Annotated in this window: 51 protein-coding genes and 1 pseudogene (2 of these 52 only partly in view); 32 read left to right on the top strand and 20 right to left on the bottom strand. The window is 66.3% G+C overall.

All coding sequences use genetic code 11. From position 1 onward, the window contains the following. A protein-coding gene (locus CH339_RS01060; protein ID WP_170138343.1) for a DeoR/GlpR family DNA-binding transcription regulator crosses the window boundary here: on the bottom strand, nt 1-689 show its 5' portion. The gene continues 85 nt to the left of window position 1, outside the view; the window shows 689 of its 774 coding nt (coding positions 1-689); its start codon is at nt 687-689; its stop codon lies off the left edge, out of view. Between the two features lie 183 nt (nt 690-872). Between CH339_RS01060 and CH339_RS01065 the strand changes: the two genes are divergently transcribed. The 5 genes from CH339_RS01065 (at nt 873) to CH339_RS01085 (ending at nt 5904) form a co-directional block, all read left to right on the top strand. Further along, on the top strand, nt 873-1634 hold the full coding sequence (locus CH339_RS01065) for an SDR family NAD(P)-dependent oxidoreductase (RefSeq protein WP_111432405.1): 762 nt from the start codon (nt 873-875) through the stop codon (nt 1632-1634). A 177-nt stretch (nt 1635-1811) separates the two neighbouring features. Then, nucleotides 1812-3053 (top strand): ABC transporter substrate-binding protein, encoded by a 1242-nt coding sequence (locus CH339_RS01070; RefSeq protein WP_201240923.1) that lies wholly within the window; start codon nt 1812-1814, stop codon nt 3051-3053. Nucleotides 3054-3132: 79 nt separating this feature from the next. Continuing rightward, nucleotides 3133-3975 (top strand): carbohydrate ABC transporter permease, encoded by an 843-nt coding sequence (locus CH339_RS01075; RefSeq protein WP_201240922.1) that lies wholly within the window; start codon nt 3133-3135, stop codon nt 3973-3975. Between the two features lie 4 nt (nt 3976-3979). Beyond that, the gene (locus CH339_RS01080) at nt 3980-4807 is read left to right on the top strand and encodes a carbohydrate ABC transporter permease (RefSeq protein ID WP_111432406.1); all 828 of its coding nucleotides are present in this window, start codon (nt 3980-3982) and stop codon (nt 4805-4807) included. 8 nt (nt 4808-4815) lie between these two features. Continuing rightward, entirely contained in the window at nt 4816-5904 is a 1089-nt protein-coding gene (locus CH339_RS01085; RefSeq protein WP_111432407.1) for an ABC transporter ATP-binding protein, read from the top strand. 60 nt (nt 5905-5964) lie between these two features. On the opposite strand, the gene CH339_RS01090 is transcribed toward CH339_RS01085, so the two are convergent. The 6 genes from CH339_RS01090 to CH339_RS01115 form a co-directional block, all read right to left on the bottom strand. Further along, the gene (locus CH339_RS01090) at nt 5965-6897 is read right to left on the bottom strand and encodes an AEC family transporter (protein WP_111432408.1); all 933 of its coding nucleotides are present in this window, start codon (nt 6895-6897) and stop codon (nt 5965-5967) included. Nucleotides 6898-6913: 16 nt separating this feature from the next. After that, nucleotides 6914-7912 (bottom strand): ketopantoate reductase family protein, encoded by a 999-nt coding sequence (locus CH339_RS01095; RefSeq protein ID WP_170138344.1) that lies wholly within the window; start codon nt 7910-7912, stop codon nt 6914-6916. Between the two features lie 86 nt (nt 7913-7998). Further along, complete coding sequence (locus tag CH339_RS01100; protein WP_111432410.1) at nt 7999-9201, bottom strand: pyridoxal phosphate-dependent aminotransferase; 1203 nt, start codon at nt 9199-9201, stop codon at nt 7999-8001. Nucleotides 9202-9223: 22 nt separating this feature from the next. Continuing rightward, nucleotides 9224-10315 (bottom strand): amino acid ABC transporter permease, encoded by a 1092-nt coding sequence (locus tag CH339_RS01105; RefSeq protein WP_111432411.1) that lies wholly within the window; start codon nt 10313-10315, stop codon nt 9224-9226. After that, complete coding sequence (locus CH339_RS01110) at nt 10312-11553, bottom strand: ABC transporter permease subunit (RefSeq protein ID WP_146610088.1); 1242 nt, start codon at nt 11551-11553, stop codon at nt 10312-10314. Before CH339_RS01110 ends, CH339_RS01105 begins: the two co-directional genes overlap by 4 nt. A gap of 96 nt (nt 11554-11649) precedes the next feature. Continuing rightward, nucleotides 11650-12699 (bottom strand): amino acid ABC transporter substrate-binding protein, encoded by a 1050-nt coding sequence (locus CH339_RS01115; RefSeq protein WP_111432413.1) that lies wholly within the window; start codon nt 12697-12699, stop codon nt 11650-11652. Between the two features lie 253 nt (nt 12700-12952). Here CH339_RS01115 and CH339_RS01120 point away from each other — a divergent pair, with 253 nt between their 5' ends. From CH339_RS01120 to CH339_RS01130, 3 genes are all read left to right on the top strand, one after another. Beyond that, a complete protein-coding gene (locus CH339_RS01120) occupies nt 12953-13888 on the top strand; it encodes a LysR family transcriptional regulator (protein WP_170138345.1) in 936 nt (311 codons plus the stop codon). 283 nt (nt 13889-14171) lie between these two features. Beyond that, nucleotides 14172-14516, top strand: a complete 345-nt coding sequence (locus CH339_RS01125) for a RidA family protein (RefSeq protein WP_111432499.1) — start codon at nt 14172-14174, stop codon at nt 14514-14516. 49 nt (nt 14517-14565) lie between these two features. After that, nucleotides 14566-15807 (top strand): NAD(P)/FAD-dependent oxidoreductase, encoded by a 1242-nt coding sequence (locus CH339_RS01130; protein ID WP_170138346.1) that lies wholly within the window; start codon nt 14566-14568, stop codon nt 15805-15807. On the opposite strand, the gene CH339_RS01135 is transcribed toward CH339_RS01130, so the two are convergent. The 4 genes from CH339_RS01135 to CH339_RS01150 all read right to left on the bottom strand — a co-directional run bounded on the left by CH339_RS01135 (nt 15785) and on the right by CH339_RS01150 (nt 20935). Next, nucleotides 15785-16831 carry a glycoside hydrolase family 3 N-terminal domain-containing protein gene (locus CH339_RS01135; RefSeq protein WP_111432416.1) on the bottom strand — a complete coding sequence of 349 codons (1047 nt, stop codon included), beginning with the start codon at nt 16829-16831 and terminating at the stop codon, nt 15785-15787. The two genes, CH339_RS01130 and CH339_RS01135, sit on opposite strands and share 23 nt — an antisense overlap. A gap of 99 nt (nt 16832-16930) precedes the next feature. Further along, nucleotides 16931-18676, bottom strand: coding sequence for an Aq_1262 family (lipo)protein (locus CH339_RS01140; RefSeq protein WP_111432417.1), 1746 nt, complete (start codon nt 18674-18676; stop codon nt 16931-16933). A 37-nt stretch (nt 18677-18713) separates the two neighbouring features. Continuing rightward, nucleotides 18714-19064 (bottom strand): rubredoxin, encoded by a 351-nt coding sequence (locus CH339_RS25060; protein WP_244669012.1) that lies wholly within the window; start codon nt 19062-19064, stop codon nt 18714-18716. A gap of 113 nt (nt 19065-19177) precedes the next feature. Beyond that, nucleotides 19178-20935, bottom strand: coding sequence for a PhoX family protein (locus CH339_RS01150; protein WP_111432418.1), 1758 nt, complete (start codon nt 20933-20935; stop codon nt 19178-19180). Nucleotides 20936-21255: 320 nt separating this feature from the next. Here CH339_RS01150 and CH339_RS01155 point away from each other — a divergent pair, with 320 nt between their 5' ends. Beyond that, the gene (locus CH339_RS01155; protein WP_111432419.1) at nt 21256-21933 is read left to right on the top strand and encodes a histidine phosphatase family protein; all 678 of its coding nucleotides are present in this window, start codon (nt 21256-21258) and stop codon (nt 21931-21933) included. Between the two features lie 54 nt (nt 21934-21987). Here CH339_RS01155 and CH339_RS01160 read toward each other — a convergent pair whose 3' ends face one another. The 6 genes from CH339_RS01160 to CH339_RS01185 all read right to left on the bottom strand — a co-directional run bounded on the left by CH339_RS01160 (nt 21988) and on the right by CH339_RS01185 (nt 29502). Beyond that, the gene (locus tag CH339_RS01160) at nt 21988-23349 is read right to left on the bottom strand and encodes a DUF2778 domain-containing protein (protein ID WP_244669011.1); all 1362 of its coding nucleotides are present in this window, start codon (nt 23347-23349) and stop codon (nt 21988-21990) included. A 403-nt stretch (nt 23350-23752) separates the two neighbouring features. Further along, nucleotides 23753-24790, bottom strand: coding sequence for a LacI family DNA-binding transcriptional regulator (locus tag CH339_RS01165; RefSeq protein ID WP_111432420.1), 1038 nt, complete (start codon nt 24788-24790; stop codon nt 23753-23755). A gap of 43 nt (nt 24791-24833) precedes the next feature. After that, a complete protein-coding gene (gene garD / locus CH339_RS01170; protein WP_111432421.1) occupies nt 24834-26366 on the bottom strand; it encodes a galactarate dehydratase in 1533 nt (510 codons plus the stop codon). Next, nucleotides 26363-27871, bottom strand: coding sequence for a tripartite tricarboxylate transporter permease (locus CH339_RS01175; protein ID WP_111432422.1), 1509 nt, complete (start codon nt 27869-27871; stop codon nt 26363-26365). Before CH339_RS01175 ends, garD begins: the two co-directional genes overlap by 4 nt. 25 nt (nt 27872-27896) lie before the next feature. Beyond that, entirely contained in the window at nt 27897-28334 is a 438-nt protein-coding gene (locus tag CH339_RS01180; protein WP_111432423.1) for a tripartite tricarboxylate transporter TctB family protein, read from the bottom strand. Nucleotides 28335-28458: 124 nt separating this feature from the next. Continuing rightward, on the bottom strand, nt 28459-29502 hold the full coding sequence (locus tag CH339_RS01185) for a type 2 periplasmic-binding domain-containing protein (RefSeq protein ID WP_111432424.1): 1044 nt from the start codon (nt 29500-29502) through the stop codon (nt 28459-28461). 438 nt (nt 29503-29940) lie between these two features. Between CH339_RS01185 and CH339_RS01190 the strand changes: the two genes are divergently transcribed. From CH339_RS01190 to amt, 4 genes and pseudogenes are all read left to right on the top strand, one after another. Beyond that, nucleotides 29941-31290, top strand: coding sequence for an enolase C-terminal domain-like protein (locus CH339_RS01190; RefSeq protein WP_111432425.1), 1350 nt, complete (start codon nt 29941-29943; stop codon nt 31288-31290). Nucleotides 31291-31303: 13 nt separating this feature from the next. After that, a complete protein-coding gene (locus tag CH339_RS01195) occupies nt 31304-32062 on the top strand; it encodes an HpcH/HpaI aldolase family protein (protein ID WP_111432426.1) in 759 nt (252 codons plus the stop codon). A gap of 10 nt (nt 32063-32072) precedes the next feature. Then, nucleotides 32073-32975, top strand: a pseudogene (gene glxR / locus CH339_RS01200) (2-hydroxy-3-oxopropionate reductase); the annotation flags it as partial. Nucleotides 32976-33180: 205 nt separating this feature from the next. Beyond that, nucleotides 33181-36438 carry an ammonium transporter gene (gene amt / locus CH339_RS01205; protein WP_201240921.1) on the top strand — a complete coding sequence of 1086 codons (3258 nt, stop codon included), beginning with the start codon at nt 33181-33183 and terminating at the stop codon, nt 36436-36438. 16 nt (nt 36439-36454) lie between these two features. Here amt and CH339_RS01210 read toward each other — a convergent pair whose 3' ends face one another. Further along, nucleotides 36455-37348 (bottom strand): complex I NDUFA9 subunit family protein, encoded by an 894-nt coding sequence (locus CH339_RS01210; protein WP_111432428.1) that lies wholly within the window; start codon nt 37346-37348, stop codon nt 36455-36457. Between the two features lie 66 nt (nt 37349-37414). Next, the gene (locus CH339_RS01215) at nt 37415-38344 is read right to left on the bottom strand and encodes a LysR family transcriptional regulator (protein WP_170138347.1); all 930 of its coding nucleotides are present in this window, start codon (nt 38342-38344) and stop codon (nt 37415-37417) included. A gap of 120 nt (nt 38345-38464) precedes the next feature. Between CH339_RS01215 and CH339_RS01220 the strand changes: the two genes are divergently transcribed. From CH339_RS01220 to CH339_RS01240, 5 genes are read left to right on the top strand one after another with little or no spacing between them, the layout of a single operon-like run. Then, nucleotides 38465-39457 carry a TRAP transporter substrate-binding protein gene (locus tag CH339_RS01220; RefSeq protein ID WP_111432430.1) on the top strand — a complete coding sequence of 331 codons (993 nt, stop codon included), beginning with the start codon at nt 38465-38467 and terminating at the stop codon, nt 39455-39457. Between the two features lie 55 nt (nt 39458-39512). After that, nucleotides 39513-40061, top strand: a complete 549-nt coding sequence (locus CH339_RS01225; protein ID WP_111432431.1) for a TRAP transporter small permease — start codon at nt 39513-39515, stop codon at nt 40059-40061. After that, a complete protein-coding gene (locus CH339_RS01230) occupies nt 40058-41350 on the top strand; it encodes a TRAP transporter large permease (RefSeq protein ID WP_111432432.1) in 1293 nt (430 codons plus the stop codon). The genes CH339_RS01225 and CH339_RS01230 overlap by 4 nt, the downstream gene beginning before the upstream one ends. A 30-nt stretch (nt 41351-41380) precedes the next feature. Then, nucleotides 41381-42973 (top strand): N-acyl-D-amino-acid deacylase family protein, encoded by a 1593-nt coding sequence (locus CH339_RS01235; RefSeq protein ID WP_111432433.1) that lies wholly within the window; start codon nt 41381-41383, stop codon nt 42971-42973. A gap of 22 nt (nt 42974-42995) precedes the next feature. Beyond that, a complete protein-coding gene (locus CH339_RS01240) occupies nt 42996-44207 on the top strand; it encodes a DegT/DnrJ/EryC1/StrS family aminotransferase (protein WP_111432434.1) in 1212 nt (403 codons plus the stop codon). Here CH339_RS01240 and CH339_RS01245 read toward each other — a convergent pair. Next, on the bottom strand, nt 44204-45100 hold the full coding sequence (locus CH339_RS01245; protein ID WP_111432435.1) for a DMT family transporter: 897 nt from the start codon (nt 45098-45100) through the stop codon (nt 44204-44206). The genes CH339_RS01240 and CH339_RS01245 overlap by 4 nt on opposite strands. Before the next feature lie 446 nt (nt 45101-45546). On the opposite strand from CH339_RS01245, the gene CH339_RS01255 reads away from it, so the two are divergent. The 14 genes from CH339_RS01255 to CH339_RS01320 all read left to right on the top strand — a co-directional run. Beyond that, nucleotides 45547-45930, top strand: coding sequence for a phasin family protein (locus CH339_RS01255; protein ID WP_146610089.1), 384 nt, complete (start codon nt 45547-45549; stop codon nt 45928-45930). Between the two features lie 3 nt (nt 45931-45933). Continuing rightward, nucleotides 45934-47820: an alpha/beta fold hydrolase gene (locus CH339_RS01260; RefSeq protein WP_111432438.1), complete on the top strand. Its 1887-nt coding sequence runs from the start codon at nt 45934-45936 to the stop codon at nt 47818-47820. A gap of 55 nt (nt 47821-47875) precedes the next feature. Continuing rightward, complete coding sequence (atpD, locus tag CH339_RS01265; protein ID WP_111432439.1) at nt 47876-49312, top strand: F0F1 ATP synthase subunit beta; 1437 nt, start codon at nt 47876-47878, stop codon at nt 49310-49312. Continuing rightward, entirely contained in the window at nt 49309-49755 is a 447-nt protein-coding gene (locus CH339_RS01270) for a F0F1 ATP synthase subunit epsilon (protein WP_111432440.1), read from the top strand. The genes atpD and CH339_RS01270 overlap by 4 nt, the downstream gene beginning before the upstream one ends. Next, a complete protein-coding gene (locus tag CH339_RS01275) occupies nt 49752-50024 on the top strand; it encodes an AtpZ/AtpI family protein (RefSeq protein ID WP_245408087.1) in 273 nt (90 codons plus the stop codon). The genes CH339_RS01270 and CH339_RS01275 overlap by 4 nt, the downstream gene beginning before the upstream one ends. After that, nucleotides 50021-50305 (top strand): ATP synthase subunit I, encoded by a 285-nt coding sequence (locus CH339_RS01280; protein ID WP_170138348.1) that lies wholly within the window; start codon nt 50021-50023, stop codon nt 50303-50305. The genes CH339_RS01275 and CH339_RS01280 overlap by 4 nt, the downstream gene beginning before the upstream one ends. Then, complete coding sequence (locus tag CH339_RS01285; RefSeq protein WP_111432442.1) at nt 50302-50967, top strand: F0F1 ATP synthase subunit A; 666 nt, start codon at nt 50302-50304, stop codon at nt 50965-50967. Before CH339_RS01280 ends, CH339_RS01285 begins: the two co-directional genes overlap by 4 nt. 17 nt (nt 50968-50984) lie before the next feature. Further along, complete coding sequence (locus CH339_RS01290; RefSeq protein WP_111432443.1) at nt 50985-51230, top strand: F0F1 ATP synthase subunit C; 246 nt, start codon at nt 50985-50987, stop codon at nt 51228-51230. 16 nt (nt 51231-51246) lie between these two features. Further along, nucleotides 51247-51990 carry a F0F1 ATP synthase subunit delta gene (locus CH339_RS01295; protein WP_111432444.1) on the top strand — a complete coding sequence of 248 codons (744 nt, stop codon included), beginning with the start codon at nt 51247-51249 and terminating at the stop codon, nt 51988-51990. Further along, nucleotides 51977-53509, top strand: coding sequence for a F0F1 ATP synthase subunit alpha (locus tag CH339_RS01300; RefSeq protein ID WP_111432445.1), 1533 nt, complete (start codon nt 51977-51979; stop codon nt 53507-53509). The genes CH339_RS01295 and CH339_RS01300 overlap by 14 nt, the downstream gene beginning before the upstream one ends. Next, nucleotides 53506-54372: a F0F1 ATP synthase subunit gamma gene (locus CH339_RS01305; protein ID WP_111432446.1), complete on the top strand. Its 867-nt coding sequence runs from the start codon at nt 53506-53508 to the stop codon at nt 54370-54372. The genes CH339_RS01300 and CH339_RS01305 overlap by 4 nt, the downstream gene beginning before the upstream one ends. A gap of 210 nt (nt 54373-54582) precedes the next feature. Further along, complete coding sequence (locus CH339_RS01310) at nt 54583-55227, top strand: pyroglutamyl-peptidase I (RefSeq protein WP_111432447.1); 645 nt, start codon at nt 54583-54585, stop codon at nt 55225-55227. 70 nt (nt 55228-55297) lie between these two features. Further along, nucleotides 55298-56359 carry an ABC transporter ATP-binding protein gene (locus tag CH339_RS01315; protein ID WP_111432448.1) on the top strand — a complete coding sequence of 354 codons (1062 nt, stop codon included), beginning with the start codon at nt 55298-55300 and terminating at the stop codon, nt 56357-56359. A gap of 71 nt (nt 56360-56430) precedes the next feature. Continuing rightward, a protein-coding gene (locus CH339_RS01320; protein WP_111432504.1) for an ABC transporter substrate-binding protein crosses the window boundary here: on the top strand, nt 56431-57160 show its 5' portion. Its footprint extends 458 nt past the window's final position; 730 of the gene's 1188 nt are visible here — the first part of the coding sequence; its start codon is at nt 56431-56433; its stop codon lies beyond the right edge, outside the window.

Consider the following 57160-nt stretch of genomic DNA (forward strand, 5'->3'; position numbering starts at 1 on the left):
TCGATCTCGTCCATGCTGGCAACGAGGGCGACGGACATGCGCTCGAACTTGGAGCTGTCGAGGAGGACGACGGATTGCTCGGACCGGGCGATCAGGGTTCGCTTGATCTCCGCATCGGCGAGCGAATAGTCGAAAAACCCCTCGGTGGAGAGGCTGGAGACGCCGATGAAGGCGATGTCGAAATAGTAGCCGTTGAGGTGCTGGGCCGCGCGGGCGCCGATCAGGGAGGGCTCGGTGCCGGAAACCTGTCCGCCGGGCATGTAGACGTCCGGCGTTGCGGCGCTCAGGTGACCGGCGATCTTCAGGCTGTTGGTGAAGATGTTGACGGCGACGTCATGCAGCAGGTCGGCGAGCTCGAAGGTCGAGGTGCCGATGTCGAGGGCGATGCTGGTGCCCGGATCGATCATCTGAAGCGCGCGCCGGGCGATTGCCTGCTTGGCGGCCTTGTTGCGGGTGGCGCGGGCATCGAGGCTCGGCTCCACCAGGTCGACATTGAGGCCGCCCGAGCGCTCCAGGGAGACGGCGCCGCCATGGGTGCGCACCAGGATGTTCTGCTCGGCGAGCTGGTCGAGGTCGCGGCGCAGCGTCATTTCCGAGACGCGGCAGATGTCGGCCATGCCGGGTACGGTGACGAAACCCTGTTCCTGGACGGTCTCCAGGATGAGCTTGCGCCTTTGCACCGCTGGCATTTTGACGTCCGGCATGAAGGAGCACCAATCCCGGTTTGTGTTCGGCCCGATTTGTATACGGTTTGTGCAATTTTGTTTGTTTGGTCAATCTAAAACAGAAAAAGCACATTTTCAAACGAAATGTGATTGAAATGTGTTCGTTTATGTGAGAATGTGACGCTATAACGACCGTATGGGAACGAAATGAACAAAACCGTCCTCATCACCGGGGCCGCCAACGGGATCGGCCTCGCAGCGGCCAGGGCATTCGCCAGGCAAGGCTGCCGGCTCGCCCTCACGGACATCGATACCGAGCGGCTCAAAGGTGTCGCGGCCGAGTTCGACGACGGAACGGTCACCGCAAAAGTCGACGTGCGCGACAAAGCCTCGATCGAGGCGGCGTTCGCCAAGGCCGGCGAGGCCTTCGGACAGATCGACATCGTCGTTGCCAATGCCGGCGTTTCCAGCATGAAGCGGGCGATCGACCTCACGGAAGAAGACTGGGACTTCAATGTCGACGTCAACGCCAAGGGCATCTTCCTGACCAACCAGGCGGCGGTCCGGCATTTCCTCGACAAGAAACAGCCCGGCGTCATCGTCAACACCGCCTCGCTGGCGGCCAAGGTCGGCGCGCCGTTCCTCGCCCATTATTCGGCGAGCAAGTTCGCCGTCGTCGGCTGGACACAGGCGCTCGCCCGCGAACACGCCAGGGACGGCATTCGCGTCAACGCGGTCTGTCCCGGCTTCGTGCGCACACCGATGCAGGACCGCGAGGTGATCTGGGAAGCAGAGCTCGCCGGCTCGACGCCGGAGGCGGTGCGCCAGTCCTATATCGACCAGACGCCGCTCGGCCGGCTTGAGGAACCCGAGGACGTCGCCGACGTCATCGTTTTCCTCGCGTCCGATGCGGCGCGGTTCATGACCGGTCAGGCGGTCAACGTGACCGGCGGCGTCTACACGACTTGAGGAGGCCTCAAGACACCTCAAGACAATAAGAGTGCCGCATGCGACGGACGGCACCGGGGAGAAGGCGGAGAGAAAGGCACCATCGAGAGCCCGACGGGCGCATCCGAAGCGTCTTTTGGAGGAGCGCGGCCCGCAAGACGGCCGCCGGAACAGACGCTGTCAGCGAAAGGAAAAGCGATGAACAGACTTTGCAAATGGTCCCTGACCACACTCATGACCGGGACTGCGGCCGTGATGATCTCCGGGGCGAGCCTTGCGGCGGAACTGAACATCATCATCGAGGAAGTGCCGGACTACGACATCGTCAAGAAGCTGACGGAGAAGTTCGAGGCGGCAAACCCCGACATCAAGGTCAATTTCGATGCCATGCCGTTCGATGCCATGCGCGACAAGATCCTGACCTCGAGCCTGGCGCCGAGCGCCACCTATGACGTCATCATCGTCGACAATCCGTGGATGGAGGAATTCTCGCGCGCCGGCTACCTGACCCCGCTCGACGATTTCATCAAGGCCGACGAGGGCTACAAATACGACGACTTCATCAAGGCCGTCGCGGACGTCGGCGTCGTCGACGGCAAGACCTATGGCGTTCCCTACTACAACTACGCCCTCGGCCTGATCGTCCGCCAGGACATCTTCGACGACAAGGGCATCGAGGTCCCGACGACGCTGGAAGACTACGTCTCCGTCGTCAAGGAGCTGACCACCGACGACTTCTACGGCGCCGCCATGCAGCCCCAGAAGGGCTACAAGATCATGGAGGAGTGGAAGAACTGGCTCTATGCCGAGGGTGGCGAGCTGTTCGACGAGAACGGCGAGGTGATCATCAACAACGACGCCGCCGTCAAGGCGCTCGACATGTATATCGACACCTACAACACCGCCGCCCCGAAGAACTCGCTCAACTGGGGCTTCGACGAGGCGCTGCGGGCCGTCTCTTCCGGCAAGGCCGCGACCATGCTGAGCTACAACTGGATGCTGCCGACGCTGAACGCCAAGGGCGGCATGTCCGGCGACCTCGCCGGCAAGTTCAAGCTCTACGAAGTGCCCGGCGGCAAGGCGGCGCTCGGCGCCTGGTTCTGGGGCATCCCGGCCAATGCCGAGGACAAGGACGCGGCCTGGAAGTTCGTCTCCTGGATCACCAGCCCGGAGGTTGCCAAGGAACGCGTGATCGCCGGCGGCGCCCCGGTGCGCACCAGCGTCATAAACGACAAGGACGTCTGGGAAAAGGGCTTCGGCAAGGACTACTACACGACGCTGCAGGGCATTCTTGAGGATGCCGCGCCGCTCGCCACCGGACCCCATGCCGAAGAGCTTATCGAGATCGTCGGAACGGAGCTGAGCGCGGCCGTTTCGGGACAGAAGACCGTAAAAGAAGCGCTCGACGCCGCAGCAAACGGCGTGAAACGGACCCAATAGGTCCTCCGGCAAGCAACCGCGACCGGCGCCTATTCTGCCGGTCGCGGCCCTTTTCGCCTCTGACGGGAAGTTCGGCATCGTGTCGCTGCGCTATCGACTGATCCTGCCCCTGACGCTGCTCCTGGCAGCGGTGATGGCCTACCCGCTTGTCTTTTCGGCCTGGATCTCGCTGCACGATTACCGGCTGACCCGGCTCTACGACGTCCGCTTCCGCGGCCTCGACAACTATCTCTACATCTTCGGCGACGCGCCGTTCCTCAAGGCGATGACGAACACGCTGATGTTCGTTGCCGGCGCCGTCAGCCTGGAGTTGGTGCTCGGCCTCGGCCTTGCGCTGCTGCTGCAGCGGCTGGTGCGGTTCCAGAACTTTGCCCGCGCCGTGCTATTGGCGCCGATGTTCATCACGCCGATCGCCGTCGGCCTGATGTTCCGCTTCATGCTCAGTTCCGAACTCGGCGTCATCCCCCACTATCTGCGCCTGATGGGGCTCGGGGTCGACTGGTTCAGCGCCGATCTCGCCCTCTTCAGCCTGATGCTGATCGATGCCTGGCAGTGGACGCCGTTCATGCTGTTGATGTTCCTTGCCGGGCTGGAAGCGCTGCCGCGCTCGCCCTTCGAGGCGGCCAAGGTCGACGGCGCCTCGCCCTGGATGACGTTCTGGCACGTCACCCTGCCGATGCTCAGGCCCGTCATCCTCGTTGCGCTGATCATCCGCGCGCTCGATGCCTTCAAGGTGTTCGAATATGTCTACGCCATCACCCGCGGCGGACCGGGCGATGCGACGGAAGTCATCCTCTTTCACATCTACAAGACCGGGTTCCGGTTCTTCCGCATGGGCGAGGCCGCGGCCATGGCCTTTATCCTGATCGCCATCACCCTGGTGCTGGTCGTCATCCTCTATTCCGCGATGCAGAGGAAGTAGGGCCATGACCAACACCGTCGGACAAAGCCGCCTTGCCAGCCTTGTGGTCGCGCTCGTCGTCGCGCTGGCCATCGTCGTCGTCCTCTTCCCGTTCCTGTGGATCTTCCTTGCCTCGATCAAGCCGGCGAGCGTCGTCGCCCTGCCGGATGTGTGGACGTTCTCGCCGACGGCGAGGAACTGGAACGACGTGCTGCTCGGCTCGGACGTGCCGAAGAACATCCTCAACAGCCTGATCGTCTCGGTCGTCACCGTCAGCGTCGCGCTCTTCACAGGCGCGCCGGCGGCCTATTCCTTCTCGCGCTACAAGACCGGGGCCGGGTTCCGCTTCACGATCCTTGCCGCGGAGATGATGCCGCCGGCGATCCTGATCCTGCCGCTGTTCCTGATCCTCTACCAACTCGGCCTCATCGACTCGCTGATGGGCGTCATCCTTGCGCACCTGACCTTCGTCGTGCCGGTCATCACCTGGTTCCTGATCGGCTTTTTCGACGACGTGCCGCGCGAGCTTGAGGACCAGGCGATGATCGACGGCTACACGCGCTTCCAGGCCTTCTACAAGGTGATCCTGCCGGCGATCCGTCCGGGCATCGCGGCGGCGGCCGTGTTCGGCTTCGTCCTGTCGTGGAACGACATGTTCTACGCCCTCATCCTCACCGGCGGCGAGAGCAAGACCCTGCCGGTGGCGATCGCCGGCTTCTGGACCTTCCGCGGCATCGACATGGGCAAGATGGCGGTCGCCATCCTGATTGCCGTGGTGCCGATCCTGATCGTTTCCTTCTTCATCCAGAAACACCTGGTGCGCGGCCTCGGCGGCGGCGCCGTCAAGTTCTAGGACCGTCTATGGCTGGCGTTCGACTGAAAGACCTATCGAAGAGTTTCGGCGCCGTGGAGGTGCTGAAGGGCATCGACCTGACCGTCGAGCCGCACGAGTTCGCCGTCCTTCTCGGCCCCTCCGGCTGCGGCAAGTCGACGACGCTGAGGATGCTCGCGGGCCTCGAACCGGCCACTGCGGGCGAGATCTGGATCGGCGAGCGCAACGTCACCAACCTGGAACCGCGCGAGCGCGACATCGCCATGGTGTTCCAGAACTATGCGCTCTACCCGCATATGACGATCGCCCAGAACATGGGCTTCGGGCTGAAGGCGCGCAAACTGCCGGCAGCCGAGATCGCCGAGCGGGTGAAAACGGCCGCCGAGATGCTCGGCATCACCGACCTCCTCGGCCGCCGGCCGCGCGAGCTTTCCGGCGGCCAGCAGCAGCGGGTCGCCATCGGCCGGGCGATCGTGCGCGAGCCGAGCCTGTTCCTGTTCGACGAGCCGCTCTCCAATCTCGACGCCAAGCTGCGCGTTGAAATGCGCACCGAGCTGTTGCAGCTCCACCGCAGCCTCGATGCGACGACCGTCTACGTCACCCACGACCAGGAAGAGGCCATGACCATGGCCGACCGGATCGTCGTCATGAACAAGGGGCGGATCGAGCAGATCGGCTCGCCCTCGGAAATCTATTTCCGTCCGGCCTCGCTGATGGTCGCCGGCTTCATCGGCAGCCCGGCGATGAATTTCGTCGACGGCACGGTTTCGGACGGCAAGGTCGGGACGCCGATCGGAGCCATTTCGGCGCCGTCGCTCCCCGGGGACGGCACAAAGGTCACCATCGGCTTCCGGCCGGACGATTTCTATTTTCCAGACGATCTGCCGGAAGAGGAGACCGCTGCGACGCTCTCGTTTTCGGTACGGTTCGTGGAACTCCTCGGCGCCCGCGGCATCGTCACGATGCGGGCCGGCGACACCGACTTCAAGGCGATCTTCGAGGAGCGCTTCCTCCATCGCTTCGAGGAGGGCGCCACCGTGCCGTTGTCTCTTGCCCGCGACCGGCTGCACCTGTTCCTGAAAGAGACCGGCGAGCGGGTCGCCCCTGACGCAGCCTGAGGCCGGTCGTCCTTTCGGCGTTTTCCGCCGGACCCGGAGCGGGGCGGCGACGCCCGTTTCCTATTGCGCGTTGAGGAATGACAGCCAGAGGAACAGGCTGACGACGGACAGCAGCGTTGCCAGGATGATCGTCGCCGAGACTTCCATCTCCGCCGCGCCGTAACGCTTGGCGACCAGGTAGCTGTTGATGCCCGACGGCAGGGCGGCATAGATGACGGCGACGCCGCCGACCACGGGCGGCAGGCCGAACAGCTTGAAGGCCAGCACCCAGACCGCGAGCGGATGGACGACGAGCTTGACGAGGCTCAGCATCAGCCCGCTGGTCAATCCCCGCACCAGATTGTAGCGCGCGAGCGACATGCCCATGGCAAGGAGCGCGCAGGTCGCGGTGGTCTTGCCGATGCCCTCCAGCAGGGTCGCCAGGATGCCGCCGGGCGTCAGGCCGGTCAGCTTCAGGAAAAGCCCGATGATCATGGCGACGACGATCGGATTGCGGATCAGCGAGGTGCCGATCTTGGCGAATTGGGTCTTGAGGCCGGTGCCGGAGGTTGGCCCTTCGACCATCAGCGTAACCGCCGTCATCATGATCGGCAGGTGGACGGCGAGCAGCAGAAACATCGGCATCGCCGCGGCATCGCCGTAGACCCGGATGATCAGCGGAATGCCGAGGAGGACCGTGTTGGACTGGGCCGAGACGAAGCCGAAGAGGACGCTTTCCTTCCAGGTGCCGTTGCCGCGCCGGGTGGCAATCAGCATCCCGGCGAGCCAGGCGACCGCCACGCCGGAGAAATAGGCGATCAGGTAGGCCCAGGAGAAATCCTTGCCGTCGAAGTCCTTGGTCAGGGTGAGGACGATCAGGGCCGGCACGGCGATCGAAAAGACGTACTCGGTCAGGCCTTCTTCGGCCGCGCGCGACACGAGACGCGTCTTCTGCGCCAGCCAGCCGACGGCGATCAGACCGATCACCGGGATGATGATGGCAAGAATGGACATGGGAAATCCGCCGGGGTCAGGACTGGGCCGGGTTCGGGAACGGCGCGATGCCGAGCGTTTCCGCCCGGGCGCGGGTCAGGGCCAGCAGCGTGTCGATGGTCGGCACGGGGACCCCTTTCAGCCGGCCGAGATCGCTGACGCCGCCGAGCAGGGTTTCGATCTCCGGCTTCCGGCGCAGTTCGAAGTCCTGCAGCATGGACGACTTGTGGTTGCCGACCCTGGCGACCGTCTCTTTCAGCGGGGCGAGGATGTCGGTCATCCCGAAGGCGGCGGCGACGGCACCGACTTCCAGCCAGGCGTCGCGGGTCAGGTCAGCGAGCGGCGGGAAGATGAGGAGGTTGCGCGAGGTCATGCCGGTGAGCGCGCCGATCCCGCCGGTGACGCAGTTGAGGCTCAGCTTCTTCCAGATCTCGCGCTCGAAGGTCTCGCTGTGGACCGCATCGAGGGTGTCGCTGGAAAGCGCCTCGACAAGGGCCGCGCAGAGCGGTCGCACGCGCTCGTCCGCTTCGCCGAACACGAACCTGTTGGCCGTCGGGCTGGAATTCATGATAAGGCCCGGCGCCTCGACGTGGTTGGCCGAAAAGGCGATGCCGCCGATGGTGCGCGAGATGCCGACCTTCTCGGTCAGGGCTCCGATCATGGCGGCGATCGCCGGCGACCAGGCGTCCTGGGGCACGTCAAGGCTTGCCAGGTACCACCAGGGCAGGCCGTTGACGCAGAAGGCGACGGCCGTCTCGGGTCCGCATAGGGCCGCGATACCGTCGGCGATGCCCATCAGGGCCGGCGTCTTCACCGTGACGAGGACGATATCCTGCGTCGGCAGGCTGGAAGGGTCGTCGGTCGCCTGCGGGTGGACGGTGACCGTCTTGCCGTCGCTCTGCAGCGACAGGCCGGCCTCGCGGATCGCCGCCAGGTGCGGGCCGCGGGCGACGACGGAAACGTCATGGCCGGCCTCGGCTAGGCGCACGGCGAGATGGCCGCCGATGGCACCGGCGCCGTAGACACAGATCTTCATTGTCATCTCCTGAACGATGGAGGCAGGGGGTCGTGTCCCGGAAAGGGCGTTTCCGGGTCTCGGCTCATGCCGGATGTGGATGGGGCTCAGCTAAGCCGGTTACAGAACTTGCGCAGCCGTTCCAGCGCGCCGCGCAGGTCCTCAAGGTCGACGGAGTAGGACATCCGCAGGAAGGGCGATAGGCCGAACCCGCTGCCCGGCACCACCAGAACGCCGGCCTCGTCGATGGCCAGCCGCGAGAAATCCTCGTCGCTGTTAATCGTCTCGCCGGCCGGCGTCTTGCGGCCGAGGGTTCCCGCACAATTGGCGAAGACGAAGAACGAGCCGGAGGTGCGCACCGCCTCAAGGCCTGGCATCTGGTTGACCATGGACAGGGCCAGGTCGCGCCGGTCGACATAGGAGTCCCGGTTCGATGCCTGGTAGCTGTTGTCGCCGCGAAGGGCCTCGACGGCCGCCGCCTGGGAGATCGAGTTCGGCGAGCCGGCGAGATGGCTGAGGACGCTCGACATGCCCTTGATGAGGTTCGCGGGGCCGGCGGCGAAGCCGAGCCGCCAGCCCATCATGACGTAGCCCTTGGAAAAGCCGTTGATGACGATGGTGCGTGCCTTGGCATCCTCGCCGACGGAGGCCGGCGACGGCGCGGTCAGGCCGTCATAGGTCAGGTGCTCGTAGATCTCGTCGGTGACGACCGTCACGGCCGGGTGCCGCTGCAGCACGTCATGGAGTTTGCGCAGCAGCTCGGCGTCGTAGACCGCGCCGGTCGGATTGTTCGGCGTGTTGATGAGGACCGCGCGGGTGCGCTCGGTGATCGCCGCTTCCAGGTCCTCCGGCTGCAACAGGAAACCGTTCTCCTGGGTGCAGACGACCGGCACGGGGACGGCGCCGCACAGGCGCACGATGTCCGGATAGGAGACCCAGTAGGGTGCCGGGACGATGACCTCGTCGCCCGGATCGGCAAGCGCGAGGAAGGCGGCCTGCAAGAGCGGCTTGGTGCCGTTGGCGGCGACGACTTCCGACGACGCGTATTCCAGGCCGTTTTCCCTGCGCAGCTTGTCGACGAGGGCGGCGCGCAGCTCGTTGGTGCCGTCGCCGGCGGTGTAGCGGGTATCGCCCCGCTTGATGGCTTCGATGCCGGCGGCGCGGATGTGTTCCGGCGTGTTGAAGTCCGGCTCGCCGGCGATCAGGGACGTCACTTGCTTGCCCTCGGCACGCAGTTCCGCGGCGCGCCGTATCAGGGCCATGGTGACGGAGGGGCGGGTGTTGCTTACGCGACTGGCCAGTTCAGGCATGGTGGAGTTTCCCTCTAGAAGGTCAATGGTTTTGGCGCCGGCGCTCCAGCCGCAGGGCATAAAGGCTCAGCACGTAGCAGAAGGTGAAGTAGAAGGCGGCGGCGAAGACGTAGCCTTCGACGGTGAAGCCGATCCAGGCGGGGTCCCGGGAGGCGAGCTGGATCGCGGCCAGGAAATCGGACATGCCGATGACGATGATCAGCGAGGTGTCCTTGAAGAACAGGACGACGATGGTGACGAGGCCGGGAATGGAGTGGCGGATGACCTGCGGCAGCGTGATCAGGAACAGGATCTGCCAGCGTTTCATGCCGATGGAGAACGCCGCCTCGGCCTGGCCTTCGGGCACGACCTGGAAGCCGCCGCGCAGGGCCTCGGCGATATAGGCCGCGGCGACGATCAGGAACGCCGCCAGCGCGCGCATCAGCTTCGGCAGGGTCATGCCCTCGGGCAGGAAGAAGGGCAGCATGACCGAGGCGATGAACAGGGTGGCGACGAGCGGCGAGCCGCGGAACGCCTCGATGATGGCGATCGAAATCCAGCGGAACAGGCGGAACTCGGAGCGCCGGCCGAGGGCCAGCAGAAGGCCGACGGGAAAGCCGAGCGGCAGCACCGTCAGGCTGAGCAACAGGGTGAGCGGCAGGCCGCCGATCATTTCGGTGCGCACCGGAGGAAGCCCGAAGCCGCCGAGCAGCAGCCAGAACACACCGACGATGGCGGCGAGCCACGTCAAGACCAGCCCCTTGCCCCAGAAGCGCGGGACCATGGCGATGCCGGTGATGCCGAACAGGATGACGATGGCAAGGGTCGCCCGCCAGCGTTCGTCCAGCGGATACATGCCGTAGATGAAGAAGCGGAATTTTTCCTGGATGAACGGCCAGCAGGCGCCGGCCGCCTGGCGGCATTCCTCGGGCGTGCCCGCCCATACCGCCTCGCTGAAGAGCCAGCGGAACAGGGGCGGCACGACCAGCCACAGAATGACGACGCAGCCGACGGTGATGAAGACGTTGGTGGGCGTGCCGAGAAGCATCTTGCCGTAGCGGCGCGGCAGCGAGAGCTCTTCCTTTTTCGGGTTCGGCTGCGCCGGGATGGGCTGCGTTTGTATGAAGGTGGTCATCGCTGCCCCCGTTCCACCAGCTTCTTGTTGAAGCGGTTCATGAGCGTGGCCGCCAAGAGCGTCGGCAGGAGGTAGCCGCCGACCATGATGGCGACGCCCTCGATGCTGTGGCCGGAAAAGTTGATGGTGGTCGACAGTGCCCAGAAGAAGTCCGGAAAGCCGATGGCGATGGCGAGACTGCTGTTCTTGATGACGCTGATATATTGCGTCGTCACCGAGGGCACGATCGCCAGCAGCGCCTGCGGCACGACGACGAGGCGCAGCATCTGGAGATTGGACAGGCCAAGGCTGCCGGCGGCCTCGCGCTGGCCCTGGTGGACGCCCTCGATGCCGCCGCGCACCAGTTCGGCGATGAAGGCGCCGGCATAGAGCGACTGGGCGACGGTCAGCGCCACGAATTCCGGCGTCAGCGTCATGCCGCCGGTAAAGTTGAAGGTGCCGCGCACGGGCGGCGACAGGGAGAAGGCGCCGGCCGCGATGGCAACGGCGATGAAGGCGATGAGCGCCAGGACGAGCCGCGTCACCAGATGCGGCGAGCGGCCAAAGACGGTCCGCCATAGCGGCGCAAGAATGAGGAACAGCGCGGTCGCGGCGGCGCCTGCAGCGGCAAGGCCGGTGCCGTCGCCGGAGAATTCCAGGGCCGGCACCTGCAATCCGCGCTGGCTGAGGAAGATGGTGTCGCCCAGCGACAGGGCGTTGCGGACGACGGGAAGCTGCAGGAGCAGCGTGTACCAGAACAGGATCTGCAGGAGCTGCGGCGTGTTGCGGGCAAGGTTCACATAGGCGCCCGTCACCAGCTTCAGGAGCGGGTTTTCGGAAACGCGCATGACGCCGACGACGACGCCGATGACGGTCGACAGGATGCAGGCGATGATGGCGACGCGCAGCGTGTTGGCCGCGCCGACGAGGATCATCCAGCCGAGGCTGTCTTCCGGCGCGTAGGGAATGATGCTCTCGGCGATGTCGATGCCGGCTTCGCGGTTGAGGAAGTCGAGGCCGAGATTGAGGTTCTGGCGGACCAGGTTGCCGTACATGATGCGGGTGAAGACCAGCAGCACCACGAACAGGACGACGGCCCCGAACACCTGCCAGAGAACCGCGCGGCCGCGCCTTGTGCGCCAGAGCGCGGGGCCGAGAAGGCTCGGCGGCGGCGGCGGCAGGAGGCCGGCCGCGGTCGTCGCAGGGGGCGTCGAAGGCGCCTCATCGAGGTCGCCCTTGCGCCAGGAAACGTCCAACATGGTATCCACTCTCCGTCTGAGCCCGGTCCGGTTTCCCGCCGCAAGGGGCGGGAAACCGTTTCGATAGGTCCGGATGCCGCCGGGGGGCGGCAGGGCTCAAAGGAACGGGGGCGGGTAGAGCAGGCCACCGTTGAGGTAGAGGTTGTTGGCGCCGCGATCGAGCTTGATCGCCGACTTCATGCCGAGGTTCTGGTCATAGAGCTCGGCGTAGTTGCCCACCATCTTGACGATGTTGTAGGCCCAGTCGTCGGACAGCCCGAGGCCCTTGGCCAGGCCCTCCTGCTTGCCGAGCAGGCGCTGCACCCGCGGCGACGAACTGGATGCCAGCATTTCGTCGACGTTTTCGCTGGTGACGCCGACTTCCTCGGCGATCATCGGCGCGTAAACCACCCAGCGGATGATGTTGTACCACTCGTCGTCGCCCTGGCGCACGACCGGGGCCAGCGGAGACTTGGCGATGACGTCGTTGAGGACGACGAAATCGTCGGGGTTCTTGGACAGGACGCGGATCGAGCCGAGATAGGTACGGTCCGAGGTGAAGACGTCGCACCGGCCGGAGAAGAAGGCGCGGCGCATGTCGTCGAAGCTGTCCATGGCGATGGAGGTGAATTCCATGTTGTGGGCACGGAAGAAGTCGCCAATGTTGAGCTCGGAGTTGGAGCCCGGCGTGACGCAGACGGTGGCGCCGTTCAGCTCGGTCGCCTTGGTGACGCCGAGGGACTTCGGCACCATCATGCCCTGGCCGTCGATGACGGTGTAGGGACCCGACAGGAAGCCGAGCGAGGTGTCGCGGGTGAAGGTGGTCGTCACCTGGCGGAACAGGACGTCGACCTCGCCCGACTGCAGGGCCGGGAAGCGGGTCTGGGTCGTCAGCGGGATGAAGTCGACCTTGGTGGCGTCGCCGAGGACGGCCGCGGCGACCGCCTTGCAGTAGTCGACGTCCATGCCGTGCAGGACGCCGTCGGAATCGGGATAGCCGAAGCCGGGAACGTCGATCGAGGTGCCGCATTTGAGAACGCCGCGTTCCTTGACCGCGTCGAGCGTCGTGCCGGCGTTGGCGATGCTGGAGGCTGCGAGGCAGCTACCGACGGCGACCGTCAGAAGCAGAGCCGCACGCCTGGAAGCGCTTTGGAGTGTAGACAACATTCAAAGTTCCCCAGTTTGGTGGCGATCCCCTCGTGATCGCGGGGCTTTGGCGTGTCCTCCACAGTATTCAGCGTTCTTGCGCGCTGGCCGGTAGCGGATGTTCTCTTACCGGATTTCTCCGCTCCGGATTTCTCCCGGCCGGCAGACATTGGATTTGCGACCGTTCGATAAGGTCAGGCTATGGCTCGGTTCTTGCTACGGCAATTCCAGTAATTGCCATAACAGATATGGCGGAATCGCAATCCCGGGTCCCATGAACGAAAAACACCTGCACTTTTTCTCGGCAATTGCCGAATTCGGCAGCTTCTCGGCCGCTGCGGCGGTGCTCGGTCTCGATCAACCCTCGCTCAGCCGCTACATCCGCCAGCTTGAGGACGATATCGGCGCCAAGCTGTTTCACAGGACCGGCCGCGGTGTCCGGCTGACGGAAACCGGAGAGGAGTTTCTCGGTATTGCGCAGCGCTACCTCAAGGATACGGACACGCTCCGGCACAAGGTGGACGACGGGCGAAACGACCTTCGCGGCTCGATCTCGCTCGGCGTCATCCAGTTTCTCGGTGAGGCGTTCGTGCCCGACTGCCTGCTGAAATACGCCGAGATGCGTCCGAACATGACCGTCCAGGTGACCGGCGGCGGCAGCGGCATCATCCAGGAGATGCTGCTCTCCGGGCGCATCGACGTCGGCCTGCTCTACGATGCGGGGTTGTCCGGCGATCTCGTCGCCGAACAGGTCTTCATGGATCGGCTCGTGCTCTACGGCTCTGTCGAACTCGCCCGCCGCCGCGGCTTCGACGGGCAGAGCGAGCTGAGCCTTCCCCAGCTCAGCGGTGTGCCGATCATCGCCCAGACCCGCCAGCACGGTCTCAGGCGCGCCATCGAGCATGCGGCGCGGCGCGCCGGCGTCGGCCTCAACGTGGTCTTCGAGGTCGACAGCCTGGTGACGGCGCGGGCGCTGGCCCGCCGGCAGGGCGGTTTCGCGGTGGTGCCGTTCGGGTCGGTGTGTGGCGACATCGACCGGCCCGACGTCTTCATGCCGTGGATCGGCGAGCCGCGGATCGAGGTCACCTTCAGCATCGCCACGGCGCGCAACCGCAAGATCGAGCGCGGTGCGCTGGAGCTGGTGTCGCTGATCCGCAACGATATCCGCGACTTCGCCAAGTCCATCGACGCGCTGTCCGAGCGCCGGTGAGCCCCGCGCGAACGGCTCCTGCCATGGCGGATATGCGATAACTGATATGACCGATCGGCCGTATTCCCTTCTTCGCGCCTGCCGCCCAAAGTTCTGATCCTCAAAAGCGTGTCTTCCCAAGCGGCTCTCAGCATCGAGACCGAGACACGTGCAAAATCATAAAGCTAACGCATGGCGCGTGGGCCGGGGTGACCTGGGCATGCGCTGCGCACGGTCCGCCAGCATGATGCCGCCTGCCGACCCGGCAGGCGGCGACGGATCGGGAAAGGACAGGCCTTTTTCCATGATCACCCATTACACGCCCGCCGGCCACAAGTCGGACATGGTCGCCTATAACGGCATGCTGTTCGTCTCCGGCATCGTCGCGTCCGACCTCAGCCTGCCGGTCGAGGGCCAGACCGCGGAGATCCTCGCCAAGTTCGACACAATGCTGGCCGAGGCCGGCACCAGCAAGGAGCGGGTGCTGTCCGCCACCATCTGGCTCGCCGACATTGATGACCGGGCAAAGATTTCCGATGCCTGGAACGCCTGGGTCGTGCCCGGAAAGCAGCCTGCTAGGGTCTGCATCGGCGCCGCACTCGCCGCCCCCGACATCCGCATCGAGATCGCGCTCGTCGCAGCCGTCTGACGCCCCCCCCCCTGACGCCTCGTCGCGAAAAGCCATTGGAAGGCGAGCCATGAAGAGACATTTCACCGTTCTGGGCGCGGGCACCGTCGGCACCTGCTGCGCCCTGCAACTCCTCAGGGACGGCCATGACGTCACCCTGATCGACCGGGACGCCCCCGGCATGGGCTGCTCCTTCGGCAATGCCGGCATCATCCAGGTCGGCGGCCTGGTGCCGCTGTCGACACCCGGTATCCTCAGCCAAGTTCCCGGCATGATGCTGGACCCGAACGGGCCGCTCGTGGTGCGCTGGCAGTATCTGCCGCGGCTGGCGCCATACCTGATCCGCTTCATCGCCGCGGCGGCGCCGCACCGGGTCGAGGCGGCGGCAACGGCGCTTTCCAGCATCCTGGCGCTGGCCGTCGACAGCTTCAAGCCGCTGTTCGATGCGGCCAATGCCTGGTCGCTGATCCGCGAGACCGGCGAACTCTATCTCTACAAGACCGATGCGGCCTTCGAGGCCGCGCGCTCGGCCCACGACATGCGCCGTCGCCACGGCATTCGCATCGAGACGATTCCGGTCGAGGCGCTGGCGCAGCTTGAGCCGGCGGTCGCGCGCATCTACAAGCACGCGCTGCTCTTCAACGATTGCATCAGCACGCTCGATCCGGCCGTGCTGACGCAGACCCTTGCCGGGAAATTCCGCGCCGATGGCGGCGAGCTGTTGCAGGAGACGGTGAACGATCTTGAGATCGATGCCGACGGCAAGCGCACGCTGATCACCTCCACCGGACGACGCAAGGTCGACGAGATCGTCATTGCCGCCGGCGCCTATTCCAAGCCGTGGGCCAAGAAGCTCGGCTCCTATGTGCCGCTCGATACCGAGCGCGGCTATCACCTGATGCTGCGCAATGCGGGCGTGGAACTCGGCCGGCCGGTTGTCTTCGGCGACCAGAAATTCGGCGCGGTGTCGATGTTGGACGGCGTGCGCATTGCCGGCACGGCGGAACTCGCCAAGCTCGATGCGGAGCCCAACTACCAGCGCGCCTTCCGGCTGCTCAACCTCGCCAAAGAGGCGCTGCCGGACCTTCGCACCGACGACGTCACCCCGTGGATGGGGCACCGGCCGTCGACGCCCGACAGCCTGCCCGTGATCTGCAAGGCGCCGAACGCGGACAAGACCTATTTCGCCTTCGGCCACGGCCATCTCGGCCTGACCATGGGGGGCGTGACCGGACGCCTGATCGCGGACCTTGCCGCCGGCCGGACCCCGCCGATCGATATGAAGCCCTTCAGCATCTCCCGTTTCGGCTGACGGCCCCGGGGCCGGCGGCGAACGCACGCACGCGGCGGGCGGCGTCGCGCAGCCGCTCCTGCGGCAGCGTGCCTGCCGCGACCGCGTCGAGAATGCCGTCGGCGACCTCGTGCAGGTGGGGGCCGCCGACGACCAGCAGCAGGTCGGCTCCGGCGGCGAGCGCCGTGACCGCCACCTCGGCGACGGGCCGGCCGCGCAGGGTCGCCGGGGCGTCGAGATCGTCGGTCACCACCAGCCCCTCAAATCCGAACTCCCCCTTCAGAAGATCGATGACGGCCCGGGACGTGCAGGCGGCATTGTCCGGATCGAGGGCGGCGACGGGGGCCGGGCCGGCCATGATGCCGGAGACACCGGCCGCGATCGCGGCACGGAAGGGCAGGGCGTCGGCGATCAGCGTCTCGCGCGGGGTTTCCAGGGAGACGTCATACATCGCCGGATCGCGTGCGAGCTCGTTGAAGCCCGGAAAATGCTTGGCGACGGCGGCGATGCCGGCGGCCCGGGCGCCCCGAATATAAGCCGCGCCGATGCGGCCGACGTCTTCCGGCGATGCGCCGAGTGTGCGGCCCGACAGCCAGGCATTGCGGCCGGTCACCACATCGAGGATCGGCGCCAGGAACGCGGTTACCGCGAGCCGGCGCGCCGCACGCGCCATTTCGGCGGCGCGGTGTTCGATGGTGGCGCTGTCCAGCTCTCGGATATCCTCGCCCTCGGCAAGGAACGGCATGAGGCCCTGCAGGCGCCGGATGCCGATTGGCTCCTGGTCGACGGCGACGATGAGGTCCGGGCAGGCCTCGCGCAGGCGCGCGATAGCGCCGGAAAAAACCGCTTCGGTTTCCGCGGCGAGGCGCTCGACCGACATGCGCCTTGCAAGGTATTCCGCGCGGGTCTCACCGATGAGGATCGACGTGCAGCCGCACTCCAGGAGCGGCAGGGCGACGGCGTGGCAGTCCAGGCTCGCGAACGCCGGCAGCAGAACCGCAAAGGCATCGCGTGCAAGGTCGTCGGAGGCGGCGTCCGGGCTCATGGCCGAAGGCCCTCCCTGCAATGAACGCGTCCCGTCCGGCGACCCTGTCTGAGGCATCGCCGACGAACGATCATAGCGGTCTCGCCCGTCGCGTGTCGCCTATTCGCCGGTTGCGGACGATGCCGCCGCCCTGCGCCGCGCATAGGGCGCGCCGAGGGGCTGGCTGCCGGCGACATAGGGCGCGTTTTCCTCGTCGGCATCGGAGGCGTCGCGATAGACGTTCTTGGGCGGGGCGACGACGGCGTCGCGGCCCTTGGAAAAGCTCTGCTCGCGGACGATCAGCCGGTAGGCCTTGTTGAGGGTCATTGCCCGCTCGGCCGAGGGATAGAGCAGCACGGCGACGTCGTCCTTCAGGGCGTCCAACATCTCCGGGCGCAGCGTGCCGTTGTCGTCGAAGAACTTTTCGATGATCTCGCTATTGTTGCGGAATTCGTCGCCGGCGCCGTTGTTCTTGAGGTAGTAGGCATATTCCGGCTCGCCGTCGGTGCGGATCGGGTCGGGCACGCCGCGAAGGCCCTTTTGCGTCCAGTGGTACCAGCCGCCGTTATGGGCGTTGGCGCCGAGCTTGCGGGAGAACGCAAAGACGTCGTCGTCGGTGACCCCGACGCCGCCATGGCAGCCCATGCAGAAGACGGTCTCCTCGAAGCTCTGCGGCCTGAGGCTGCCGTCAGCGGCCTCGATGAAGGCCTGCAGGCGCCAGCCGGTGCCGTTGGAAATGCCGTGTTCGGTATCGCCGAAGAACATGGCGATGCGGTCGGGAAAGTCGGTCCGCTCCTTGGCCTCAGCGAGATGGCCTTCCTCGCGGTCGGCATAGGTCTGCCACCGCGTCTTGACCATGTAGCGGACCTCCTTCATGTGCGGCGCCATCTTCACCTCGCCGGTGGCGTCGTCGATGTCGATGTAGCGCACGGTGTGGAGGAACTCCGTGCCGAGCGGATAGAGCCCGGCGGCGAGCGGCGCCTCGCCGTTCTCCTGCAAAGCCTTGGCGGCGCCGACATAGGACATGTCGCGGCCGTCCAGCGGCGCCCAGTCATAGGTCACGTGCGTCGCCGTGCCGAGGCTGCCGTCGCGGTCGAGGTCGACGCCGTAGCGGGTCTCGTCGGTCGCCTCGATGGGCACGTTGCGCCGGGTGATGAGTGCCTCGACGATGGCAAGGTTTAGCTTGTAGACGGCAAGGTCGGTGCTGCCGGAGGCAGCCTGCCGGTAGGGCTCGGCAAGGCGGATGAGGACGTCGTCCGTGGAGCCGTTGGTCGGCCAGAAGCCGCCCGGCAGCGGCGCATAGGCAAAGGCGCGCCAGCCGGTCGGCGTGCCGGCCGGATCGCGGTCGAAGCCTTCGGCGTCGAAGGAAAAACGGCAGTCAGGGACGAAGCCGCCCCATTTGCCGTCGCCGTCGGCGTCCCAGCCGGCCGGCAGATCGGCGAGTTTCTCGGAGAGGGCGAGGCCACCGTTAGCGCTGCGGTAGTTGTCGGTGCGGACATAGGCGAGGATATCGGCGTCGGTGGTCGCGGCGACCTCGGCCGAGCGGTCCCTGAAGAGGTTGGTCCAGGGATTTTTCAGGGCGGGGGCCGGCAGGGCGTAGCTCATCTGCAGGTCGTCATCGTGGATCCAGGTCGGCGGTCGCGAGCGCGCATGGCAGGTGAAGCAGGGATTGTGCACCCGGTGCGCGTCGTCGACGATCTTCGTGTAGCACTGGCTGGGGATGTATGCCGTCGGGTTGTGCAGTGTCCCGGAGGTGAGGTCCGCCGCCGCCGCGCCGGTCGCAAATCCCGTCGCAAGCGCAAGGGCGGCCGTTGCCGACAGGAGGGCCCTGGACTGCTTCTGGCGGTGGATTTTCATATCGGTCATCTCCTGCCGGCGGCCGGCGCTTTCTCAAAAAACGGACTCAGGCCTTCACCCAGACCTCGACCCATTCGCCCAAGGGTTCGAAATCGCGTTTCGGGTCGGCGCAGATCGGGCAGATCCAGTCGTCCGGCAGGTCCTCGAAGGCAACGCCCGGCGGAATCGGATTGTCGAGGTCCTGCACATTCAGGTCGCCGACCGAGGGGTCGTAGACATAGGGCTCGCACTCCTCGTTGGTGCATTCCCATTTCTGCAGCCGTTTCAGTGCCATGCCGGGTGCTGGCGGAGTGGTGGGCGGCGAGCTTGCCGCGGCCGGCCGGGCAAGGAGGGGAGCGATAAACAGCGCCGCCAGGGTTTTGAGGGCGCCGCGTCGCGGCAGCATTCGGTACATCATCACGCCATGCTTCCTACGCGGGACATCCGGTCCATCCGTCAGGCATGCGGGCGGCCGGAAGTGTCTCCCGGCCGCAGGATGTGTCGTCCGGTCCATCGTGACCGGAAGGTCGCCTACTTCTCGGCGATCGCCGGGAACGGGCCGACATAGCCGATATAGGCGCGGGCATCGGCGGCGTCGGAGAGCTTGTCCTGGTCGGATTCGCCATAGGGGTGCTGGATGACGGCGATCAGGTAGCCGTGGCCGTTGATGTCGCCGTACCAGTAGGGCGAGGTGGTCTCAGAGCCGTACGGTGTCGTCATGATCCGCGTCAGCGCCTTGCTGTCCATGTTGTAGGCCCAGATGGCGTCGTTCTGGTGGCCGGAGCCGGTGTCCTCGCCGATGATCAGGGTCCGGGTGCCCTTGACGAAGGTGAGGTTGTCCGGGTTGGCGATGGCATCGACGTCGCACTTGTTGCCGGCATAGGGGCTGCCGTCCTCGTAGGAGGTCTCCTTGCCTTCGACCACGGAGCGGATGGCGCTGGCGACCATGTCGCCGTCGATGTCGAGTTCGTAGACGGCGCCGCACTTGTTGGAGCCGACCTTGATGTCGTTGCGGCCGCCCTTGTCGTATTTGTCGGTCGCCTTGCCGTTCTTGGCGTTGTCTTCCATGCCGCGCTCCACGGCGGAGATCGCCAGATAGAGCTTGGAGGTCGCCGGATCGAAGGTGATGCCTTCCATCTTGCGGAACTCGGTGGTGGCGCCCATCATCGAGGCATAGCGCCGGGTCTCGAGCCGCGAGGCGGCCAGTTCCATGCCGTCCCTGACCTTCAGGCACTCGGCCGCGCCCTCGGCGTTGGAGCCCATGAAGCCCTCGCCGCAGGAGCCGTCCTCGGCCATCTCGCCGACCTCGAAGATGTCGGAGAATTTGGTGCCGGCCTCGATCAGCTTCTGCACAGAGGCATCGTCGGCATGGCCGAGGTCGACCCAGGAAAGGTCGGCGGCGCCGGCGCCCTCATTGGAGGTCTGGGTCCACTTGGCGGCATAGAGCGTGCCGGCGGAAAGATCGCCCGCCGTGTCGGCGACGAAGCGGAAGAGGCCGACATTGGTGCCGTCGTCGGAGATGTAGACGGTCTTTTCGTCGGGCATGACGTAGCCGAGCTCGACGGCGACGCGGCCGGTGGCAAAGTGCTTCTGCGGCGTTGCGGTGCCGTCCTCGGCAACGGTCACTTCGGTGACAAAGCCGTAGCGGTAGGCGTTGTAGGCGGCGCGGAAGTCATCGACCGTCATGTCGGACGGATTGACGCCAAAATAGCGGACCATCGGCTTGTTGTAGTCGTCGATGTCCTCGATCGTCTTGGCGTCCTCGATGGCGCGGGCATCGGCCGGGTATTCTTCCGAACCCAGATGCGTGCCCCAGGGGGTCACCGAGCCGGCGCACGGGACCCACAGGCCGCCGAAGGCGGAGAAGTCGACCGGCTTGGTGGAGACGGCGGTCAGCATGCCGTCGTCGCCCTGCTTCAGCTCGGTGACATACATGGCGCCCGGCCGGGATTCGAAATGGCTGACGGAGAACAGCTTGTCGCCGACGGGCAGCAGCGAGGTGAAGTCGGCATCGACGGAGACGTGGGTCGAGCCGTCCTCGTTCTTGACCGGATTGCCGTCCTTGTCGGTGAGGATGCCGACGTCCATGTCGCCGGAGCGCATGAGGACGTGGTAGCCGATCTTGTGCTCGGCGCCGTCGACGGTGACGGCATCGGACGCGACCGCGGCACGCTTCTCGGCATCGGTTTCCGGGAACTTCACCGGCGAGAACGACATCTCGGCGGCCATGGCGGCCGTGGAAAGCCCCGTCAGCACCGTGGTGCACAGGAGCAGAGAGCGAATGGTCATGAATGACACCCCGTGATTTTTTGAGACTGGTGGGAAAGGCATTTTTCCGGCCGGAGCGATGCTGCCGGCCGAAAGCTCTTTGTTTTCAACGATTACGAGACATTCTTAATTAAGAACATGACGCTGCTATGAAGGTGGCAGGCGGTTTCGGGTGCGGCAAAACCGTCGCGGCGCGGACCGGAGCGTTTCCGTGAAGGAAATCAAACGGTGCCGGGGTCGGGACACGGTCGGACTTTCAGCCGGCCAATTGGGGATTGCGGGGCGATCTTGTTCTCGTCCAAGATGCCGGCCCCGCATCACTGCAAGGAGAGTTCAGGCCCGTGCCGACCCGTATCTTTCTCGTGCGCCATGGCGCAACGACCCTGACCGCGGAGGACCGGTTCGCAGGCTCGTCCGACGTGCATCTTTCAGACGAAGGACGGCAGCAGGTCGCCCGGCTCGCCGAGCGGCTGAGCGGCCACGATCTCGATGCGGTCTATGCCAGCCCGATGCACCGCACGATCGAGACCGCGACCATCCTCGCCGAACCGCACGGGCTGGCGCCAATCGTGGAACAGGGCCTGCGCGAGATCGACTACGGGCACTGGGAGGAGAAAAGCCGGTCGGAGGTCGAGCGGAATTTTGCCGAGGAATACGCGATCTGGCAGGAGGATCCGTTCACGATCGCCCCGAAGGGCGGGGAATCCGGCGTCAACGTCCTCAACCGCGCGCTGCCGGTGGTCCGGCGGATCGTCGAGGCGCACCGGCACCGCAATGTCCTCGTGGTCTCCCACAAGGGCACCAACCGGCTCGTCATCAGCAGCCTGTTAGGCTTCGATGTGCGTGGCTACCGGGATCGGCTAGACCAGAGCCCGGCGGCGCTCTCGATCCTCGATTTCATGACCGATTCCCGTGCCCGGCTGAGGCTCCTCAACGACGTCTCGCACTATGAGGGCATCCCGGATCGTATCCTGACGGATCGGCTGTCGAGCTGGTGGGACCGCTCGGGCAAGGGGTGATGGCACGCCTTGCCGTTTGCCGCCGGCAGCGGCATTGACCGAGTGCGATAGCCCTTACAATGCCGCCATGTAGGTGGGCAGTTCGTCGAGGCTGCGGACGACGATCATGCGCTTGATCCGGCCGCGCTTGAAGGCGGTGAGGAAGCGGTCGTAATTCTTGAAGACGACGCAGCCATTGGACTGGGAGCTGTCGCCGCGGGCATACATGTAGGTATGGGCCAGCAGGCCGTCGCGGTTGAATTTCTTGCGGCCGTCGGCGGGCAGCAGGCGGATCGCCTCGACGCCGTGGAAGCGGCGCTCGCGCATCACCAGATTGTAGAGATTGGGCGGCGTCGGGCCGCGGTTCTTCTTGGTGACGTAGCGGGGATTGTCCTTCATGTGGGCAAGGCCGGAATGGGCTTCCAGCTTTTCGCCGTTCGGCATGTGGACCGTCGCCGATTCAATGACATAGACCGCGACGCGGCTGCCCGGACCGGGCAGTTCGGAGCCGTCGGAACCGCGGAACAGCTTGCCGAAGATGCTGCTCGACGTCTCGCCGTCGACCTCGGTCTCGCGGGGTTCGGGCGAGGCGTAGGCAAGCGTTGCCGCCACATCGCTGCGCACGGCCCTTGCGGGACGTTCCGGACGGGGGCGCGGGCGGACATCGGCAATGACCGGCAAGTCGGGTGTTTCGACGTCGAGGCTGACGACCGTGCGGGTCCCGGCCTCGGCGGCAATCTGCGGCAGGGGCATCGGCATGGCGAAGTCGACCGGCAGGGATTCGGTGGCGATGCGGGTGCCGGCATCCGGGATGGCGCCGGTGACGATGCCGAAGGTGGCCGGGTTGTGGGCCCAGGCGAAGCGCTGGTCGAGGTCGATGGAAAGGGTAAGCGCTGCCACCTCATCGCTTTCGACCATAGTGACGGCCGGGGTGAGGAGGCCGGCGACGTCGCCTTCAAGGCCGCCCGTCAACCAGACGGTCGAGGACTGCCGGGCGATATCGGCCGGATCGTAGACGAGGGCGTATGAGACGGGCAGGCGGGCAACCGCCGGGGCGGCCTTGGCTTGCTGTTTTATCCCGTCGACCGGGCTTGGCAGGCGATCCCGGCGGTCGTTCCGCGCGACGGTCTCGGCTTTGCCGGGAGTTCCGGGCACGCCGGCCTTGGGAGTGCGGTTCTTGTGCCGGACGGTCACAACGCGTGCGGTCTTTGCCGGCGCGGACTTGCCGGCCGCCGGGTCGGCCTCATTGGCCGAGATGCGCCGGAAGTCGGGCCGGCCGACGAGGCCTTCCGACAATTGCGAAAAACCCTGGGCGAGCACGGCCAGCATCACCAGGGCCACGAGGACGCCAAGGCCTGCTGCGGCAAGGCCGGCATAGGGATACCGTCTCAGGCCGACGCGCTTGGCCTGCGTTTGCGCTGCAAAGTCACCGCTCATGACCGGCCACCCACTGCACGCAACGACACGGTCTTCGGCGATCCGCACCGGTCGTCGCGCTGCGGCCAAACTCTCGTCACTTCGGAACTCATACGCTTGCCTTCCCATCCCGGAGCCCTTGGGCCTGTGGATGTCTTGTCCTGTTGCGATATCCCCATTCGCCCCTTCGGTCCGTCGACGGGCGCTTGCTGTCCGGCGCAAAGCGCGGAAAAAGCATAAAAAGCCGTCGACGGCGGCAAGCATTGAATAACCAAAATCTGCAAGATTCCGTTAACGCTGGTGGATGTGAAGCGGCGGCGGTTGCGATGGGCGAGCGTCCGCAAGCCGCGGCACCAAACCTGCAGAAAACGGTCATTTTGTGGTGGAGGGCCGCGGCGGATCGCGCGTCCGTGCCGGGGTTCGCTCAGGCGGTCTGGCGGGCGATGATCTCAAAGCCGACGTCGACGACGTTTTCCTCCACCGGTTCGTCGTCGAGGCGGGCGAGCAGTGCTTCGGCCGAGCGCTCGCCGATGGTGACGCGGTCGATCTTGACGGTGGTCAGCGCCGGATAGGTAAAGGCGGCGAAATTCTGGTCGCCGAAGCCGACGATGGCAACGTCTTCGGGACTGGCCAGGCCGCGGGCCTGGGCCTCGACCAGAACCCCCTGTGCCACCGTGTCGGAACTGCAGAAGACGGCAATCGGCGTCAACGTTGCAGCAAGCAGGTCGGCCAGCGCGCGGCGTCCGAGTTCCAGGCTGCTGACCGGGGAGAGGTAGCTGGTCTCCACCTTGTCGATGCCGCGTTCGGCGAGCTCGGCGGTGAAGGCGCGGTTGCGCAGGCGCGCGCGCGGATCGTCGGCGGAGGCAACGCCGAAGGTGCGGTGGCCGCGGTCGTGGAGATAGGCGGCGACGGAATGGCCGACCCGGGAATGGGAGAAGCCGACGGCGATATCGAGCGGCGTCGGGGTGATATCCCAGGTCTCCACGATCGGGATGCCGGCGGCCAAGAGGCGCTGGCGGCAGGTGGCGGAGTGGTGGATGCCGGTCAGGAAGATGGCGTCCGGACGCCGGCTCAGCACCGTGACGACCAGTTCCTCCTCCGCATCGGGATCGTAGCCGGTCTCGCCGAGGAACACCTGGTAGCCGCTTTCCCGCACCCGCCGGGTGAAGCTCTGGATGGTTTCCGCATAGACGAGGTTGGCGATGCTGGGAACGATGGCCGCGATCAGGCGGCTGCGGCTGGAGGCGAGCCCGCCGGCGAGCAGGTTCGGGACGTAGCCGGTGGAGGCGATGGCGTCCTGAATCCGGCTCAGCGTCTTTGCAGCGACCTTTTCCGGGTGGTTGAGGGCGCGCGAGACCGTGGTCGGGGCAACGCCGGCGAGCCGTGCGACGCTTTCCAGCGTGACGCTGCGCGCCGTGTGGCGCAGCCGGCCATCGCTATTCTCGATCTTCTTGGTCGGCATTCCAGCCACGAAGTGTCATCCACCTGCGAAACGGCCGGAAGCGTCACGTCACCGGCGCCGGGTTAAATAGCGTAAGGTCGTTGAAAATGCCAAGCCGGTCGGCGGCGGTTTGTCGCCGGCCGCTCGCCGTCTCAAGGATGAGGTGGAAGAGCTCGCGGCCGCAGTCCTCAATTGTCGCGCCTGCGGTCGCCACCCGTCCGGCGTCGAGGTCCATCAGGTCGTGCCAGCGGCCGGCAAGGGCCGAATTGGTCGCCACCTTCAGCGTCGGGCATTCGGCAAGGTTGTAGGGCGTGCCGCGGCCGGTGGTGAAGACGTGGACGTTCATGCCGGCGGCAAGCTGCAGGGTGCCGCAGACGAAATCGCCGGCCGGGGTGGCCGCGAAATTGAGGCCCTTGCGGCGGACCCGCTCGCCCGGGCCGAGCACGTCGACGATGCGGCTGGTGCCGGATTTGATCACAGAGCCGAGGGCCTTTTCGACGATGCCGGAAAGCCCGCCGGCCTTGTTGCCGGGCGTCGTGTTGGCGCTGCGGTCGGCGCCGCCCCGGCCGAGATAGGCGTCGTACCAGGCCATTTCGCGGGCAAGGGCCGCGGCAACCGCCTCGTCGGCGGCCCGTGGCGTCAGCAGGTGCACGGCGTCGCGGACCTCGGTGACTTCGGAAAAGAGGACCGTGCCGCCGGCGGCGACGATGAGGTCCGCGGCATAGCCGACGACCGGGTTGGCGGTCAGTCCGGAAAAGGCGTCGCTGCCGCCGCATTGCACGCCGACGACGAGGTCGGAGGCGGGGCAGGGCTCGCGGCGGCGGCGGTCGAGGCGCTCCAGGTGGCCTTCGGCCTGGCGGAGGATGCCGTCGACCATGGCGGCGAAGCCGGTGAACTGGAGATCCTGGAGGAAGAGGGTGGTGGCATCGTCGCCGGCTGCGCCTTCGGGCAGCAGCCGCTCCGGCCGCAGTTTTTCGCAGCCGAGGCCGATGACCATGACCTCGCCGCCGAAATTGGGGTTGCGGGCAAGGTTCTGCAGCGTGCGGATCGGCACCTTCGCGTCCGGCGCGGCGATGGCGACGCCGCAGCCATAGGAATGGTTGAGGCCGACGACGCCGTCGACATTGGGGTAGCGGGGGAGCAGCTCTTCGCGGATCCGCCGCACCACGTGGTCGACGACGCCGGCGACGCATTGCACGCTGGTGGTGATGGCAAGGAGGTTCTTTGTGCCGACGCTGCCGTCCGCGTTGCGGTAGCCGTCGAAGGAATAGCCGTCGAGTGCCGGCAGGATGGGCGAGGCGGCAACCGGTGGCGGCAGGGCGTCGAGGGACGGCGGCTCGGGCAGGTGGATGCGGTGTTCGTTGACCCAGGCGCCGCGGGCGAGCGGCGCCCTGGCGATGCCGATCACCGTGCCGTAGCGCAGCACCGACCCGCCTTCCGGGATGTCCGCCAGCGCCACCTTGTGGCCGAAGGGCACATTGTCGACCAGCGTCGTGCCGTCATCGAGTTCGGCGCCGACCTTCAGGCCGCCCTCGGTGAGGACGATCGAGACGTTGTCGTCGGGGTGCGTCTTCAGGGTCGGGACGGTGCCGGTCATTGGTCGGGCCCGTGGTCGCGGTCGCGCTGGCGCGCCTTGATGAGCCCGAAGATCGAATAGGCGACGGAGATGCCGATCAGCACCCACAGGAACATGGCGATCGGGCTCTTGGTGAAGAAGATGGAAAGGGTGCCGAAGGATTCCAGGCTCTTGACGAAATAGACCTCGGCCTGCTGCCCGAGGATGAAGCCGATGATCAGCGGCGCGATCTCCAGCCCGACCTTCTGTCCCAGATAGCCGAGGATGCCGAACAGGAGCAGCGTCCAGACGTCGAACATGATGCCGTAGTTGATGGCGTAGGCGCCGACGACGCACATCATGATGATGCCCGGATAGAGCAGGTATTTCGGGATCGTGATGACCTTCACGATGTGGCGGATGGCAAAGAACATGACCGCGAACATGACGAGGTTGGCGAACACCAGCGCCACCATCATGGTGTCCCAGGTGGCAAGGTTCTCGCCGATGAAGAGCGGTCCGAGCTGGATGCCCTGGAGGGTGAAGGCGCCGATGAGGACGGCTGTGGTGCTGTCGCCGGGAATGCCGAGGGACAAGAGCGGGATCAGCGCGCCGCCGGTGAGCCCGTTATTGGCGCTTTCGGAGGCGATCACGCCCTCCGGCGCACCCTTGCCGAGTTTCGACGGGTCCTTCGAAAAATTCTTCTGCTGGGTGTAGGAGAGCACCGAGGCGGCGCTGCCACCGACGCCGGGCAGCATGCCGACGAAGGTGCCGATGGCGCTGGAGCGGAAGAGGTTGACGATCTGGCCCCTGAAGACGGCGAAGGAGAACGGCTTGCCGGCCTCGAGCTTGAGGTCGCCGGCGACCTCCTCGCGGATGCCGGCTTCCGCCTCCTGGAAGATGGTGGCAAGGCCGAAGAGGCCGATCAGCACCGGCAAGAGCGAGAAGCCGCTTTCCAGATAGGGCTCCATGAAGCCGAACATCAGCCGGTATTCGCCGTTGCCGCCGACCGAGACGTCATAGGCGCCGATGAGGCTGAGCCAGACGCCGAGGACGCCGCTGAAGATACCGAGCAGCAGCCGCTTCGACAGCGAGGCGATGACGGTGAGGGCGAACAGGATGATCAGGAATTTTTCGATATAGGAGAATTTGATGGCGAAATCGGCAAGGGTCGGCGCGAACAGGAACAGCACCAGCGCGCTCAACAGGCCGCCGAACAGGGACGAGGCGATGCCGGTCTTCAGCGCCCGCTCGCCCTCGCCCTTTTGCGTCATCGGGTAGCCGTCGAAGGTGGTGGTGATCGAGGACGGCGTGCCGGGAATGTTGAGCAGGATGGCGGGCACGAGGCCGCCGGAGATGCCGCCGACATAGAGCCCGAGCAACAGCGCTAGGCCGTTGGTGAGGTCGAGGCCGTAGGTCATCGGCAGGCAGACGGCGACGGCCATCGTCGCGGTCATGCCGGGGATGGCGCCGAAGATGATGCCGACGACGACGCCGAAGCCGACGAGGCCGAAGAAGAGGGGGGTGAGGGCGCTTAAGAATTCCACGGGGCGAGCCTCTGGTGCGCGTGCGTCATGGCAGCGTGATGTGGAAGAGCTGCGCCAGGGTGTACCAGGCGACGGTCGGCGAGATCGTCGAACTGAGGCCGATGACGGCGAACCGGCGCCAGGTCAGGCCGTGCACGTAGAGCAGCGACAGGCCGAACATGAACGGCACCGACATGATCAGAAAGCCGAGACCGCGATTGGGGAAGAACTGGCCGACCCAGTCCATCGACACGAAGTATGCGACGGTGAGGATGAGGGTGCCGCCAAGACGCAGGACATCGACGTCGCTCCCCTTCGGCAAGAGCCGGCGCTTGCCCTCGCGGAACTCGCGGATCAGGCCGGGGCCATAGACGAGCGCGATGGCGATCGCCAAGACCAGCAGGATCCAGTGGATGATGGTCGGGAAAAACAGATGCGACTGCGAAAAGTCGATCCTGACGCTGAGGAAACCGGTACTCGGCATCGCGGAACCTCCCCCGAAGGCCTCTCCCAGGCCGCAACGATTACGACGACCTGACACCAAAGAAGGACGCGGTTCCAGCCCGTCTCTGCCCGAAGGGGCAGGGCCGGAACCGCGCAAGGGTAACCTATCGGATGGACTCGATGATGACCTTGTACTGGTCCATCTTGTCCTTCAAATAGGCCTGGGCCTCGGAGGAGGGTTTGAAGTTCGGAATGAAGAACGACTTCTTCTGGGTCTCCTGGATCTTTCCTTCGGCGAAGATCTCGCCGAGCGCCTTGTCGTAGAAGGCGACGATCTCGGGGGACATGTCCTTGTTGTAGAGGAAGAAGAACTCCTTATCGAAGGTGAAGTCCTTGCTGCCGTCCTGGGTGACGGAGGCGTTCGGCGACACGTATTTGAGGAGGTCCTCGCGGCTGGTCTCGCCCATGCCTTCCGGATTGGCCTGCTCGATGGTCTGCTTGCGCGCGGTCAACCAGACGAAGCGCATCGCCTTCTGGTCGTCGGCCGGCAGGCGGGTGTATTGCTCGTTGGCCTGGACGGAGCCGTTGATGAGGTCGGCCTGGCCGTCGAACAGGAGCTGGTTCTTGTCGGCCTGGGAGCCGGTGTTGACGGCGACGAGGTTCGCTTCCTTGCCCGGATAGCGGATCTTGATGGCGTTCTTCAGGGCGCTGAAGCCGATTTCCGAGACGCCGCCCGGCTGGATCGCGACGCGGATGCGCTTGCCGTCGGCACAGGCCTGGATGATGTCTTCGATGGTCTGGTAGGGCGAGCTCTTGGGAACCAGATAGGCGTTGCCCGGATTGATGGCGACGGTCGGGCCGACGGTGTAGTCGGCAAACGGGTTGGAATAGCCCTTACGGCCGTAGAGGAAGCCGAGATAGGACTGGTCGTGGAAGACCATGATGGTGTTGCCGTCCGAGAGCCGGTCGATTGCCTTGAAGGCGGCGCTGGCGCCGACGGCGTCGACCTTGACATTGATGTCGAGCTTTTCGGCAAGAGCCTTCGCGACGATGCTGGTGTTCTGGTAGGTGTCGCCGCCGGTCGACTTGGACCCGATGACGATGCGCACATTGCCGCCGATCGGCATGTCCTCGGCGAGGGCCTGCGAGGAGGCGATGCCGGCGGTCGCGACGAGGGCCGCAAGGAGCCCGGATTTCATGATGTTCATGCCATTTCTCCCATAGAAAATCTTTATTGGGACGCTCTCTTTTGGAGCGTCCGGTGAGCGCACGCGGCTCAAATGCCGCCTCCCGTCCCCGTTGTCCGTCGCGAAGGTGGCGATGTGCCATGCCCCGAACGGCAACCGGTTGTCGTTTCGCAGCGCCGCCGCCTCCGATGCCGGGAGTGAAAGCGCTGTCATTCCTTATCGTGAGGCGATCCGGAAATTCTGTCAATCCCGGTTGTGTCTTGTTAAAAACAGCTAATATGGCCGCAAAAACAGCCGTTTGACGGTGTATTGGCAAAAATGCAAAAAATATGGTTGCGCTTTCATTCAAGATTTGCCGAGATAGCGGGCGGCCCCGCCACGGGGACGAAACGATAAGGGCAGGAAGCGGCGCGGGTGGATATGGCGCAGACCTTCACTGCACGCATCAAAGGGTGGACGATGTCGGCAATCGAGGCCTATCCGGGGCAGTCTCCGAAGATCGTTGAAATGCTGGTGTTGCCGGTTGCCGGCCAGGACAGCATGCTGCTCAATCTGAGCGGCGCCCATGGACCCTTCTTCACCCGCAACGTCGTCGTGCTGACGGACGAGACCGGCCGTACGGGCCTCGGCGAGGTTCCAGGCGGCGAACGAATCCGCCGGACGCTGGAAGAGGCCGTTCCGCTCGTCGTCGGGCGCGAGGTCGGGGATTTCAACGCCGTGCTGCAGGCCATGGAGGCCGCTTTCGCCGGCCGCGATGCGGGCGGGCGGGGGCTGCAGACCTTCGATCTGCGCATCGCCGTCCACGCCATGACCGCCGTCGAGGCGGCGCTGCTCGACCTTCTCGGCCAGTTCCTCGGCTTGCCGGTCGCGGCGCTCCTGGGCGAAGGACAGCAGCGCGACAGCGTTCCTGTCCTCGGTTATTTGTTCTATGTCGCCGATCGCACCTCGACCGATCTGCCCTACAGGTCAGAGGACGATGTGACCGACCCCTGGTTCCGCCTGCGCAACGAGCCGGCCCTGACGCCCGACACGGTGGTGCGGCTGGCCGAGGCAGCTCACGAGCGCTACGGCTTCAAGGACTTTAAGCTGAAGGGCGGCGTCTTTTCCGGCGAGGAGGAAATGGCGGCCGCCGAGGCGCTCTCCAAGCGTTTTCCGGAGGGGCGCATCTCGCTAGATCCGAATGGCGCCTGGTCGCTGGAAGAAGCCATTTCGCTCTGCAAGGGGCGAGGCGACGTCCTTGCCTATGCGGAGGACCCGTGCGGCGCCGAGGACGGCTATTCCGGCCGCGAGGTGATGGCCGAATTCCGCCGCGCCACCGGCCTTGCCACCGCCACCAACATGATCGCCACCGACTGGCGCCAGATGGGCCATGCGATCCTGTTGCAGGCCGTCGACATCCCGCTCGCCGACCCGCATTTCTGGACGCTGCGCGGTTCGGTGCGCGTCGCGCAGATGTGCCGCGATTGGGGCCTGACCTGGGGCTCCCACTCCAACAACCATTTCGACATTTCGCTGGCCATGTTCACCCACACCGCGGCGGCAGCGCCCGGCCGGGTAACGGCCATCGACACGCACTGGATCTGGCAGGACGGCCAGAACCTCACCCGCGAACCGCTTCACATCAGGAACGGTGCGATCGCGGTGCCCGACCGGCCGGGTCTCGGCATTGAGCCGGACATGGACCGCATCCTTGCCGCCAACGCGCTCTACCGTGACCACGCGCTCGGCGCGCGCGACGATGCCGCCGGCATGCAGTTCCTGATTCCGGGCTGGACCTTCGACAACAAGCGTCCGTGCCTGGTCCGATAGGAGGATTTTTCCGATGCGAGCGAACAGACTGCGCGAAATCTGGGCCGGCGGAGGCGCGGCCGTCAATGGATGGCTGACCATTCCCCATGCCTTTGCCGCGGAAACCATGGCGCACCAGGGCTGGGATTCCCTCACCGTCGACATCCAGCACGGCGTCGTCGACTACCAGGCGGCGGTCAACATGATGATCGCCATCTCGACGACCGACACGGTCCCGGTCGTGCGTGTGCCGTGGCTGGAGCCGGGCATCCTGATGAAGGCGCTGGACGGCGGCGCCTACGGCATCATCTGCCCGATGGTCAATTCCGGCGCCGACGCCGAACGGCTCGTTAAGCTGACCCATTATCCGCCGCTGGGCACCCGCAGCTTCGGGCCGATCCGGGGCCTGCTCTATGGCGGCCCGGACTATCCGGAAAAGGCCAACGACACGGTCGTCGTCTTTGCCATGATCGAGACCCGTGAGGGGCTCGACAACCTGGAGGATATCCTCAGGGTCCCCGGCCTCGATGCCGTCTATATCGGCCCCTCGGACCTGTCGCTGGCGCTCGGCTGCAAGCCGACCTTCGACGAGGTGGATAAGCCGGCCGCCGAGGCCATCGACTACATCCTCGCCAAGGCCAAGGAGCACGGCAAGGTCGCCGGCATCCACAACGGCACGCCGGAATTCGCCAGGAAGCGCATCGAGAAGGGCTTCCAGTTCGTCACCATCGCCTCCGACGCCCGGCTGATGGCGGCCGGCGCAAAGCAGGTGCTGCACACGGTTCGGGCATAGCCCTACCGACAGAACTTCAAAGGAGAGACCAGTGAGCAAGGTTGGATTCATCGGAACCGGCATCATGGGCGCGCCGATGGCGGGCCATCTCCTCGATGCCGGCCATACCGTCACCACGCTCGACCGCGGCAAGGTGCCGGCGGACCTCAAGGACAAGGGCATCGTCCCCGTTTCGACCTCGCGCGAGGTCGCCGAGCAGTCCGAGATCGTCATCCTCATGGTGCCGGACACGCCGCAGGTGGAAGAGGTGCTTTTCGGCGAGGGCGGCGTTGCGGAAGGCCTCTCGGCCGGCAAGACGGTCATCGACATGAGCTCGATCTCGCCGATCGCCACCAAGGATTTCGCCAGGAAGATCAACGATCTAGGCTGCGAATATGTGGACGCGCCGGTGTCCGGCGGCGAGGTCGGGGCCAAGGCGGCGTCGCTCACCATCATGTGCGGCGCGACGGAAAAGGGGTTCGCGACGGCAAAGCCGCTGTTCGACCTGATGGGCAAGAACATCACGCTGGTCGGCGGCAATGGCGACGGCCAGACCTGCAAGGTCGCCAACCAGATCATCGTTGCGCTCAACATCGAGGCCGTCGGTGAGGCGCTGCTGTTCGCCTCCAAGGCCGGGGCAGATCCGGCCAAGGTGCGCGAGGCGCTGATGGGCGGCTTTGCCTCCTCCAAGATCCTGGAGATCCACGGCGAGCGGATGGTCAAGCGCACCTTCGATCCGGGATTCCGGATCGAATTGCACCAGAAGGACCTGAACCTTGCCCTGTCCAGCGCCCGGGCGATGGGCATGGGCCTGCCGAACACGGCAACGGCCCAGGAACTGTTCAACGCCTGCACGGCCCATGGCGGCGCCGGCTGGGACCATTCGGCCATGGTCAGGGCGCTGGAACTCTTGGCCGACCACGACGTCGCCTGACGTCGCCGCCCGACGTCGACGCCCCTTTGAGCGCAAAACCGGGAGAGACGGGTCTCCGCCCTCCCGGCCCGGTCCGACCCCCTGAAAAACCGGTAAGCCGATGGTTTGAGAAATTCCGCTGCTTTTTCGCATCGGCGTTATCTCCATTTTTACCAGTCGTCCGGAAAATCCCCGATTGTATACAAGGGATCGCGGGGGGCGACCGATGACTTTCAAAGGACTGAACGGCGCGCGCTGGATGCTGCTGGCATCCGTGCTGATGGCGTTGTTGTCCACACCGGCGGCGGCGAGCGAGGTCACCGAGGCCATCGCCGCAGTGCAGCGCAAGCTCGACTTCGCCTGGGTGCTTATCGCTGCCGCGCTGGTGCTTCTCATGCAGGTCGGCTTCCTGCTCGTCGAAGCCGGCATGGTGCGCTCCAAGAACGCCATAAACGTTGCCCAGAAGAACCTGCTCGACTTCGTCTTTTCCGTCGTCGTCTTTGCCGCCATCGGTTTCATGTTCGCCTTCGGCGGCTCGACCGGCTTCTGGATCGGCATCGACAGCAAGCTCCTGATGCTGTCCGACGTCGATGCCTGGGGCCTGACCTTCTTCGTCTTCCAGGTGATGTTCTGCGGCACCGCGGCGACGATCGTCTCCGGCGCCGTTGCCGAACGCATGCGCCTGTCGGCCTACGTGCTGTGCTCGATCTTCATCTCCGGGCTGGTCTATCCGGCCTTCGTGCACTGGGCCTGGGGGACGGCGCTGGTCGACAGCCCGGGTGCGTTCCTCGCCCATATGGGCTTTGTCGATTTCGCTGGCTCGACCGTCGTCCACGGCACCGGCGCCTGGATCGCGCTCGCCGCCTGCATCGTCATCGGCGCCCGCCACGGCCGCTTCGATGCCGACGGCAATCCGGTGCGGTTCCACGGCCACAGCCCGGTGCTGGCCACGGCCGGTGCGATCCTCTTGTTCGTCGGCTGGATCGGCTTCAATGGCGGCTCCACGCTCGAGGCCTCGCCGGCCGTCGCCCATGTCATCGCCAACACCGTGCTTGCCGCCGCCACCGGCGGCACGGCCGGCTACCTCCTCGGCTGGTGGCGCGAGCGGGTATTGCTGCCCGACAAGGTCTTCTCCGGCCTCCTCGGCGGCCTCGTCGCCGTCACCGCAGGCTGCATGGCACTGAAGCCCGGCGGCGCGCTGATCGTCGGCTTCCTCGGCGGGGCTTCCGCGGTCATCGGCATCGGTCTTCTGGAGCGCCGGTTGCACGTCGACGATGCCGTCGGTGCCGTCGGCGTCCATGGCGTTGCCGGTGTCGTCGGCACGCTCGGCGTTGCGCTGCTTGCCCCGGTGGAGAACCTTCCGGCCGGCGGCCGGCTCGCGCAGCTCGGCGTGCAGGCGCTCGGCTCGGGCGTGAATTTCGTCTGGGCCTTCGGTCTCGGTCTCGTCTTTTTCCACCTGCTCGGCAAGATCATCCTGCTGCGCGTCGACGCCCATGGCGAAGAGATCGGCCTCAACGAGTCCGAACACGGCACGCGTCTCGGCATCGGCCACGTCGAGGATGCGGTCGGTCGGCTGGTCGACGGCAAGGCCGATCTCGGCATGCGCCTGCCGGTCGAACCCGGCGACGAGGCCGAACGGATGACGCGGCTGTTCAACGCGCTGATGGACGCGATCGAGAACGAGGAGATCCGGCGCGGCCTCGACAAGGAAATGAGGCGCGACGACGAGGAGTCCGAGCGGCTGTCGGCGCTTGCCAACGCCACCTTCGATTCCATCGTCATCTCGGTGGAGGGTGTGGTCATCGACGGCAACGCGGCGCTGGAGACCCTGATCGGCCTGCCGCTGTCGCGCATCAAGGGACGCTCGATCGAGGAATTCGTCGACAATGCATGCTTGCCGCTGGTCGCCGAGCAGATGCAAAAGGCCGACACCGGCCCCTATGAACTGATCCTCCACCGCGCCGACGGCGCGGAAATTCCCGTCGAGGTGCGCGCCCGCGAGATCATCTACCGCGGCCTGCCGACCCGGGTCGCGGCGATCGTCGATTTGCGCGAGCGCAAGGCCGCCGAGGAGCAGATCCGGCACCTCGCCCAGCACGATCCCTTGACCGACCTTCCCAACCGGGCCGTCTTCACCGACCGTCTGGTGCGCTCCATCACGCTGGCGCGCACCAAGCCGATCGGCATTGCCGTCATCCTCATCGACCTCGACCATTTCAAGGACGTCAACGACCTGCACGGCCATCCCGTCGGCGATAAGGTGATCGCGGCGACGGGCGAAAGGCTGCGGCAACTGACCCGGCACACCGACACCGTGGCGCGGCTCGGCGGCGACGAGTTCGCCATCGTCCAGGCCGACGTGCAGTTCGCCAACCAGGCGGCCGATCTGTCACACCGGGTCGTCTCGATCCTGTCGCAGCCGATCGACTGCGGCGACGGGCTCGTGGTGCGTGTCGGCGCAAGTCTCGGTGTCGCACTATGCCCCGCCCATGGCGACAATCCCGAAACGCTGATGTCGCGCGCCGATACGGCCCTATACCGCGCCAAGATCCAGGGCCGGAACACCTACTGCATTTTCGAGGAAGGCATGGATGCGGCGGTCCGCAAGCGCCGCGTCCTGGAGGCCGATCTCTCCGCGGCCATCGAAGAGGAGCAGTTCGTCCTCTACCTGCAGCCCCGGCTCGACCTGCACTCTGCCGGGATCACCGCCTACGAGGCGCTGATCCGCTGGAACCATCCGAAAAAGGGCCTTATCGAGCCGGCCGATTTCATTCCGGTGGCCGAGCAGTCGGCGCGGATCGTGGGGATCGGCGAGTGGGTCCTGAAACGGGCCTGCGAAATGGCGACGCAGCAACTCGGCGCGGCGCGGATCAGCGTCAATGTCAGTCCGCTGCAATTCCGCGACAGGGGCTTCCTCGACAGCGTCCGCAACGCCCTTGAGGAGAGCGGGCTGAAGGCGGAGCGGCTGGAGATCGAGATCACCGAGAACGTCCTCATCGAGGACGACGAGCGGGCGCTTGAGATCCTGAAGGCGCTGAAGAAGCTCGGCGTCGGCATTTCGCTCGACGATTTCGGCACCGGCTATTCCTCGCTCAGCTATCTGAGCCGGTTCCCGTTCGATGCGATCAAGATCGACCGCTCCTTCGTGCACTCCGTCTCGCGGTCGGAAAACGTGCTGGCCATCGTCGAGACCATCGTGCGCCTCGGCCGCGCGCTCGGCATGCGGATCGTGGCGGAGGGCGTGGAGACCGCCGAACAACTGGTGCTGCTGCAGGCCGAAGGCTGCGACGAGATCCAGGGCTATCTCATCGGCCGGCCGCAGCCCCTCGGCTCCCACGCGACGATGTTGCCGGACCAGGTCGTCGACGCGCTGCACGCCGATCCGGTGCACGACAGGGATCCGATCGCGCAACTGAAACACGCCGCGGCAAGAATGCGCGATGCCGGGAAGCTGCCGATCCTGCCGGCGAGCGGCAAGGGCTGAGGCCCGACGGTCTCCGTCAGTCGCCGATATAGCGCCGGGCGACCTCTTCGAACGCCTCGGGATCCTTGATGCCGAGGTCGGCGAGGCCGGGCAGGTTGGGCGATGCCACGTTGTCCTCACGCATCAGCGCGACGACGCCCTCGGTGATCGGGGCGGCGGGGCCGAGAAGCCCGGCGGCCCGGGCCATCAGCGCCCAGCCGGCCATCGGCAACGGCACCAGCGGGCGCCGGCGGCCCTGAAGCTCCTGCACCGTCTCCACGCATTGCCGGTAGCTGAGGATGCTGGCACCGCCGAGCTCGAACAGCCCGCCCTTGCCGGTATGGGCCTCGACCGCATGGCGGATGGCACGGGCCACATTGTGCAGGGAGACAGGCTGCAGGCGCACGCTGCCGTCGCCGAAAAGGGGGACGGCGGGCAGCCATCGCGGCAGCCCGGCAAGGGCCGACAGGAACGCATCGCCCGGCCCGACGATCACCGATGGGCGCAGGACCATCGCCTCATCAAAGGCTTCGCGGACGGCTTCCTCGCCGCGGCCGCGGGCCGAGACATAGGGCGAGGGCGACGCCGGGTCGGCGCCGATGCCCGACATCTGGATCAACGTTTTGACGCCCGCCTCCCTGGCCGCTTCGGCGACGTTGCGGGCGCCGGCGACGTGGATGTCGTCGAAGCTGAGACCGGCGCTTTCCACATAGAGACCGACACAGTTGACGACCGCATCGGCGCCGGAAACGGCCTCTCTCACCGATGCCGGATCGGTGATGTCCGCGTGTCGCCATTCGCCGTGTTTCGGTTTATGCCGTGTGGCCGCAACGGCGCGGTGACCGTGTTGAAGGAGCTTGTCGATCACCTGCCGGCCGAGGAAGCCGGTCCCTCCGAAGACGACGACATGGCGTTGCGGACCGTGAGGCATGGGTTTCCTTTCCTCGACCGTTCGCGATGGTGCCGCGCCCACGCGAACGATCCAATTTTTCCTTGGTCAATGCGGAAGCGGTTCTGTCCTTCCTAAACCTTCCGGTACGGCGAGCGCCAGAGGGCGGACGTGATCGACGAAGCGCTGGACAGCAGGTCGCATGCCCGCGCGCCGCCACACCAGATGCGTGCCGACCGGACCGCAGCGGTCGGAGATCGGGATCATGCGCACCCGGTCGTCCGTATAGCTCTTCAGGTGCTCCGTCTGGACGGAAATCCCCATGCCGCAGGCGACGAGGCCGATGATCGCCGTGCTGTTCGGCACCCGCTGGACGACCCGGGGCGAGAACCCGGCATCGGCGCAGACCCGGTAGAGGATGTCGTGGAAGAAGGCCCAGCGGTCGTCGCGGCCGAGCACGAAATCGGCGTCTTTGAGGTCGGCGAGCCGGATCGCTTCTGCCCCGGCGAGCGCGTGGCCGACCGGCACGATCGCCACCAGGCGGTCCGCCTGGACCAGCAGGTCGCCGAGATCGGGATCGGTCACCGGCCCGGTGACGAAGCCGAGGTCGAGCCGGCCGGCCCGCATCATCTCATACTGGGCCTCGGTCCAGGCCTCCTGGAGCTGGATGGAGACGTCGGCCGCGTTGGCGCGGAACGACTGCACCAGTTCGGCGAGGCGGCCGGAGATGGCGATGTCGGTGTAGCCGATGGTGAGGTCGCCGGCGTCGCCAGCGGCGATCTTCTGGGCCTTGAGGACGGCGCTGCGGAGCATGGCGAGGGCTTCGGCCGATCCGGAGCGGAAACTCTCTCCGGCCTCCGTCAGCGCGACCTTGCGGGTGTTGCGCTCGAACAGCGCCACGCCGAGTTCGGTTTCCAGTTGCGCGATCGCCCGGCTGAGCGCCGGCTGGGTGACGCCGAGCTCGCGCGCTGCCTGGTGGAAGTTCAGCCGCTCGGCGAGAAGCTGGAAGTAGCGAAGCCGCCGCAATCCCGTTTGCATGATGCAAAACATGCATCAATACGAGCCCATTAACAATTACACAGTTCGAAATGCCTCCGTTATGGTTTTTGCATGCGATCCGAGCGAACGAGACGCAGGCACCAGACAGAGGACGACACAATGAACAGCATGATCCGGACAACGGCGGCGGCGCTTTTGCTGGTTTCCACGGTCGTGGGAGCAGGGGCTGCCGAGGTCACCATGAATGTCGGCTGGTCGACGCCGCTCGACTCCCAGTACGGGATCCTGGCCAAGAAGTTCGAGGAACTGGCCGAGACATACAGCGACGGCGCGATCGACGTGAAGCTGCATTGCTGCGGCCAGATCGCCAGCGAGGACGATGCCTTCCGGGCCATGCAGCTCGGCACGGTCGATGCCTATTTCGTCAGCCAGAACAACATCTCGCCGCACTGGCCGCTGATGGACGTCTTCGTGCTTCCTTACATGTTCCAGAACACCGAGCACCTCGTTAAGGTCGCCGACGGCCCGATCGGCGATCAGATCCGCGAGCAGATCCGCAAGGACACCGGCGTCCACCTGCTCACCTTCGGCGGCCCGAGCTACCGCGACTTCTTCAATTCCGTGCGCCCCATCAACACCATCGAGGACATGGACGGGCTCAAGATCCGTGTGCCGAAGAACGAGGTCATGCTGGCCACCTTCGAGGCCTTCGGCGCCGAGCCGGTGCCGCTTGCCTGGTCGGAAACGCCGACCGCGCTGCAGACCGGCACCATCGACGGCGGCGACAACGGCACCAGCGTCATCAAGGAAATGAAGTTCTACGAGTTCGCCAAGCACCTGGTGATCCTCGACCATTTCGCCAGCTTCACGCCGCTCTTGGCCTCCGACCGGTTCATGGGCAAGCTTGACGACGCCCAGCGCGAAGCGGTGCTGCGGGCCGCCAAGGAGGCGGGCGAGTATCACACCGAGATCACCCTCCAGCAGACCGAGGAGATCCGGAACTGGCTGGTCACCGAGGGCGGCATGGAAATGACGCGTCCGGAGCGCGCGCCATTCATCAAGGCCGCCCAGAAGGTGCAGCAGGAATTTGCCGCCAAGCGCGGCGAGGCCTTCACTGATCTCGTCAACGCCATCCAGGCTGCCGCCGAATAGGCTGCGTCCGGCGCGGCGGTCCGCTCCGCCGCGCCGCTTTTGCGGGTCCGGGACCATGTCCATTATCCATTGGCCCATCCTGGCCTGGCTTGAACGCCACCTGGAAGAAGCCGTGTGCTGCGCCGCGCTTTCCGTCGTCGCCGTCTGCGTCTTCCTGCAGGTGATCATGCGCTACCTGTTCCACACCGCGCTGCAGTGGAGCGAGGAGGTGGCGGCGATGGCCATGGTCTGGGCCGTCTATATGGGCGCCGCCCTGTGCGTGCGGGAACGCTTCCACATCCGCATCATGGCCGGCGTCATGCTGTTGCCGAAGCGGGCCGCGCTGGCCTCGATCCTGCTCGCCGATCTCGGCTGGGCCTCGTTCTCGGTGATGATGCTGGTGATCAGTGCCGATTACCTGTCGGTGCTGGCGCAGTTCACCTCGCGCTCGCCGCGGCTCGGCATCGACCAGCTCTACCCGCAATCCATCCTCGTCATCGGCTACGGCCTGATGCTTGCCCGCCTCATCCAGATCTACGTCATCTGGATCCGCGACGGCCGTCCCGGCTTTCCGGGCATGCGGCCGGAACACCAGATCGATCTGGAGACGGGGGTGGAGAAATGAGCCCGCTTTCCGCCCTTGCCGCGGTCTTCGTGACGCTGACCGTCGTCGGCATGCCGCTGTTTGCCGCCGTCGGGCTGACGACGATCCTGGCGCTCTACCTGATCGACATCCCGTTCACGCTGATGGCGCAGACCGGCTATTCGAGCCTGACGCCGTTTCCGCTGTTGACGATCCCGCTGTTCGTGCTGGCCGGACGGCTGATGGAGGTCGGCGGCATGGCCGAGCGGATGATCTCCGTCGCGACCAGCCTCGTCGGCGCCTATCGCGGCTCGCTCGGGCTCGTCACCTGCTTTGCCTGCATGCTGTTTGCCGCGCTCTCCGGCTCCGGTCCGGCGACGACGGCGGCCATCGGCTCCGTCACCATCCCGGCGATGCAGCGCGAGGGCTATTCGGTGCCGTTCGCCGCGGCCATCGCCGCCTCGGCCGGCGCCCTCGGCAGCCTGATCCCGCCGTCCAACCTGATGATCATCTACGGCCTCGTCTCGGAGACCTCGATCCCGCGGCTGTTCCTCGCCGGCATCGTGCCGGGGATCATCATCACCGTCATGCTGATGCTGACGACCTACGCGATCGCGGTCCGGCGCGGCTATGGCGGCTCCGGCGAGCCGTTCTCCTGGGGCCCGTTCCGCAAGGCGTTCTGGGACGGCAAATGGGCGGTCGGCGCGCCCCTCATCATCCTTGGCGGCATCTATGGCGGCGTCTTCACGCCGACGGAGGCGGCCTCGGTCGCGGTCTTCTATGCACTGTTCGTCGGTGTCTTCGTCTACGGCCAACTGACGGTGAAGAAGGTCATCGAATCCCTGCGCTTCACCGCGCTCCTAACCGGCATCCTGATCCTCCTGACGCCGACGCTCGCCTTCGGCCAGCTTTCCGCCTTCTACGACATTCCGAGCGCGGTGAAGGAGGGCATCACCTCGCTGACGACGAACGTCTATCTGGTGATGATCCTGATTGGCATCTTCTACATCATCATCGGCACCTTTATGGAAAGCCTGGCGCAGATCATCCTGTTCACCGCCGTTTTCCTGCCGCTGGTCACCAGCCTCGGCGTCGATCCGGTGCTGTTCGGCGTCTTTACCGTGATTACCTGCGAGATCGGCTTCCTGACGCCGCCGCTCGGCGGCAACCTCAACGTCGCCTCGCGGATATCCGGCGTCACCATCGAGCAGATCTCCGTTGCCGTCCTGCCCTACATCGTCGCCTACATTCTCGGGATGCTGCTTCTGATCTTCCTTCCCGACGTGGCGACCCTGCTTCCGGACATGGTCTACGGCCAAGCCCGCTACTGACATCCGCTTCAGACTCTCAAGGAGGATCGCATGCTCGACATTGTGATTAGGAACGGCCGTGTCTTCGACGGCACGGGCGCGGGCGAAATCGTCGCCGACATCGCGGTCAAGGACGGGCGGATCGCCGAGATCGGCCGCATCGAGGGCGCCGGCGCGGTCGAGCTCGATGCGGCGGGCCTTGCCGTCTCGCCCGGCTTCATCGACCTGCACACCCATTCCGACTTCACCCTTGCCGCCAACGGCAAGGCGGAGAGCCAGGTGCACCAGGGCGTCACCACGGAGGTCGTCGGCCAGTGCGGCGTCTCCTGCGCGCCGGCCCGCACGAAGGCCGACATCGAGCTGATGGCGCCGGGCTTCACCGAGGGTGCGGTCGACCTCGACTGGCTGTCCTTCGCCGACTATCTCGACCACCTCGACGGGGTGGAGCTCGGCGTCAACGTCGCCGCCTTCGTCGGCCACGGCACGATCCACCGGGCCGTCCTCGGCGATGCGCTCCGGCCGGCGAGCGACGAGGACGTCGAGGAGATGAAGGCGCTCCTGGAGGAGAGCCTTGAGGGCGGCGCCTACGGCTTTTCCACGGGCCTGGAATACTGGCCCGGCAACCTTGCCGATCCGGACCAGCTTGCCGAGATGGCGGGGCTCGCCGCCAAATACGACGTCCTCTACGCCACCCATGTGCGCAATCGCGACCGCTTCTACGACCTCGGCTTCGGCGAGGCGCTGGCAACGGCGCGGGCGGCCGGCGCGCGGCTGCAGATCTCCCATATCCAGCCCAAATACGGCGCGCCCGACTACGCCATGCAGCATGCGCTGGAGATGTGCGCGAGCGCCCGCGCGCGCGGCACCGACGTTGCCTTCGACGTCATCCCGCACGACTGGAGCCACACCCGCGTGCTCGCGATCCTGCCGCAATGGGCGCAGGAAGGCGGGGTGGGGGCCGTGCGCAAGCGGCTGACCGATCCGGCGATCCGCGCGCGGATCAAGAAGAACCCGCGGCCGATGTGGCGGCTGGTCAGCGCCGGCATCTGGGACAAGATCGTCTTGATGCAGTCGGACGCCAATCAGGACCTCGTCGGCATGACCTTCGACGAGATCGGCCGCAAGCGCGGCGCCGACCCCTATGACGTTGTCCTCGATCTCCTGCTGGAAGAGGACGCGGACATGAACCAGCTCATGTGGACGTCCCAGTCGTTTTCGGAGACTGACATCGAGATGGCGCTCGGCCATGACGATTGCGCGGTGATCTCCGATACTCTGGCGCTCGCGCCCTATGGCTGCCTCAAGCACCATATCGGCTCGCTGTCCGGCTATGGCTGGGCGGCGCGGTTCCTGCAGCACTATGTGCGCGACCGGGGCGTGCTGACGCTTGCCGAGGCGCTGCGCCGGCTGACCTCGCTGCCGGCGGCGCGGCTCGGCATTTCCGACCGGGGGATGCTCAAGGTTGGCGCGCGGGCCGATATCACGGTATTCGATGCGGAGAGCATCGAGAGCCATACCGATGTCGACAATCCGCGGCGCTACGCCACCGGCGTTGCCCATGTGATGGTCAATGGCGGCATCGCCATGCGCGACGGCAAGAGGACGGACGTCAACACCGGGCGCGTTCTGCGGCGCCACGGATAGGCGATCCGCCGAGGGAGAGACCATGTCCAACACGGGCACGCCGGAACGGTTCGAAAAATCCTTCACCCAGCAGGAGCCGATCCCGGAAGCGGCCATCGCCCGCGCCGTGGAGATCCTGCGCTCCGGGCGTCTGCACCGCTACAACACGGCACCGGGTGAGGAGTCCGAGGCGGCCCTGCTGGAACGGGACTACGCGGCCTTCCAGGGCAGCGACTATTGCCTTGCCTGCTCGTCGGGCGGCCAGGCGCTGCAGATCGGGCTCCGCGCCATCGGGCTCAAGCCCGGCGACAAGGTGCTGGCCAATGCCTGGACGCTGGCGCCGGTGCCGGGCGCCATCCATGCCGCCGGCGGCGTCCCCGTTTTCGTGGAGATCGACGACGACTGGCACATCGACATTGCCGACCTTCGCGCCAAGGCCGAGGCGAGCGGCGCCAGGGTGCTGATGCTCTCCCACATGCGCGGCCACATCGCCGATATGGAGGCCGTCTGCGGCACCTGCGAGGAATTCGGCATCACACTGGTGGAGGACTGCGCCCACACCATGGGGGCGCGCTGGAACGGGACGCTGTCGGGCAATTTCGGCCGCGTCGCCGGCCTTTCGGCCCAGACCTACAAGCACATCAATTCCGGCGAGGGCGGGCTGCTGACGACCAGCGATCCGGATGTCGCGGCCCGGGCCGTCGTTCTTTCCGGCTCGTACATGCTCTATGAGCGGCACGGGGCGATCCCGGGAAAGGATGCGTTCGACCGGGTACGGCTGGAGACCCCGAACCTGTCGGCCCGGATGGACAATCTGCGCGCTGCGCTGTTGCGCGAACAGCTCGCCGGTCTCAACGACAGCATTGCCCGCTGGAACGCGCGCTACCGGGTGCTCGAAGACGGCCTCAGGTCCGCGCCCGGCCTTCGTATCGTGGAGCGTCTACAGCACGAGGCCTTCGTCGGCTCCTCGATCCAGTTCCATGCGTCCGGTATCGGCGCGGAGCGCATCCCGGATTTCATCGGGAAATGCGCGGCGCGCGGCGTCGACCTCAAATGGTTCGGCGCCGCCGAGCCGGTCGCCTTCACCAGCCGCTACGATAGCTGGAAGTACCTTTCGGACCTCCCGGATCTGCCGAACACCAAGCGGGTGCTTTCCACCACCTGCGACATGCGGGTGCCGCTGACCTTCAGCGAGGACGACTGCCGCCATATCGCGCGCATCATCGCCGATGTTGCCGGGGAGTTCTGCGGCTAACCCGCTCCGGTTTTGCGGCTGACCGGCCAGACTTCCAGCACGGCCGCGCAGAGCACCAGCGCGCCGCCGGTAAGCTCCCACGGCCCGAGATGCTCGCCGGCGATGATCGCGGCGGAAACGGCGCCGATCAGGACTTCGGCCATCAACAGGATGCCGACGCGGGCAGGCTCTAGCCGCGGCGTTGCCCACATCAGGCCGGCCATCGACGCGCCCCACCAGATGCCGCCGGCAGCTAAAGCCCAACCGAGCGTGGGCCAGGGATTTTCCATGCCAACAAGGCCGGGCCAGGGGGCCAGGAGCGGTGCCAGGGCGAGGGCGCCGGCAAAGGCGCCAGCGGCAAAGATGAAGCTCGCCGCGCCTGGTTCCAGCCGGGCCTTTGAGCGGATGCCGGTGGTTGCCACAGACCACAGCATGCCCGAGGCGAGTGCCAGCCATTCACCCGTGCCCCTGGGGATAGGAACATCGCCACCGGCACCGAGCATGACGGTGAGGCCGGCAAGGCCGACGACGATGGCGGCGATGCGCAAGGTGGGCGTCGGCCAACCCATGACGTAGCGGCCGATGAGCGTGCTCCACACCGGCGTCAGGAAGAACAGGAGGATGACGATCGCCACCCGGCCGTAGACGAAGGCGATGGAATAAAGCACGAAGGCAACGCCGCCGAGGGCCACCGAGGCAATGGCGGAGACTCCGGCGGCCGCCAGATGCCGCCGGCCGCGGATGGCAAGGGGCGCGAGCAGCAGCGTTGCGGCGGCAACGATGGCGACCGAGCCCCAGGCGCCGGGCAATGCCAGCTCGGCAAGCCGGCGCACCGGCAGCCAGTAGAGCCCCCACAGCACCCCCGTCGCCACCACGGTGGCGGAGGCAAGGAAAGTGGTGCGATCGCCGTCCATCCGGCGGGTTAGACGGCATCGCGCTTCATGGCGCAAGCGGGCTGTCCGCAAAGACGTGCGGAAGATTTTGCTTTACCTCTCAAGGGTTGCGTCCGCATCCCCGAATACCACCCTCGTTGCGTCGAACTAACGCATTCAAACCGGCGTTTCGAACACCAGATTCACTACAGGCGTTACCGTGCGATCGCGGCAATCGGCGATCCGGCGAACGCCTGCAGTTTCAGCAGATGCTCTTTCACGGGAGAAGGACGATGGCTGAAACGTCACTGCCTGCCCCGGGTCTCGTCTTCGGCAATCGGCCGGCCCGGCAGGCGCGGGGACAGGTCGAACCAAAACAGCTTCAGGCCGCCGGTTCCGGCGGGGCGTCTTTGGCGGCCCGCTCGCGGGGGTCATGCCGTGCCGGCATGCAGAAACGCAGCACCAGGGACACGACAAGGAGACTGACCATGACCACCAAGCGCACAAAGCAGGCGGCGCCCATGCCGTCGACTTTCCTGCCCGAGGCCCTGTCGACCGGAATGGTCGCCATGGTCCGCGCGCAGAGCCGCCTTGCCACCACCGTCATCGACAGCAATGCCGAGGTCCTCGATTTCCTGAGGGGCCGGCTCCAGAAGGACCGGAACCTTATCGACGAGATCGCGGACTGCAACGACGCCACCGAAATGATGGATGCCTGGCTCGGATTCTGGACCGAGGCCTTCACCGGCTACACCAACGAATTCACGAAGGTGGCGCTCGCCAACGTCAAGACCGCCAGCGATGCGGTGCAGGAGATCGGCCGTGAGGCAACGAGCGGCACCGAGGCGGGCGGCATTCGCCCGGCGGCGTGAGCCATGACCAGCATGCATCGCGGGGCGGGCAGGACGAAGGACCAAAGGCGCCATGCGGCGGGGCGGCCGGCAGCCAAGGCGGCTGCCGGCGTCCCTGCGCCGAAGGTCGTGCCGTTGCCGGGTGTGGCCCGGCCGGCGAGCGAGCCCGCCATTGACGGGCGATCCGAACAGCCGGCGCTGGACTTCGACCGGCAGCTCCATGCGGCCTACGGGCAGATGAGCGGCGGGCTGTCGCTGCTCGGGCTCTATGGGGCCTATGTGGACTGGGCCGCGCATCTTGCCATTTCGCCGGCCAAGCAATGGGAGCTTGCCGGCAAGGCGGCAAAGAAATGGGCAAGGCTCGGCACCTATGCGGCCAAATGCGCCATGACGCCCGGCAGCGAGGTTGCCCCGTGCATCGACCCGCTGGCCCAGGACAAGCGGTTTTCGGCGCCCGGGTGGCAGGCGCCGCCCTTCAGCATCGCCTACCAGGCGTTCCTGCTCGGCCAGCAATGGTGGCACAACGCGACGACGTCGGTGCGCGGGGTAAAGCGGGAGGACGAGGCGCTCGTCGAGTTCTACAGCCGGCAATGGCTGGACATGGTGGCGCCCTCGAACTTTGCCGCGACCAATCCGGAAGTGATCGACCAGACGATCCGCGAACAGGGCCGCAACCTGTTACGCGGCGCGTCATATATGCTCGACGATGCCATGGCCGCCGTCGGCGCGGCCGACACGGACGGCACGGCCGGGCCGCTGCTCGGCAAGACCATGGCCGCGACGCCCGGCAAGGTCGTGCTCAGGAACCGGCTGATCGAACTCATCCAGTACAGTCCGAAGACGAGAAAGGTCCATGCCAATCCGGTGCTGATCGTGCCGGCCTGGATCATGAAGTACTACATCCTTGACCTTGAGCCGGGGACCTCGCTGGTCGAATACCTCGTCGGCAAGGGCCACACCGTCTTCTGCATCTCCTGGAAGAACCCGGATGCACGGGACCGGGACCTTGCGCTCGACGATTATCGCCAGCTCGGCGTCATGGCGGCGCTCGATGCCATTGCCGCCATCAACGGGCCGGCGCCGGTCAACCTCGTCGGCTACTGCCTCGGCGGCACGATGGCGCTGATCGCGGCGGCGGCGATGGCGGGCGTGAAGGACGAGCGGCTTGCCTCGATCAGCCTCTTGGCCGGCCAGGGCGATTTCGCCGATGCCGGCGAACTCGGCCTCTTCGTCACCGAAAGCCAGCTCGCGCTCACCGAAGACATCATGGAAACGGTCGGCTATCTCGACCAAAGGGCGATGGCCGGGGCGTTCCGGATGCTGCGCTCGCGCGACCTCGTGTGGTCGCGGATGGTGCGGGAATATCTCCTCGGCAAGCGGGCGACGCCGGACGCGTTCCAGCTCTGGAACCACGATGCGACGCGGATGCCGGCGCGCATGCACGGCGACTACCTGCGCTCCATGTATCTCAACAACGACCTCGCCGAGGGCCGCTTCAAGGTCGCCGGCGAGCGCGTCTTCCTGGAGAATATCGAGGTGCCCGCCTTCGTGGTGGCGACGGAACGCGACTACATCGCGCCCTGGCAGTCGGTCTTCAAGCTGACGCTGATCCTCGGTGGCGACGTCGTCTTCGCACTCGCCTCCGGCGGCCACAACACCGGCATCGTCGCCGCACCCGACAACCCGAAGGCCTCGCACCGGCTAATGGAGCATCCGGAGAACGCGACCCATCTCGACCCCGACGAATGGCGTGCCGACACCGCGCCCGAAAAGGGAAGCTGGTGGCCGGCCTGGGAGGGCTGGCTTGACGGCCTCGGCGGGCCGATGCGCGCGCCGCCGCCGCTCGGCAATGGCGAGGCGGGCTATCCGCCGCTCGGTGCGGCCCCCGGCGACTATGTGATGGAGACCTGAGGACGGCCGCCGGTCGGTGTATGATGGGGAGGGGCGTGTTTGCGGCAGTGAGTCGATGGAACAGGCGGCGGAAGCTTCGGGACGGGTGATCGCGGTGCGCGGCGCCGTCGTCGACGTTGCCTTCGATGCCGGCCCGCTGCCGCCCATCGACGACGCGCTCCTCATCGAGCGGGGCGGGGCTGCGCCGATCCTCGCCGAGGTGCAGGCGCATCTCAGCGAGCGCACCGTGCGCGCCATCGCGCTGCAGGCGACGGCCGGCCTTTCCCGCGGCGCGAACGTGCGTGTTCCGGGAACGCCGCTGGAAATGCCCGTCGGCGAGGCCGTGCTCGGCCGTCTCCTCGACGTTGCCGGGCAAACGGGTGACGGCGGCGAGCCGCTTTCCGAGGATGTTCCGCGTCGGCCGATCCACCGCAAGCCGCCGGAATTTTCCCGCCAGACCGGGACGACGGAGCTTTTCGCCACCGGCATCAAGGTCATCGACCTTCTCGCGCCTATCGCCCAGGGCGGCAAGGCGGCGATGTTCGGCGGCGCCGGCGTCGGCAAGACCGTGCTCGTCATGGAGCTGATCCACGCCATGGTCTCGGCCTATCAGGGCATCTCCGTCTTTGCCGGCATCGGCGAGCGCTCGCGCGAGGGCCACGAGATGCTCCTCGACATGCGCGAGTCCGGCGTCCTCGACCGCACCGTGCTGGTCTACGGCCAGATGAACGAGCCGCCGGGCGCGCGCTGGCGGGTGCCGATGTCGGCGCTGACGATTGCCGAAACGTTCCGCGACGAGGACCGCCGCAACGTGCTCCTCCTAATGGACAACGTGTTCCGGTTCGTCCAGGCGGGGGCCGAGATCTCCGGCCTGCTCGGACGGCTGCCCTCGCGGGTCGGCTACCAGCCGACGCTGGCGAGCGAGGTCGGCGCGCTGCAGGAGCGGATCGCCTCGGTCGCCGGCGCGGCCGTCACCGCCATCGAGGCGGTCTATGTGCCGGCCGACGATTTTACGGACCCGGCGGTCACCACCATCGCCGCCCATGTGGACAGCATGGTGGTGCTGTCGCGCGCCATGGCGGCGGAGGGCATGTACCCGGCCATCGACCCGATCGCCTCCTCCTCGATCCTGCTCGACCCACTGATCGTCGGAAAGGAGCATTCGGACACGGCCATCGCGGTGCGCCAGACGCTGGAACACTACCGCGAACTGCAGGACGTGATCTCGCTGCTGGGCATGGAGGAGCTGGGTCTTGAAGACCGGCGCACGGCGGAGCGGGCGCGGCGCCTGCAACGCTTCCTGACCCAGCCCTTTAGCGTGACGGAGGCGTTCACCGGCGTTGCCGGCAAGTCCGTCGGGATCGCCGAGACCATAGCCGGCTGCCGGGCGATCCTTGCCGGCGACTGCGACGACTGGCCGGAAAGCGCACTCTATATGGTCGGCACGCTCGACGAGGCGCGACAGAAGGCGAAGGGCGAGCCGAAGGCGACCAAGGTCGCGGCTGCGCCATGACGCTTTCCCTCACCATATCAACGCCGATGGCGGTGCTGGTCGACGGCGCCGAGGTGCAGTCCGTGCGGGCCGAGGACCTCAGCGGCAGCTTCGGCATCCTGCCGGGGCACACCGATCTCCTCACCGTGCTGCCGGCGTCTGTGGTGCGTTGGCGGCTCGCCGACGGGGCGATGCGCTATTGCGCGATCCGCGGCGCCGTCTTCGCCGTCAGCCACGGCCGCGAGGTGGCCGTTGCCTGCCGGGAGGGGGTGCTGGGCGACGACCTTGAGCGGCTCGAGGCCACCGTCCACGCGGAGCGGGAGCAGGAGGCCGATGTGGACCGGCGCGCGCGGGTCGAGCAGATGCGCCTCCATGCCCAGGCGGTGCGCCAGCTCATGCGCTTTCTTCGCCCGCAGGGACCGTCCGCCATGGCGCGGCAAGTCCAACCGGAGGACGCGCCGTGAGCGACGACGACCAGTTGGCCGAGGCGGCGCGGCGCGCGGCCGCCGGCCGCGACAGGGCGCGCAAGGAGCCGGAGCCGTCGCTCGGCAAGCGCCTCGGCCAGATCGGCATCCTCGGCTGGGCCATCGTCGTGCCGATGCTGATCGGACTGTTCGTCGGCCGCTGGCTCGACCGGACGTTCGAGAGCGGCGTCTTCTTTTCCGCCCCACTCCTCATGGTCGGTGCGGTCATCGGCTTCTGGTCGGCCTGGAAATGGATGCACAGACAATGACGGCGGATGTTTTCTCCATTCTCCTCCATGTCGCGCTCGGCCTCGTTGCCGGGTTCGCGGTCGGCCTCGTGCATTTCCGGCTGCTCTGGTGGAACACGCAGATGCTGCTCGGGGCCGGGTCTGCCGTCGCGGCGATCGCGGTCATCGTCCTCCGTTTTGCAGTCCTCGTCGGCGTGTTCGTGCTGCTTGCCCAATTCGGCGCGCTGGCGCTGCTCGCCGGCGCGGTGGGAGTGCTCGCCGCAAGACAGGTCGCGGTGAAACGCTATGGGGGCACGGCATGAACGGCTCGCCGCTCGTCCTGGAGCCGGTCTTTTTCGTCGGGCCGGTGCCGATCACCGATCCTGTGATCGTGACCTGGGTCCTGATGGCGGTGCTGGCGCTTGGCTGCGCGATCCTTACGCGCCGACTGAAACTCCGCCCGAGCCGGACGCAGGCGGCGCTGGAGCTGTTCGTGACCGCCATCGACGGCCAGCTCCGCGACATCGTCGGCGGCGATACGGCGCCCTATCGCGCGCTCATCGGCACCATCCTCGTCTATGTGCTGGTTGCCAACTGGATGTCGATCGTCCCCGGCGTCGAGCCGCCGACCGCGCATATCGAGACCGATGCGGCGCTCGCCCTCATCGTCTTCGGGGCGACCATCTGGTTCGGCGTTCGCGCGCGGGGGGCGGGCGGGTACCTGAAAACCTTCGCCGAGCCGAGCTGGGTGATGATCCCGCTCAATCTCGTCGAACAGATCACCCGCACCTTCTCGCTGATCGTGCGGCTCTTCGGCAACGTCATGAGCGGCGTCTTCGTCGTCGGCATCATCCTGTCGCTCGCCGGCCTCCTGGTGCCGATCCCGCTGATGGCGCTGGAACTCCTCACCGGTGCCGTCCAGGCCTACATCTTCGCCGTCCTTGCCGCCGTCTTCATCGGCGCCGCCGCCTCCGAGGGCGGCTAACCCCAGAGAGGTTCCCCATGAACTGGATCGAGATCGTCAGCATCTTTTCCGCCGCCCTCGCCGTCTCTTTCGGCGCTATCGGGCCGGCGCTCGGCGAGGGAAGGGCGGTTGCCGCGGCGATGGACGCCATCGCCCGCCAGCCGGACGCGGCCGGCACCCTGTCGCGGACGCTCTTCGTCGGCCTTGCCATGATCGAGACGATGGCGATCTACTGCCTCGTCATCGCCCTCCTGGTGCTCTTCGCCAACCCGTTCACCTCGTAAGAATCGGCGCGCGGCCATGCAGATCGACTGGTGGACGCTCGGGCTTCAGACCGTCAACGCGCTCGTTCTGGTCTGGCTGTTGGCGCGCTTCCTGTTTCGGCCGGTGGCAAACATCCTCTCCGAGCGCCGGGCCGAAGCCGAAAAGACGCTGGACGACGCCGCAGCCGCCAGGAAGGCCGCGGAAAGCGAGCGGGAAAAGGCAAAGGCCGAGGCGGCGAAGACTGCCGCTGGCCGTAGTGCCGTTCTGGATGCGGCTCAGAAGGAGGCCGAAAAGCAGAAGACATCGCTGTTGGCCGCTGCGCGGGCCGACGCCGACAGACTGCGCGACGAGGCGAAAGCGGCGATCGCCGGGGAGCGGCGGGCCGAGGAGAAAAAAATGAGTGCGCGGGCCGGACGGCTGTCGGTCGATATCGCCAAGCGGTTGCTGGAACGCCTTCCGGACGAGGCGCGCATTGCCGGTTTCATCGACGGCCTTGCCGAGGGCGTCGCTGCGCTGCCGGAGGCGGCGCGGGCGGAGCTCGGCGACGGTTCCGGGCCTATGACGCTCGCCGCACCGCGCGCCCTGCAGGATGCCGAAAGGGACGCCTGCAAAAGCGCCCTCCGCAAAGCGCTCGGGCACGACGTCGATATCAAGGTCGCGGTCGATCCCGATCTCATCGCCGGGCTGGAACTCACCGGCCGCCATGCCTCGGTGCGCAACAGCTTCCGGGCTGATCTGGAACACCTTCAAGCGGAGCTGACACGCCATGACGACGCCTGATGCGACCGGCGAAAAATGGCTGGAGCGCCGCCGCGACACCGTGGCCTCGGCGAAGCTCGGGCCGGAGGCGGAGACCGTTGGCCGGGTGGAGAGCGTCGGCGACGGCATCGCCTTCGTTTCCGGCCTGCCGGATGCGCGGCTCGACGAATTGCTGCGTTTCGAGGGCGAGCGCTACGGCTTTGCGCTGACCCTCGACGAGGGCCGGATCGCCGTCGTCATCCTCGACGAGGCGACGGAGATCGAGGCAGGCATGCGGGTGACCGGGACGGGCGAGGTGGTGCGCGTGCCGGTGGGCGAGGGGCTGCTCGGCCGCGTCGTCGACCCGCTCGGCCGGCCGCTCGACAGCGACGCGCCGGTTGCGGCCGCCGAGTGCCATCCGATCGAGCGGCCGGCACCGGCCATCGTCGACCGCGACCTCGTCGCCGCGCCCGTTGAGACCGGCGTCCTCGTCGTCGATGCGCTGTTCGCCCTCGGCCGCGGCCAGCGCGAACTGATCATCGGCGACCGCGCCACCGGCAAGACGGCGCTTGCCGTCGATGCCATCATCAACCAGCGCGACAGCGACATGATCTGCGTCTATGTCGCCGTCGGCCAGCGGGCATCCGCCATCGAGCGGGTGATCGACGCGGTGCGCCAGCACGGCGCGCCGGAGCGCTGCATCTTCGTCGTCGCGCCGGCTGCCGTCGCCCCCGGCCTGCAATGGATCGCGCCCTTTGCCGGCTTTACCATGGCCGAGTATTTCCGCGACCGGGGCGGCCACGCCCTCATCGTCGTCGACGACATGATGAAGCACGCCGCCACCCACCGCGAACTGGCGCTCCTCACCCGCGAGGCGCCCGGACGCGAGGCCTATCCGGGCGACATTTTTTACGTCCATGCGCGCATGCTGGAGCGGGCGGCGAAGCTGTCGGAAAAACTCGGCGGCGGCTCGCTGACGGCGCTGCCGATTGCCGAGACCGATGCCGGCAACCTTTCCGCCTATATCCCGACCAACCTCATCTCCATCACCGACGGCCAGATCGTGCTCGATTCGCGCCTGTTCGCAGCCAATCAGCGGCCGGCCGTCGATGTCGGCCTTTCCGTCAGCCGCGTCGGCGGCAAGGCGCAGAAGCCGGCGCTGCGAGAGGTTTCCGGCCGGGTGCGGCTCGACTACGCCCAGTTCCTGGAACTGGAGATGTTCACCCGCTTCGGCGGCCTGTCGGATACCCGCGTCAAGGCGCAGATCGCCCGCGGCGAGGCCATCCGGGCGCTGCTCACCCAGCCGCGGTTCTCGCCGCTGCGTCTTGCCGACGAGGTGGCGCTGCTCGCTGCCCTTGCCGAGGGCGTCTTCGATGATGTCCCGGCGGGCGTGGTCGAGGCGGTGCGCGGACGGCTTTCCGCCCATCTCGATGCCCAGGCTTCGGGCGCGGTTGCGGCGGTCAGGGAGACGGGCGATCTGACGGCGGAAACGCGGACGGCGCTGGTCGAGGCCGTGAAGGCCCTCGTTGCGGAGGTTGCGGCGAAGGGGCGGGCGTCATGACCGGCCGGCTCAGCGAGGTCGACGAGAGGATCGGCAGCGTCCGGCAACTGAAGGCCGTGATCACCGCCATGCGCGGCATTGCGGCGGCACGGGCGCAGGAGGCCAAGGCCCATCTTGCCGGCATCCGCGCCTACGCGGAAACGGTCGGCGGTGCCATCGGCGAGGCTCTCGCATTGATGCCGGACGTCGACGGACGGATGGCGGGCGAAACGGCCGCTGGGCGGCGGCTGGTGATCGCGCTGTCGTCCGAACAGGGGTTCGTCGGCACCTTCAACGAACGGGTGCTGGATGCCGCCGGGCGGCATCTGAAGGGTGCGGGCGAGGCCGAGCTTTTTCTCGTCGGCGATCGCGGGCTGATGGCGGCGGCGGAGCGCGAACTCAACGTTGCCTGGTCGGCGCCGATGGCCGCCCATGTGGAGGAGGCGCAGGGGCTTGCGAACCGGCTTGCCGATGCCGTCCTCAAGCGGCTGTCGGCGGGCGTCACCGCGGTGACGGTGGTCCATGCCGTTCCCGCCGACGGGGGCGGCGCCTTTGCGCTTGTCGACCGCAGCCTGGTGCCGCTCGATTTCGAGCGGTTCCCGGTGGCAAGCCGGGCCATCCCGCCGCTCGTTACCCAGGACCCCGGCACGCTGATCGCGCAGCTTGCCGACGAATACCTTTTTGCCGAACTGTCAGAGGCGATCATGCTCTCCTTTGCCGCGGAGAACGAGGCGCGGATGCGGGCGATGATCGCCGCGCGCCACAATGTGGACGAGCGGCTCGACGACCTGACCGGCCTCTACCGGCGCCTGCGCCAGGACGAGATCACCGACGAGATCATCGAACTCGCCTCCGGTGCCGACGCGGGAGCCGGCTCCCGCTAGGGGGCTGGTGCAGTGCGGCGAAAAATCACTCTTCAGGAAGGGCCGAATGGCGGCTGCCAGCGGCCGGCGCGGAAACGCCGGTTTTGTGTGCGGCGCGGCATGGGTATCACATTAGGACATGTATGCATAAGTAAATGCTATTTGATATTATAGCAGGGCCGGCACACACTTTGAAAAAACAACAACACCATTCCAGCAGAAGGGTAGAACGTGACGGCCGAACCGACGATTCTGGTGGCCGCCTACGGTGCGTGGGCGAAGGCTGAAAACAATCCCGCAACATTGGCCTTGAGGGCCGTCATGGCCCGCGACTGGGCCGGCATCAACCTCGTTCCGCTCGAGGTGCCGGTGCTGACCGACCGGCTCTTCGACACCATCGAGGCAGCGCTCGCCGAGCATAAGCCCGACGTCTGGCTCGGCATTGGCCTTGCCCCCGGCGCAACGACGATGCGGGCCGAAATGCTCGGCACCAACTGGCGCGATTTCGACGTGCCGGACGCCTCGGGCAACAGCCTCGCCGGCGTGCCGGTCATCGAGGGAGCGCCACCCGCCTACAACGCCACCATCCCGAACCGGCGGATCGTCGAGGCGATGCGGGACGCGGGCATTCCGGCGATCGTCTCTTATGCCGCCGGCAATCACATGTGCAACCAGATGCTGTTCACGGTGAGCCACCTCGTCGCCGAGCGCGGTTTGCCCATGAAATGCGGCTTCCTGCACGTGCCGTTCACGCCGGAACACGTGGCAAAGCAGGGCGACACGCACGATCCGGAGCCGTCTATGGCGCTTTCCATGATGGCGGACGCAGTCTCGATTGCGCTGGGCGAGATCATCGCGGACTGGGATGCCGTGTGATGCATGCCCTGATCGCCTTTGCCGCCACGCCGGCCCGCACCGTCGATCCACCCGATAAAGCGCCACGGCCATGAGCGACCCCATTCTCGAACTGCGCGGGCTCCACAAGCGCTTCGGGACTGCGGTTCCCGCGGACGACTTCTCCATGGACGTGGACCGGGGCGAGTTCTTCACCATGCTCGGCCCCAGCGGGTCCGGCAAATCGACCATCCTCAGGATGATCGCAGGGCTGGAATATCCCGACCGCGGCAGCATCGTCATCAACGGGCGGGACATGACCCGCGTGCCGCCCTGGGACCGCCATCTCGGCATGGTGTTCCAGAACTATGCCATCTTCCCGCACCTGAATGTCGGCGAGAATGTTGCCTACGGCCTGCGCAAGACCGGCTCCTCGAAGGCCGACGCCAGGATCCGGGTGGAGGAACTGCTTTCCCTCGTCGGCCTTGAAGGCTTCGGGAAACGCAATATCGCCCAGCTTTCCGGCGGCGAGCAGCAGCGGGTGGCGATCGCCCGGGCGCTCGCCCCGAACCCGTCGATCCTGCTCCTCGACGAACCGCTGTCGGCGCTCGACGAAAAGATCCGGCGCGAGATGCAGGACGAGTTGCGCAACATCCACCAGCGCACCGGCACCACCTTCATCTACGTCACCCACGACCAGGAAGAGGCGCTGACGATGAGCGACCGGGTCGCGGTCCTCAATGCCGGGGCCTACGTGCAGTGCGACACGCCGAAGGAGATCTTCCGCTATCCGCGGACGCCCTTCGTCGCCCACTTCTTCCGCGGCTGCAACGTGTTGAAGGCCGAATACCACCGCCGCGACGGCAAGGTGGTCGTGTCTCTTGCCGGCGCCGAGGCGGTGGTCGATCCGCGCGGGCGGGACCTGTCCTCCGGGTGCCTTGCGATCCGCGGCGAGACCGTCCATTTCGGCCCGCCTGCCGCAGCCTCCAACATGGCGCTCAACGCCACCATCGAGGCGATCACCTATCGCGGCCTCTACAGCAACTACCATTTGAAGCTTGCCGACGGCCAGACGCTGGAAGCGACGCTTTCCCAGCGCAGCTCGATGGCCGTCGGCGACACCGTCTACATCTCCATTCACGCCGACAATCTCGTCGTGCTTGAGCCGGATTGAGGCCCAGAGACAATGGACCCGGTCCACCCCTTCCCGTGAACCCGTTCCTTCCAAGAGCCAGGGAGTTCATCATGTCAGACTTCAAGCGTTTCACGCCGCATCTCAATCGGCGCTCGTTCCTCAAGACCACCGGCATGGCCGGCGCCGCCGCGCTCGCCGGCAGTTTTTCGCCGTTTTCCGCCCTTGCCGCGGACGGCACTGTGACCATCGCCGATATCGGCGTCGGCGACCCGGGCGGCGACTGGACGAAGTTCAAGGCCGCCACCGGCAAGGACGTCAATCTGGTCTCGATCGGCAATGCGCCGTCGGCCGTCGTCAACCAGTTGCTCGCCGGCGGCGGGCAGAAGACCTTCGATATCATCAACATCGTCGGCGGCATGCAGAAGCCGCTCGCCGAGGCGGACCTGATCGAGGTCATCGACACCTCCAAGATGCCGAACTTCGCCAAGAACACCTATATCGACACCTATCTCGCCGAGGGCTCGCCGGGCTTCGACTTCATCGGCTATGACGGCACGCTCTATGGCGTGCCGACCGTGCTGCAGGCGGATTCCTTCGGCTATCTGCCGGACAAGACCGGCGAGATCGACAGCTACGGCGCGTTCTTCGACCCGAAGTTCAAGGGGTTCGTTGCCCTTGAGGACAACTACACGACGACCGGCCAGAAGACCGCGCTCTACCTGAAGGCCAACAAGCTGGTCGATATCGAGGATCCGGCCGACATGACGCCGGAGGAGCTGAAGAACGTCATCGACTTCCTGATCGAGAAGAAGAAGGAAGGCCAGTTCCGGCTCATCTGGT

The organism is Rhodobium orientis (genome assembly GCF_003258835.1).
In the GTDB taxonomy this organism is placed as follows: Bacteria; Pseudomonadota; Alphaproteobacteria; order Rhizobiales; family Rhodobiaceae; genus Rhodobium; species Rhodobium orientis.

Bases quoted from the DNA above. Each gene is read 5' to 3' on its own strand.
- CH339_RS01185 (WP_111432424.1), bottom strand. From the start codon at position 29,502: ATGAACATCATGAAATCCGGGCTCCTTGCGGCCCTCGTCGCGACCGCC.
- CH339_RS01180 (WP_111432423.1), bottom strand. From the start codon at position 28,334: ATGCCGAGTACCGGTTTCCTCAGCGTCAGGATCGACTTTTCGCAGTCG.
- CH339_RS01130 (WP_170138346.1), top strand. From the start codon at position 14,566: ATGAAGAGACATTTCACCGTTCTGGGCGCGGGCACCGTCGGCACCTGC.
- atpD (WP_111432439.1), top strand. From the start codon at position 47,876: ATGGAACAGGCGGCGGAAGCTTCGGGACGGGTGATCGCGGTGCGCGGC.
- CH339_RS01290 (WP_111432443.1), top strand. From the start codon at position 50,985: ATGAACTGGATCGAGATCGTCAGCATCTTTTCCGCCGCCCTCGCCGTC.
- CH339_RS01080 (WP_111432406.1), top strand. From the start codon at position 3,980: ATGACCAACACCGTCGGACAAAGCCGCCTTGCCAGCCTTGTGGTCGCG.
- CH339_RS01125 (WP_111432499.1), top strand. From the start codon at position 14,172: ATGATCACCCATTACACGCCCGCCGGCCACAAGTCGGACATGGTCGCC.
- CH339_RS01260 (WP_111432438.1), top strand. From the start codon at position 45,934: ATGACCAGCATGCATCGCGGGGCGGGCAGGACGAAGGACCAAAGGCGC.
- CH339_RS01295 (WP_111432444.1), top strand. From the start codon at position 51,247: ATGCAGATCGACTGGTGGACGCTCGGGCTTCAGACCGTCAACGCGCTC.
- CH339_RS01240 (WP_111432434.1), top strand. From the start codon at position 42,996: ATGTCCAACACGGGCACGCCGGAACGGTTCGAAAAATCCTTCACCCAG.
- CH339_RS01280 (WP_170138348.1), top strand. From the start codon at position 50,021: ATGACGGCGGATGTTTTCTCCATTCTCCTCCATGTCGCGCTCGGCCTC.
- CH339_RS01190 (WP_111432425.1), top strand. From the start codon at position 29,941: ATGTCGGCAATCGAGGCCTATCCGGGGCAGTCTCCGAAGATCGTTGAA.
- CH339_RS01210 (WP_111432428.1), bottom strand. From the start codon at position 37,348: ATGCCTCACGGTCCGCAACGCCATGTCGTCGTCTTCGGAGGGACCGGC.
- CH339_RS25060 (WP_244669012.1), bottom strand. From the start codon at position 19,064: ATGATGTACCGAATGCTGCCGCGACGCGGCGCCCTCAAAACCCTGGCG.
- amt (WP_201240921.1), top strand. From the start codon at position 33,181: ATGACTTTCAAAGGACTGAACGGCGCGCGCTGGATGCTGCTGGCATCC.
- CH339_RS01150 (WP_111432418.1), bottom strand. From the start codon at position 20,935: ATGACCATTCGCTCTCTGCTCCTGTGCACCACGGTGCTGACGGGGCTT.
- CH339_RS01160 (WP_244669011.1), bottom strand. From the start codon at position 23,349: ATGAGCGGTGACTTTGCAGCGCAAACGCAGGCCAAGCGCGTCGGCCTG.
- CH339_RS01225 (WP_111432431.1), top strand. From the start codon at position 39,513: ATGTCCATTATCCATTGGCCCATCCTGGCCTGGCTTGAACGCCACCTG.
- CH339_RS01220 (WP_111432430.1), top strand. From the start codon at position 38,465: ATGAACAGCATGATCCGGACAACGGCGGCGGCGCTTTTGCTGGTTTCC.
- CH339_RS01235 (WP_111432433.1), top strand. From the start codon at position 41,381: ATGCTCGACATTGTGATTAGGAACGGCCGTGTCTTCGACGGCACGGGC.
- CH339_RS01195 (WP_111432426.1), top strand. From the start codon at position 31,304: ATGCGAGCGAACAGACTGCGCGAAATCTGGGCCGGCGGAGGCGCGGCC.
- CH339_RS01270 (WP_111432440.1), top strand. From the start codon at position 49,309: ATGACGCTTTCCCTCACCATATCAACGCCGATGGCGGTGCTGGTCGAC.
- CH339_RS01245 (WP_111432435.1), bottom strand. From the start codon at position 45,100: ATGGACGGCGATCGCACCACTTTCCTTGCCTCCGCCACCGTGGTGGCG.
- CH339_RS01140 (WP_111432417.1), bottom strand. From the start codon at position 18,676: ATGACCGATATGAAAATCCACCGCCAGAAGCAGTCCAGGGCCCTCCTG.
- CH339_RS01085 (WP_111432407.1), top strand. From the start codon at position 4,816: ATGGCTGGCGTTCGACTGAAAGACCTATCGAAGAGTTTCGGCGCCGTG.
- CH339_RS01105 (WP_111432411.1), bottom strand. From the start codon at position 10,315: ATGACCACCTTCATACAAACGCAGCCCATCCCGGCGCAGCCGAACCCG.
- CH339_RS01215 (WP_170138347.1), bottom strand. From the start codon at position 38,344: ATGCAAACGGGATTGCGGCGGCTTCGCTACTTCCAGCTTCTCGCCGAG.
- CH339_RS01305 (WP_111432446.1), top strand. From the start codon at position 53,506: ATGACCGGCCGGCTCAGCGAGGTCGACGAGAGGATCGGCAGCGTCCGG.
- CH339_RS01100 (WP_111432410.1), bottom strand. From the start codon at position 9,201: ATGCCTGAACTGGCCAGTCGCGTAAGCAACACCCGCCCCTCCGTCACC.
- CH339_RS01230 (WP_111432432.1), top strand. From the start codon at position 40,058: ATGAGCCCGCTTTCCGCCCTTGCCGCGGTCTTCGTGACGCTGACCGTC.
- CH339_RS01300 (WP_111432445.1), top strand. From the start codon at position 51,977: ATGACGACGCCTGATGCGACCGGCGAAAAATGGCTGGAGCGCCGCCGC.
- CH339_RS01065 (WP_111432405.1), top strand. From the start codon at position 873: ATGAACAAAACCGTCCTCATCACCGGGGCCGCCAACGGGATCGGCCTC.
- CH339_RS01095 (WP_170138344.1), bottom strand. From the start codon at position 7,912: ATGAAGATCTGTGTCTACGGCGCCGGTGCCATCGGCGGCCATCTCGCC.
- garD (WP_111432421.1), bottom strand. From the start codon at position 26,366: ATGACCGGCACCGTCCCGACCCTGAAGACGCACCCCGACGACAACGTC.
- CH339_RS01120 (WP_170138345.1), top strand. From the start codon at position 12,953: ATGAACGAAAAACACCTGCACTTTTTCTCGGCAATTGCCGAATTCGGC.
- CH339_RS01115 (WP_111432413.1), bottom strand. From the start codon at position 12,699: ATGTTGTCTACACTCCAAAGCGCTTCCAGGCGTGCGGCTCTGCTTCTG.
- CH339_RS01165 (WP_111432420.1), bottom strand. From the start codon at position 24,790: ATGCCGACCAAGAAGATCGAGAATAGCGATGGCCGGCTGCGCCACACG.
- CH339_RS01090 (WP_111432408.1), bottom strand. From the start codon at position 6,897: ATGTCCATTCTTGCCATCATCATCCCGGTGATCGGTCTGATCGCCGTC.
- CH339_RS01110 (WP_146610088.1), bottom strand. From the start codon at position 11,553: ATGTTGGACGTTTCCTGGCGCAAGGGCGACCTCGATGAGGCGCCTTCG.
- CH339_RS01255 (WP_146610089.1), top strand. From the start codon at position 45,547: ATGACCACCAAGCGCACAAAGCAGGCGGCGCCCATGCCGTCGACTTTC.
- CH339_RS01135 (WP_111432416.1), bottom strand. From the start codon at position 16,831: ATGAGCCCGGACGCCGCCTCCGACGACCTTGCACGCGATGCCTTTGCG.
- CH339_RS01070 (WP_201240923.1), top strand. From the start codon at position 1,812: ATGAACAGACTTTGCAAATGGTCCCTGACCACACTCATGACCGGGACT.
- CH339_RS01315 (WP_111432448.1), top strand. From the start codon at position 55,298: ATGAGCGACCCCATTCTCGAACTGCGCGGGCTCCACAAGCGCTTCGGG.
- CH339_RS01285 (WP_111432442.1), top strand. From the start codon at position 50,302: ATGAACGGCTCGCCGCTCGTCCTGGAGCCGGTCTTTTTCGTCGGGCCG.